Here is a 57,361-nt window from a genome sequence, read left to right as displayed (position 1 = left end):
TTGCGGCCGGTCTCGTAGCACGGCTCGCAGATCCAGCGCACCGGGATCAGGCAGCGCTGGCCGTTGCGCCAGGCCTGACCGTAGAGCCGCGACGAGCCGACCGTTTCCGCGCGTGCGTTCACCGTATCGAGCTTCTTTCTTTTGCGGCCGTTCTCGTCGACCCGCTCGGGCTGCATGAATTTCGGCCAGAAGCCGAACACGGCCGCAACCACCGCGAGGCCGTCGCTGTCGGCGCGCGCGATCGGCGCCGCGTAGTCGGGGTACACGTCGGGTGCCCACGGGTCGCGGCGGTACAGATCGCCGATGCCGATCTTCAGCTCGCTGATGCCCGGGTCTTCACCCGGGGCGCGGTAGTGGGTGCACACGGTTCGGAGGCAGATGGAAGCAATGTTTCCATCGTAGGTCAGCGCGCGTGCCGCTAGCGCGCTATCGTTTTGTATGACGAAACAGTTTTACGAGTCGACGATGCGCCGGGATCCGGCCGATGCATCCCGTCATGCGCGCGGCCGCGTCGCCGGGAACGGCCCTGCGGCAGGCGATTTCATCCATCGATCGAATCTTCCTTGTTCTGCCGCCGGCGCGATGCATACAGGCAGATCAGTTCCAGCGCGATCGTCGCGCCGGCCAGCGACGTGATTTCCGCATGATCATACGGCGGCGACACTTCGACCACGTCCATGCCGACCAGGTTGATGCCTTCCAGGTGACGCAGGATCTCGAACGCCTGGTGGCTCGACAGCCCGCCCGAAACCGGCGTACCGGTGCCCGGCGCGAACGCCGGATCGAGACAGTCGATGTCGAACGTCAGGTACACGGGATGATCGCCGACGCGCTCGCGAATGCGCGCGGCGACCGCGGCAGGCGTCGACGCATGCACGCAACGCGCATCCTGGATGTCGAATCCCATCGGCGCGTCGTTGGTCGTCCGGATGCCGATCTGCGCCGACCGTTCGGGCACGACCCACCCTTCGCGCGCCGCGTGATAGAACATCGTCCCGTGATCGATGCGCTTCACGTCGCGGTCGGGCCACGTGTCGGTATGCGCGTCGAAATGCACGAGCGACAGCGGCCCATGCACCTTCGCATGCGCCTTCAGCAGCGGATACGTGATGAAGTGATCGCCGCCGAGCGTCAGCATCGCGCAGCCGCGCGCGAGGATCGCATCGGCATGACGCTCGATCGCGCCCGGCACCGATTCCGGTTGCCCGAGATCGAACGCGCAATCGCCATAGTCGACCGCGGCCAGCACGTCGAACGGATCGAATGACCACGGCCACGGGCGCTCCCACGCAATGCCCGTCGACGCGATCCGCAACCCGCGCGGGCCGAAGCGCGTGCCGGGCCGGTGCGATGCCGCGGCGTCGAACGGCACGCCGGTGATCGCAAGGTCGACGCCGTCGAGATCACGGCTGAAACGCCGGCGCATGAAGCTCGTCGCGCCCGCGAAGGTGGGTTCGGCCTGCGTACCGTAAAGGCTGTCGCGCGTGAACGCGAGATCGTTGTGGCTCATCGTCGGATTCCTGGCTGAAGGGGAACGCGGCCGCGCGGCTGGCGACCTCGGGCCCGATTCTGCCGTCGGCGCATCCAACGAAAAATATGAACTAACATAAGCCGACTTCACGAAACGCGATGTATCGCCATGCTGACCCGACTGAGAGACATGGATTTGCAGTTGCTGCGTCTATTCCTGACGATCGTCGAAAGCGGCGGCTTCAGCGCCGCACAGGGCACGCTCGGGATGGCGCCTTCGACGATCAGCACGCAGATGGCCAAGCTCGAGACGCGCCTGGGGTTCCGGCTGTGCGATCGCGGCAAAAGCGGGTTCCGGCTGACGCCGAAGGGCGAACGCGTGCTGCAGTCGACCCGGCGGCTCCTGCAGGCGATGGACGTGTTCACGCGCGATACGCAGCACGTGTCGGGCACGTTGCTCGGCGAACTGCGCATCGGCCTGTCCGAGCGGCTCGCGCCGGACGTCGTCGAATCGATCGCGACGGCCGTCGGTCGCTTTCGCGAACAGGCGCCGGACGTGCTGATCGAGATGATCGCGGTCGCGCCCGACGAGCTGGAGCGCAGGCTGCTGAAAGGCGAACTGCAGCTCGCGATCGGCTACTTTTCCGGCCACCAGGCCGGCCTGCACTACGCACCGCTGTTCGTCGAACACCAGTCGCTCCACTGCGGCGCCCGGCATCCGCTGTTTGCGAAACGGACCGTGTCGGTCAACGACATCGCGCACGCGAGCAACGTCGCGCGGCTCTACAAGACGAACACGTCGGGTTCGGCGCTGCGCAACGCGCAGCCGACCGCGTTCTCGGAAAACGTCGATGCCGACGTGATCTTCATCCTGTCCGGCGCGCATGTCGGCTTCCTGCCCGACCACGTCGCGGCGCCGTGGGTCGCGGCCGGAAAGATGCGCAGGCTGCTCGCGAGCAAGCTGAGCCATACGGTCGAATTCCAGCTCGCGACGCCGAGGAACTGCGACGGCAGCGAAGCGCTGGATGCCTTCACGGCAGCGCTCGCCGAACAGTTCGGCGGGCTCGACGGTTTCGCGGGCCGATAGCCGGTGCGTGCCGCGCCGCGGCGCCGACGGTTCGCCGCGCGCGCCGCTTCAGACGAGCCGATCCGATGCGACGACCTGCACGCCCGGCCGCGCATCGATCGCGGCGTCGACCAGCGCGCGCGCAATCCGTGATGCGGGATTCACGCGCCACTTCGCCGGCAGCACCGGTTCGGCGACGTTCAACGCGAACACCAGCAGCCGTTCGCCGAGCCTGAATTCGTCGCGGCTGCCACCGATCAGGCCCGGCCGCACATAAGTGAGCGACGCGAACCCGACGCCGGCCAGCCCCTGTTCGACCTCGCCCTTGACGCGGTTGTAGAAGATGCGCGACGCCGGATCCGCACCAAGCGCCGAATTCAGGACGTAGGCCGGCGTGCCGTGCCGGTGCGCGAGCCGCGCGACCGCGAGCGGATAGTCGTGATCGACGTGCCGGAATGCCGCCTGCGAACCGGCAGCGCGCATCGTGGTGCCGAGCGTGCAGATCACCGCATCGGCCTGCCACCAGTCGGCCGCGTCGGGCAGATGATCGAAGTCGACCTCAAGCGCGCGCATCTTCGGATGCGGCGACAACGGCCGGCGCGCAAGGACGACCACGTGATCGACCCGCGCATCGGCCAGCGCGACTTCGAGGACGTGGCGCCCGACGAGCCCGGTCGCGCCGACGAGCAGCAGTTTCATGTCCGGTTCTTCCGTGTGGAGCCGGTGTTGGCGGGCCGGGAGCGGCCCGGTTTCCGGCTATCGACATGATGGTCGGCCAACGTGGCGCCGGCAACCTTCCTGCATCTCGAAAAATTACAGACCGCACTCGTTACCTGTCTCGAATCGGCCGCGTCATGCGGCACCGGTGCAGTATCCGGAACGCCGCCGATGCGCACGTTGCGCACCGGCGGCTCCGTTTGACGGTCACACGTCAGACATGCAACGCATGCCCCAGCGCACGCAACGCCGCTTCCTGCAGCGCTTCACCCAGCGTCGGATGCGCGTGGATCGTGCCGCCGATGTCTTCCAGCCGCGCGCCCATCTCCAGCGACTGCGAGAACGCGGCAGCCAGCTCCGACACGCCGCGCCCGACGGCCTGCCAGCCGACGATCAGGTGGTTGTCGCGCCGCGCGACGACACGCACGAAACCGTCGGTTGCCTGCAGCGTCATCGCGCGCCCGTTCGCCGCGAACGGAAACGATGCGTTCAGACAATCGACGCCGACCGCGCGTGCGTCGTCCGGCGACCAGCCGGCCGTCACGATCTCGGGATCGGTGAAGCACACGGCCGGGATCGATGCGGGCATGAACTTGCGGCGCCGCCCGGCGATCAGCTCGGCGACCATCTCGCCCTGCGCCATCGCGCGATGCGCGAGCATCGGTTCGCCGGCGACGTCGCCGATCGCCCACACGTTGCGCATCGACGTCCGGCATTCGTCGTCGATCCGCAGCGCGCGGCCGTTGCGATCGAGCAGCAGCGTTTCGAGCCCGAAGCCGTCGACGCGCGGCCGGCGGCCGACCGCGACCAGCACGCGATCGGCCGGCAACGTCCGTTCCGCGCCATCGGCCGCCTGCACGCGCACCGCGCCGTCCTCCGCGAGCCCGAGCACCTTGTGGCCGAGGCATAACCCGACGCCGAGCCGCGCGAGCGAATCCGCGACCGGCCTCGCGAGTTCGGCGTCGTACGCGGGCAACACGCGTTCCGCTGCTTCGACGACGCTGACCTCGACACCGAGCTTGCGATAGACGATCCCGAGTTCGAGCCCGATATACCCGGCCCCGACGACGACCAGCCGCTTCGGCAACGTCGTGGGCGACAGCGCCTCGGTGGACGACACGACATGCCCGCCGAACGGCATCGACGGCAGCTCGACCGGTTCGGAACCGGTCGCGAGCAACAGGTGCTCGCAACCGATGTGCATCGTGTGGCCGCCGGTGACGACTTCGACGGTCTTGCCGTCGATCACGCGTGCGTCGCCGTGCAGCACGCGCACGCCGTTCTTCTTGAGCAGCGCGCCGACGCCGCGCGTCAGCCGGTCGACGATGCCGTCCTTCCACGCGACGCTTTGCGCGATGTCGATCTCGGGCGTGCGTACGCGGATCCCGAGCGCCGCTTCGCCGGCCTGGCCGCACGCCTGTTCGAATGCGTCGGCCACGTGGATCAGCGCCTTCGACGGAATGCAGCCGATGTTCAGGCACGTGCCGCCGAGCCGGTCGCGTTCGACCAGCACGGTCGGAATGCCGAGCTGGCCGGCGCGGATCGCGGCGACGTAGCCGCCCGGACCGCCGCCGATCACGAGCAGCGTGGTGTGTTCGTTTTTCATTACGCTCACTCCACGAACAGCAGTGCCGGGCGCTCGAGCACCCCGCGCACGGCCTGGATGAATTCGGCCGCGTCCGCGCCGTCGACGACGCGATGGTCGAACGACGACGACAGGTTCATCATCTTGCGCGCGACGACCGCGCCGTCGCGAATCATCGGCCGCTCGACGATCCGGTTCACGCCGACGATGCCGACCTCCGGATGATTGATGACCGGCGTCGACACGATGCCGCCGAGCGCGCCGAGGCTCGAGATCGTGATCGTCGAACCACTCAACTCGTCGCGCTGCGCGCGGTTCGCGCGCACCGCATCGGCGAGCCGCGCGATTTCGGCGGAGATCGACCACACGTCGCGCGCTTCGGCATGACGCAGCACGGGTACCGTGAGGCCGCCTTCCGTCTGCGTCGCGACGCCCATGTGCACCGCGCCGTAGCGCGTGACGACGCCCGCCTCGTCGTCGAAGCGCGCGTTGATCTGCGGGAAGTCGCGCAACGCGATCACCATCGCGCGGATCAGCAGCGGCAGCGGCGTGAGCCGGCCGCGCGCGTCGCCGTAGCGGCGGTTCAGGTCGGCGCGCAACGATTCGAGTTCGGTGACGTCGATTTCCTCGACGTAGCTGAAGTGCGGAATGCGGCGCTTCGCTTCCTGCATCTTGCGCGCGATCGCACGCCGCAGGCCGATCACCGGCACTTCGGTTTCGTCGTTGCGTTCGTTGTAGCCATGCGCTTGCGACGCACGCGCCGCACTACCGCTCGTCTTCGCATACGCATCGAGGTCCGCGTGCAGGATCCGACCTGCTTCGCCCGTGCCGCGCACGTAGCGCAGCTCGATACCCATGTCCCACGCGCGCTGCCGCACGGCCGGCGACGCGAGCGGCCGTTCGCCCGGCGCGAGCGCCGCGCGCGGCTGCGCCGCAGGTTCGGCACGTTCCGCACGACGCGGTTCCGCGGGAGCACGTTTGGCCTCATGACGCGGCGCCGCCGGCCTTTCAGCCGGTACGTCGGCGACCGGCGTCGACGGCGCCGCCGCGACCGGTGCGGTTTCCACCTTTGTTTCTCGCACCGGTGCGCCGGCCTTCAGGTTGCCGTCGCCTTCGACTTCGAGCCGAATCAGTTCGCTGCCGACCGCCATCATCTCGCCGATCCGGCCGCCGAGCTCCAGCACCTTGCCCGACACCGGCGACGGAATCTCGACCGCAGCCTTGTCGGTCATCACGTCGGCGAGCGGCTGGTCTTCCTTGATCGTCTGTCCGACTTCCACGTGCCAGGCCACCAGCTCGACCTCGGCGATCCCTTCGCCGATGTCCGGCATCTTGATGACATGAATCCCCATTTCACGCCTCCATCACGCGTCGCAACGCTTCGCCAACCCGGGCCGGGCCCGGAAAGTACGCCCATTCCTGCGCATGCGGATACGGCGTGTCCCAGCCCGTCGTGCGCTCGACCGGCGCCTCGAGGTGGTAGAAGCAATGTTCCTGAACCAGCGACACCAGTTCCGCGCCGTAGCCGCAGGTGCGCGTCGCCTCGTGCACGACGACGCAGCGCCCGGTCTTGCGCACCGATGCGACGACCGTGTCGAGGTCGAGCGGCCACAGCGTGCGCAGGTCGATCACCTCCGCATCGATGCCCGTCTCCTCGGCCGCGGCGAGCGACACGTGCACCGTCGTGCCGTACGTCAGCACCGTCACGTCGCCGCCGGGCCGCACCACGGCGGCCGAATCGAGCGGCACCGTGTAGTAGCCCTCGGGCACCGCGCTCGCCGGATGCTTGAGCCACGACGTGACGGGCCGTTCGTGATGGCCGTCGAACGGCCCGTTGTACAGCCGTTTCGGCTCGAGGAAGATCACCGGATCGTCGTTCTCGATCGACGCGATCAGCAGCCCTTTCGCGTCGTACGGATTCGACGGCATCACCGTGCGCAGCCCGCACACCTGCGTGAACATCGCCTCCGGGCTCTGGCTGTGCGTCTGGCCGCCGTAGATGCCGCCGCCGCACGGCATCCGGATCGTCATCGGCGCGGTGAACTGGCCGGCCGAGCGATAGCGCAGCCGCGCGCCTTCCGACACGATCTGGTCGGATGCCGGGTAGAAATAGTCGGCGAACTGGATCTCGCACACCGGGCGCAGCCCGTATGCGCCCATCCCCACCGCCACGCCGACGATCCCGCCTTCCGAGATCGGCGCATCGAACACGCGCGACTTGCCGTATTTGTTCTGCAGTCCTTCGGTACAGCGGAACACGCCGCCGAAATAGCCGACGTCCTGCCCGAACACGACCACGTCGCCGTCGCGCCCGAGCATCACGTCCATCGCGGAGCGCAGCGCCTGGATCATCGTCATCGGCTGCGTCGCCGTGCCTGTCTCTTGGTGCGCCATGGTCATGCTCCCAGTTCCTGGCGCTGACGGCGCAGATGCGCGGGCAGCTCCTTGTATACGTCGTCGAACATCGAGGCCGGCGACGGAATCCGGTCGTCGGCCAGCGACCCGTATTTCTCCGCTTCCTTCTGCGCGGCGATCACCTCGGCCTCGAGCTCGGCCGTCAGCGCGTCGTGCGCGCTGTCGGACCAGATGCCCTTGACGATCAGGTGGCGCTTGAAGCGGGCGATCGGATCGCCGAGCGGGAAATGGGACCAGTCGTCGCTCGGCCGGTACTTGGTCGGATCGTCCGACGTCGAATGCGCACCGGCGCGGTAGGTCACCCACTCGATCAGCGTCGGGCCGAGATTGCGGCGCGCGCGTTCGGCCGCCCAGCTCGACGCCGCGTAGATCGCGAGGAAGTCGTTGCCGTCGACGCGCAGCGACGCGATGCCGCAGCCGACGCCGCGCCCCGCGAACGTCGTGCCTTCGCCGCCCGCGATCGCCTGGAACGTCGAGATCGCCCACTGGTTGTTGACGACGTTCAGCACGACCGGCGCGCGGTATACGTGCGCGAACGTGAGCGCGGTGTGGAAGTCGGCTTCGGCCGTCGCGCCGTCGCCGATCCACGCGGACGCGATCTTCGTGTCGCCCTTGATCGCCGACGCCATCCCCCAGCCGACCGCCTGGATGAACTGCGTCGCGAGATTGCCTGAAATCGAGAAAAAACCCGCGTCGCGGTCCGAGTACATCACGGGAAGCTGGCGCCCTTTCAGCGGGTCGCCTTCGTTCGACATGAGCTGGCAGATCATCCGCTCGAGCGACACGTCGCGCGCGATCAGGATGCTCTGCTGCCGGTAGGTCGGGAAGCACATGTCGCCGTCGCGCAGCGCCATCGCGTGCGCGGTGCCGATCGCCTCTTCGCCGAGGCTCAGCATGTAGAACGAGATTTTCTTCTGGCGCTGCGCGATCATCATGCGCGCGTCGAAAATGCGGGTCTTGAGCATCGCGCGCAGCCCGGCGATCAGGCGCGCATCGTCGAGGTCCGGCGCCCACGGGCCGAGGGCGTTGCCGTGGTCGTCGAGCACGCGCACGAGGCTGCGGGCGAGATTGGCGGTGTCCGCCGCGGCAACGTCGATCGGCGGGCGGCGGACCGCGCCGGCCGGCGATAGATGCAGATAGGAAAAGTCCGTCTTGCAGCCCGGGCGCCCGGTGGGCTCCGGCACATGCAGACGCAATGGCTCTGACAGGCTCATCGTGTCGTCTCCACGCTCGATTGTGTCTCACGCTGATAGGAACGCGCGGCCGGTTGCCGGCCTGCGCGCGGGCTGGCGCGCGGATAAGCACGCCAACCTTGGGAATCTATGCAATGCCGCGCCGGCCGTCGATGACCAACCCGCTCGATCGCGGTGAGCATATTTGCCATGATAGGCGCGGGATGAGGGGATGGCGTGCCTGACGCGGCTGGCGGTCGCGGGTTGCCGTGCTCGTGTTAACCGGGATTGACGAGAATTCTCGATGCCGCCGCGATCAATGCCGAAGCCGGGATCGGGTGCGTCGGACGGTGTCGGCATTCCGCCCTGCAGCGGGCGATAGCCATGGTCGGATGGCGTGTCGATCGCGGACGATTCCTGTCGATCGAGCGCGCGTCGCGTCGATCGCCGCGCGGACGCCGGTCACGATGAACAGGTCGCGCGCGCTTGCCGGAGGGGGAGATACGCCCCGCATCCCCCCGGCGTTGGCAGTGTCAGTTGCCTTGCGCGGGCGTGAATACGCCGCGAAAGCGCATCTTCCCCGACTCGAGTCGGCTGTATGCTTCGGCGGCCTCGTCGAGCGCAAACGTTTCGACGATCGGCTTGACCTTGCCTTTGGCGGCGAGATCCAGCACTTCGCTCAGATAGCGCAAGCCGCCATGCGTGGAGCCGACGACCTGCTGGCGCATCATGTGGAACGGCTTGCGCTGCGACGCGATCGAAAACGGCTTGCTGAAATCGAGCCCGCAGAGGATCACCCGGCCGTCGACCCGCAGGCCGGCCATCGCTTCCTCCGCAGTGCTGAACTCGTTCGTCGTGACCAGCAGCACGTCCGCGCCGCCCAGATCGCGAAGTTCCTCGCCATTTGCGACGACCTGGTCCGCGCCCAGCCGGATCGCCAGGTCGCGCTTGTCCGACGAATGCGTGATCGCGATGGTCTCGAAACCGCAGGCCCTGGACAGTTGCAGCGCCACGTGTCCCAAACCGCCGATGCCGAGCACGGCGACCCTCTCATGCGGTTGCGGCGCAGCATCGCGCAGGCCGCTCCACGTCGTATAGCCGGCGCACATCATCGGCGCGGCATCGACATAGGCGAGCCCGTCGGGCAGCAGCACCGTCCCCTCGGCCGCGACGGCGATGTACTCGGCATGCCCGCCCTGCGAAGCAAATCCGGTGGTGCGCGGTGCGTCGCAGTTCACCGCTGTCTGGCCGGAGAGCGGACGATGCTCGCGACAGTACGCGCAGCGACCGCACGCGGACTGCACCCACGTCGTGCCGACCCGATCGCCCGCCCTTCGTGCATGCACGCCCGCGCCCACTTCGACGATTTCCCCGACCACTTCGTGGCCGGGCGTCTGCGGATAAATGTCGCCTCCGTAGCCCTGCGTGGCCCATACGTCCGTGTAGCACATCCCGGACGCATGAACCTTCACCAGCACCTGCCCCGGCCCGGCCTCCGGAACCGGCACTTCCCGGACTTCCCAGGGCCGATTGGCGCCGGTCATTACAACCGCCTTCATCTTCATTGCCTGCTCCTTGTTCCACCGAACGTAGGGTTCATTGCCCAGTCCTTCAGCACATGCCGCCGCGCCGTCGTTTCCGCCATGTCCGGCCGCGGTGCGATGAAGAACGCCCTAGTCTAGGAATGGCGCATTATCATGACAACCTCGCCAATCTTTATGTCCAGATGAATTCAGCTCATCAATTGAAAAGCGGCGATCTCTTCTCGCTCAATGTGTTCCTCGTCGCGGCGACGCACCTCAGCTTTCGCGCGGCGGCGATCGAGCTCGACGTCACGCCGTCGGCAATCAGTCATTCGATCAAGAGCCTCGAGCAGCGTCTGGGTGTTCGCCTGTTCAACCGCACGACACGCAGCGTGTCGCTGACGGACGCCGGCGAACGACTCGTCGAAAAGCTCCGTCCGGCGATCTCGTCGGTTGCGGAGGCGATGCTTGCGGTCGACGGGCTGCGCGACACGCCCGGCGGCACCGTGCGCATCAACGCCAGCGAAGGCGCGATTCGCATCGTGCTGAAACCGGTGCTCGCGCGCTTCCTGCGCGACTACCCGCAGGTTCACCTCGACATCGTGACGGACGGGAAGCTCAGCGACATCGTCGCCGGCGGGTTCGATGCGGGGATCCGGCTCGCCGAGGCCGTACCGCAAGACATGATTGCGATTCGCGTGTCCGACCCGGTGCGATTCGCCGTGGTCGCTTCGCCGGCCTATTTCGCCGCGCGCGGCCGCCCAGACGTGCCGCAGGATCTGCATCGGCACGACTGCATCCGCTTTCGCTTCGATAGCGGCGCGATCTACCGCTGGGAGTTCGAGCGTCGCGGTGTCGTCGAAACGGTGAATGTCGGCGGCCCGCTCACGCTGACCGATCAGCCGTTGATGGTCGATGCGGCGATCGACGGGATCGGGATCGCGTTCGTACCGGATCATCTCGTCCGCGATGCGCTGGACGACGGGCGTCTCGAACGCGTGTTGATCGACTGGTGTCCGGTCATGCCTGGGCTGTGTCTGTATTACCCCGGTCATCGCCATGTGTCGGGCGGGCTGCGTGCGCTGATCGATACATTGCGTGTTCAGTCGGCAGGCACCGATCCGGAAAGCCGCGCGGTCGGGCGTCCCGAGCGTTGAAGCGACAGGGAGCCCGCTTGCCGCGCATTCATGTACGGCTGCGGTACGACCGAAGCCGCACAAACTGCAACACCGATCCAAGCACGAAGATACCCAGCCACGCGGCAAGCGATCCGCGCACGATGGGGGATTCGGGGCCGTTCGCAAGCGGGTGGCCGATCGGCAGCCGTGTCAGCGTCTCGTTGATTCCGGGGACCAGCAACAGAAAGAAACTGAACGAGAATGCGAACTGGGCCAGGTACGGCCGCGCACGCCCCAGCGCTTCGATTCGCGGAACGAGGAGTCCGCCCGATGTCGCGATCAGCGCCAGGATGCCGAGTGCATGCCCGACATTGAAGCCGCCGGTGCTGGACAAGCCGAACGACGTGCATACCGATATCGCCATCCCTGCCAGGTAAATCCTGGCGGACCGGGTCGCGCTGTCGATCTTCTGATATCGGGCGAAGCTGTAGAGGCCCGCGGCGAACGTCACGAGGCTGACGATGGTGTGACCGGCACCCAGAGCGGAAATGGGATGAGGCATAAGACGACGACTCCTTCTGAAGATGTTGGTCCCGATCGCCGCGACACCGGCGACACCCGCGGCACACGGAAGCATTCAAGCGGCCGTGCGTTTCACTTGCTCCGCATGCACCCAGATTGTCCCGGTCGTCCGGGCTGTCCGGGATCGGTCAAATGACCGACCCCGGACAGCGTCACGCAGCGGGGCGCACGCCCCCGTGCCCTCGCGTATCATCGTTCGCTCGCCCCAGCGATTTTCCAAGCCGAGTCCGATGTTCGACGCCAAAGCCAGCCACGCCGCACTGCGCATATTCGATTCCGTGAGAGCCATCGCTTTCATCGGCGATCTGAGCATGGGACAACCGACCGACCATTCGCTTCGCACCGCGTGGCTGGGTGTACGACTCGCGGACGCGGCCGGACTGGGGGTATCGGCTTGCGATACGGTTCGCGAGGTGTCGCTGCTTCGCTGGTCGGGTTGTACGGCGAACGCAGCAGGTTTCGCGGAAGTGTTCGGCGACGACATCGCGATCCGCACGGCGATGCTCGAGAACAGGCCCGGCATGGCCGAGGCAATCGGAAACGCCGGTGCGTCGATGTTGCAACTCGCGCGAATCCACTGCGAAGTATCCGGCGAGGTCGCGCGAATACTGGGTCTTTCGACGGTGACCGAAACGGCGCTGCGTCACATTTTCGAAGCCTGGGACGGCAGCGGCGTACCTGCGCAACTCGCACGCGAACAGGTACCCGTAGTCGTGCCGGTCGTTGCGCTTGCCGGCGATCTGGAGGTGTTGAGTCGCACGTACGGCGTCGAGCGGGCACTGGGGCTGATCGAGCGGCGTGCCGACTCGCGGTACCCGGTGCACCTCGTCGAGACGACGATACGTCACGCAGAAGCGTGGCTGGCGCAGCTGGAACGCACGTCGCCGGCCGATTTCGACATCGCGCTGGCGACGTCCGATATGCAGCGGATGACATCCGCGGAACTGATCGCCGACATCATCGACCTGAAATTGCCGTGGATGACGGGTTTTTCGCGTGCGGTCGCGGTGACGGCGGCCGGGTGTCATGCGCGACTCAAACCGGATGACGCCGGGCGCTCGCTCGTTTACCAGGCCGGACTGATTCACGGCATCGGCCGGGCCGCCGTCCCCAACGATGTATGGAACCTGCCCACGCGCTTGCCGGCAAGCGCGTGGGAGAAGGTGCGACTGGTACCGTACTGGACGGAACGTGCCGGCAAACAGTCCGGCGCGCTGAGCCAGGCCGCCCTGCTTGCATCGCATGCGTACGAACGGCTGGACGGTTCGGGGTATTTCCGCGGCGCGCACGCCCCTGCGCTGACACCGGAGGCGCGCGTGCTGGCTGCGTCCGTCGCGTGGGTCGCGTTGCGATCGCCGCGCCCCTGGCGCGCCGCGCTGACCGACGAGGCGGCCGCCCACCTGCTGCGAGACGAGGCCGCAAATGGCCGGCTATGCGGAGAAGCGGTCGGTGTGCTGACGTCGGCAGGCATCCCCGTCGCCAGACGCGTATCCAGAAGCGCACTGTCCGGTGCCGGCCTGTCCGGGCGAGAGATCGACGTGCTGCGCGTGATCTCGCGCGGAGCGAGCAACAAGGAGGTTGCGCGGGAATTGACCATCAGCCCGAGCACGGTACGCACGCACATCGAAAGCGTGTTTCGCAAGCTCGGATGTTCGACGCGCGCGGCAGCGACGCTCAAGGCATCGGCAATGGGCCTGATCTGAAGGAATGGCGTTGCGCCGGTTTGCCCCGGTGTGAACCTGAATTCCGTTACCGCGACGCCAGCGCCGCTCCTTGAGTGACGATCGTGGCATTCAACGGGTCTCGACGGCATCGGTCGAATGACCGACCCGCCCCCGAAGGCCATCGTTATGAATATCGAGTTGCAACGTGTGCGGAAGAAGCATGCTCGCTGCATGCCCACGGACGGCAAACGCATCCGATGCCACGCCGCAAAAACAAAAAACCCGCGAGCGCTCGATCTCTCGCGGGTTTTCGTACCTTCATGGAATCGCGTGGAAGCGATCGTGGTGCCGGGGACCGGACTTGAACCGGCAAGCCAATTAAGGCGGCGGATTTTCGTCACACTGCTTCTTTCAAAGCCGGCGTCGCGTGGGCGAAACCGTTCGTGCGCTGGACTATGCCTTCACCGTCGCGCGCGGGCGTGACCGCTGCCCGTGCGCCTTAGGCGCCCCCCGTCTAGTCTCTACACCTTCCTCGCGGAAACCGCGAGGCTTGGCTCGGCGTTGCCTCGATGCGCGCATCAGGGGTTTCGCCGAATTTGAAGGGTTCTGCACCGACCGTTTCCGGACGGGCACTCAATCGTTTAAGTCCGCTATGTTTACCAATTTCATCACCCCGGCAAGAGGGCGGACGGGATTCTACCATTGCTTGTGCATGCGTTCCCTTATTCCGGCGAGATGCATCGGAACGCATCGAACCTGCGCGCCCCATCGCCCGTCGATGCACCGCCGCATCGCACGCATTCATCCAGTGTAATCAGCGCCGATACGACACTGCCTGCGATTTCGTCCCGCGCCGCAACATCCGCCGATACAATCGAGTCCGCCTTGTCCGACGGGTCCAACCGTCAGACGTTTGTGTCGTCCTTTTTTGCGAAACAAGCGTCGCGTGCGTCATCGCGAGGTCACAAACGTTTTCGATAATTCCCCGGCCGAAAACGTTTACATCGCGCTACTTCATGACCTCGACCATCAAGGATGTCGCTGCCCTCGCGGGCTTCTCGATCGCCACCGTCTCGCGTGCGATCAACGCACCGCATACCGTCAGCCCCGCCACGCTGCAGACGATCCGCACCGCGATCGACACGCTGCAGTTCCGCCCGAGCCCGCTCGGCCGGCAACTGCGCGGCGAACGCACGCGGCTCGTCGGCGTCGTCGTGCCGACGCTGTCGAACCCCGTGTTCGCCGACTGCCTGCAAGGCATCGACGAGCTCGCGACCGCGGCCGGCTTCAAGCTGATCCTGATGACGACCGAGTACGACGCGGCGCGCGAGCGTCACGCGATCGAGACGCTGCGCGAACAGCGCGTCGAAGGGCTGATCCTCACCGTCGCCGACGCGGACACGCACCCGCTGCTCGACATGCTCGACCGCGACGGCCCGCATTACGTGCTGATGCACAACGACACGCAGCGCCGCCCGTCGGTGTCGGTCGACAACCGCAGCGCCGCCTATGACGGCGTGCGGATGCTGACCGCGCGCGGTCACCGCCGCGTGCTGATGCTGGCCGGTTCGCTCGCCGCGTCGGATCGCGCGCGCCAGCGCCATCTCGGTTATGCGCAGGCACTCGAGGAAAGCGGCGTCGCCACGCTGCCGCCGGTCGAAGTCGACTTCAACGCGCCCGAGCTGCCCGACGCGGTGCTCGCACATCTGACCTCGCGCGCCACGCGCCCGACCGCGCTCTTCTGCAGCAACGACCTGCTCGCGATGGTCGTGATGCGCGGCCTGCGCCGCGCGGGCTTCTCGATCCCGGACGACCTGTCGGTGCTCGGCTTCGACGGGATCGCGATCGGCGAACTGCTCGCGCCGCCGCTCGCGAGCGTCGCGACGCCGAACCGCGACATCGGCCGCCACGCATGGCAGCGTCTGGTCGAATGCATCGGCGGCGCGACGATCGAACGCACGTCGCTGATCCTGCCGCATGCGGTGCGCGACGGCGCAACGATTGCGCCGCCGGCCACCGACCTGCAATTGCGCAAGGCCTGAACGCACGAGCCGCGCCGCCACGCGCGCCGACCACCACACCACCCCAGCGCCACACACTCGCCCGGAGACCCACCGTGTCCTTTCGCCTGACCTCGCTGCTGCGCGCGCTCGCAGCTCCCGTAGCCTGCGCCGCGCTCATCGCCGGCGCACCCGCTGCCCACGCCGACGAAACGGCGATCTGCTACAACTGCCCGCCCGAATGGGCCGACTGGGCCGCGCAGATCGCGGCGATCAAGCAGAAGACCGGCATCCGCGTGCCGTTCGACAACAAGAACTCGGGCCAGTCGATCGCGCAACTGATCGCCGAGCAGAAGAGCCCGGTTGCCGACGTCGTCTACCTCGGCGTGTCGTCGGCGTTCCAGGCGAAGGACAAGGGCGTGATCGCGCCGTACAAGCCCGCGCACTGGAACGACATTCCCGCGAACCTGAAGGACCCGCAAGGCTACTGGTTCGCGATCCACTCGGGCACGCTCGGCTTCTTCGTGAACAAGGACGCGCTCGACGGCAAGCCGGTGCCGCGCTCGTGGGCCGATCTGCTGAAGCCCGAATACAAGGGCATGGTCGGCTATCTCGATCCGTCCAGCGCATTCGTCGGCTACGCGGGTGCGGTGGCCGTCAACCAGGCGCTCGGCGGCAGCCTCGACAACTTCAAGCCGGCGCTCGACTGGTTCCGCAAGCTGAAGGCGAACGCGCCGATCGTGCCGAAGCAGACCGCGTATGCACGCGTGCTGTCCGGCGAGATTCCGATCCTGCTCGACTACGACTTCGACGCGTATCGCGCGAAATACAAGGACAACGCGAACGTCGAGTTCGTGATTCCGAAGGAAGGCACGATCGCGGTGCCGTACGTGATGAGCCTCGTGAAGGGCGCGCCGCACGACGCGAACGGCAAGAAGGTGCTCGATTTCGTGCTGTCGGACGAAGGCCAGAAGCTGTGGGCCAACGCGTACCTGCGCCCGGTGCGCGCGCAGACGCTCGGCGCCGACGTCGCCGCAAAGTTCCTGCCGGCGAGCGAGTACGCGCGTGCGAAGTCGGTCGACTTCGGCAAGATGGCGGCCGGCCAGCAGGCGTTCGGCCAGCAGTACCTGCAAGTGATGCAGTAAGCGACGGGGCGCCACGGATGCTCGACCAGACTTTCCCGCTGCGCTGGCGCGTCGCGCTCGTCGCGCCGGCGCTCGCGGTGTTCGCCGCGTTCTGGCTGCTGCCGATGGCAGCGCTCGTGCGGGTGTCCGCCGACGGCGCGTTCTTCTCGCAGTACGCGGCGCTGCTCGGCAATGCGCGCTACATGAAGAGCCTCGGCGAGACCATCGCGCTGTCCGCGGGCGTTACGCTCGCGACGCTCGCGCTGTCGACGATCTCCGGCCTGCTGCTCGCGCGCCGCGAATTCGCCGGCAAGCGCGTGCTGCTCGCGCTGCTCACGTTCCCGCTCGCGTTCCCGGGCGTCGTCGTCGGCTTCATGGTGATCATGCTCGCCGGGCGTCAGGGGTTGATCGGCATGCTGTCCGCGAAGCTCACGGGCGACAAGTGGGTATTCGCGTATTCGGTCGCCGGCCTGTTCGTCGGCTACCTGTACTTCTCGATTCCGCGCGTGATCGTCACGGTGATCGCGGCCGCGTCGAAGCTCGATGCGTCGCTCGAGGAAGCCGCCCGCTCGCTCGGCGCGTCGCCGTGGCGCATCTTCGTCGATATCGTGCTGCCCGCGCTCGCGCCGGGGCTGATCGCAGCCGGCGCGATCTGCTTCGCGACCGCGATGGGCGCATTCGGTACCGCGTTCACGCTGGCCACCGACCTGAACGTGCTGCCGATGACGATCTATACCGAGTTCACGCTGAACGCGAACATCGCGACGGCGGCCGGCCTGTCGATCGTGCTCGGTATCGTCACCTGGGCCGTGCTCGCGCTCGCGCGCCGCTTCACCGGCCAAACCGCCGCCGCCGCGGCCTGAGGATTCCTGCATGCAATCGCTTTCCGGCTCTTCCGCGTCGTCGCCGGCGCCCGCTCCCGTGCAGGCGAGCGGCGTCGCGCGGCGCGCGCCGCGCGTCACGGGTGCACGCGCGATCGCCACGCTGCAATGGGGCGTCACGCTGCTGCTGTGCGCGTTCCTGATCGTGCCCGTCGTGATGTCGGTGCTCGCGGGCCTGACCGTCAACTACTTCCGCGGACTGTCGAGCGGCCTCACGCTGCGCTGGCTCGAACAGGTGTGGCAGCAGTATCACGGCTCGGTCGCGCTGTCGCTGTATGTCGCGTTCGCGACGCTCGCGATCGTGCTCGCGGTCGGCGTGCCGGCCGGCTATGCGCTCGCGCGCAGCAAGAGCCGCGTCGCACGCGCGATCGAGGAGGCGCTCGTGCTGCCGGTCGCGCTGCCGGGCCTCGCGTCGGCGCTCGCGCTGCTGGTCGTGTACGGCGGCTTCACCGCGTTCCGGATGAGCCTGTGGTTCATCGTCGTCGGCCACGTCGTGTTCACGCTGCCGTTCATGGTGCGCGCGGTCGCGGCCGTCGCGGCCGGCGCCGACCTGCGCACGCTCGAGGAAGGCGCGGCCAGCCTCGGTGCGTCGTTCGTCACGCGCTTCGTCACGATCGTGCTGCCGAACCTGCGCCCCGGCATCGTCGCGGGCGCGCTCGCGGTGCTCACGCTGTCGATCGGCGAATTCAACCTCACGTGGATGCTGCACACGCCCGACACCAAGACGCTGCCCGTCGGCCTCGCCGATACCTATGCGTCGCTGCGTCTCGAAGTCGGCAGCGCATATACGATCCTGTTCCTGCTGATGACGTTGCCGCTCCTGGTCGCGATGCAATGGCTCGGCGTCGACCCGTCCGGCACGCGTGCGCTCAAGCGCCGCTCGCGCTGAAACTTTCGTTCCGATGAAACTCGATTCCACTCCCATCACCCTGACCGGCTGCGCGAAGACGTTCCGCGGCACGCGCGTGCTCGAACCGCTCGACCTGTCGATCGGCGCGGGCGAAACGCTCGTGCTGCTCGGGCCGTCGGGCTGCGGCAAGACGACGACGCTGCGGCTGATCGCCGGCCTCGACACGCCGGACGCCGGCGGCACGATCGCGTTCGGCAACGACGACGTGACCGCCCTGCCGATCGAGCGCCGGCAGGTCGGCATGGTGTTCCAGAACTACGCGCTGTTTCCGAACCTGACGGTGCGCGGCAACGTCGGCTACGGGCTCAAGATCCGCAAGACCGAGCCGCGCGCGCTGCGCGAGCGCGTCGACGAACTGCTCGCGATGATGCGGCTCGACGCGCACGCGGACAAGCCGATCGATCAGCTCTCGGGCGGCCAGCGCCAGCGCGTCGCGCTGGCGCGCGCGCTCGCGGTGCGGCCGCGCGTGCTGCTGCTCGACGAACCGCTGACGGCACTCGACGCGAAACTGCGCGACGTGCTGCGTCGCGAGATGAACGCGCTGCTGCGCGAGCTCGGCGTGACGACGGTCTACGTGACGCACGACCAGGCCGAAGCGATGGAGCTCGGCGACCGGATCGTCGTGATGGGCGCGGGCCGCATCGAACAGATCGGCACGCCGCGCGACATCTACTACCGGCCGGCCAACCGTACGGTCGCGCAGTTCATCGGCACGCTGAACCGGCTTGACGGACAATGGCGCGATGGCGCGCTCGTGACGACGGGCGGCGCGATCGTCACGCCGCATGCCGGCGACGAGTGGTTCTTCCGTCCCGAGGATGCGCAACTCGCCGATCCCGCACATGCGCCGCTGCGCGGCACGGTCGGTGCATGCGCGTTCCTCGGCGAGCGCACGCGGCTCACGATCGAGCACGCGGCGCCCGACGCGCTGGTGATCGACGTACCGGGCCGCATCGCGCTCGCGCACGGCACGGCGGTCGGCATTACGATTGCACCGGAAGGCCTGATCGCGCTCGGCGCGTAATGCACTTCGGCACTTCGATTGCAGCACCCATGCACCACCCCACCGCGGCGCATGACGCCGCACCTACAATAACCAGACGATTCCGAGAAACGACGATGCTGCTAGCTCAAATCAGCGATCTCCACATCAAGCGGCCGGGTCAGCTCGCGTACCGGCGCGTCGACACGGCAGCCGCGCTCGCGCGCTGCATCGCGAGGCTGAACGCGCTCGTGCCGCGCCCCGACGCCGTGCTCGTCACCGGCGACCTGACCGACTTCGGTCACGACGACGAATACGCCAACCTGCGCGACCTGCTCGCGCCGCTCGAGATTCCGTACTACCTGATGATCGGCAATCACGACGACCGCGCCGGGCTGCGCCGCGCGTTCGCCGATCGCCCGGAGCTGCACGACGGCGAGTTCGTGCAGTACGCGATCGACGTCGGCGCGGTGCGCGTGCTCGCGCTCGATTCGCAGGTGCCCGGCGCGAGCCACGGCGACCTGTGCGACGCGCGGCTCGCATGGCTCGCCGCGCAGCTCGACGCCGCGCGCGATCGCCCGGTGATCGTCGCGCTGCATCACCCGCCGTTCGCGTCGGGGATCGGCCACATGGACGCACTGCGCCTCGCGCCCGCCGCCGCCGCGAAACTCGATGCGCTGCTGCGCGGTTATCCGAACGTCGAACGCGTGCTGTGCGGCCATGTGCACCGCATGATGTTTACGCGTTTCGGCGGCACGCTCGCGTCGGCGGTGCCGGCGCCCGCACACCAGGTCGCGTTCGACCTGCGGGCCGATGCACCGTCCGCGTTCCGGCTCGAACCGCCGGCGTTCGCGGTGCATCGTTATGAGCCGGATACGGGGATGACGTCGCACCACGTGTACGTGGATGAAGGCGCCGGGCCGTATCCGTTCTATGAGCCGACCGGGGAGCTGGTCGACTGACCGCGTGAAGCATGTGCAATGACGGGCGGCCCGTCATGCCGGTTGAGCCGGTTGAGCCGGTTGTGCCGGTTGAGCCGGTTGTGCCGGTTGTGCCGGTTGTGCCGGTTGTGCCGGTTGTGCCGGTTGTGCCGGTTGTGCCGGTTCACCGCCCACCCGGCAGGATTCACCGTGCTCCGGTATGATCGGCAGCCTCGGCCGGCGCCCGGCCCGCCTGCGCACCCGGCGCGTGCGCCGCGCGCCGCGCCGCCCAACCTCGCCCGCGCAGCCATGTCCACCGCCTCCACCGACCGTCCGGCCGACGCCGCCTCGCCCCACTACTCGCGCAGCCTGCTGTTGCTGCTCGCGACGATTGCGGGCGTGTCCGTCGCGAACATCTACTACAACCAGCCGCTGCTCGACAGCTTCCGCTCGGCCTTTCCCGACGGCGCGTCGTGGATCGGCGTGGTGCCGACCGCGACGCAGCTCGGCTATGCGGCCGGCATGTTCCTGCTCGCGCCGCTCGGCGACCGTTTCGACCGCCGCGGGCTGATCCTGATGCAGATCGCCGGCCTGTCGGTCGCGCTGATCGTCGCAGCCGCCGCGCCGTCGCTGGCCGTGCTCGCGGTCGCGAGCCTCGCGATCGGCGTGCTCGCGACCATCGCGCAGCAGGCCGTGCCGTTCGCGGCCGAAATTGCGCCGCCCGCCGAACGCGGGCACGCGGTCGGCACCGTGATGAGCGGCCTGCTGCTCGGCATCCTGCTTGCGCGCACGGCCGCCGGCTTCGTCGCCGAGTATTTCGGCTGGCGCGCGGTGTTCGCCGCGTCGGTCGCGGCGCTCGTCGCGCTGGCCGCCGTGATCGTGCTGCGGCTGCCGCGCAGCTCGCCGACGTCGACGTTGTCGTACGGCAAGCTGCTCGGCTCGATGTGGCATCTGGCGGTCGAACTGCGCGGGCTGCGCGAGGCGTCGCTGACGGGCGCCGCGCTGTTCGCGGCGTTCAGCGCGTTCTGGCCCGTGCTCACGCTATTGCTCGCCGGCGCACCGTTCCATCTCGGTCCGCAGGCGGCCGGCCTGTTCGGGATCGTCGGTGCGGCGGGCGCGCTCGCGGCGCCCTACGCGGGCCGTTTCGCGGACACGCGCGGCCCGCGAGCGATCATTTCGCTTGCGATCGCGCTGCTCGCGCTGTCGTTCGTGATCTTCGCGCTGTCGGGCTCGAGCCTCGTCGGGCTCGTGATCGGCGTGATCGTGCTGGATGTCGGCGTGCAGGCCGCGCAGATCTCGAACCAGTCGCGCATCTATGCGTTGAAGCCCGACGCACGCAGCCGCGTCAACACGGTGTACATGGTGTGCTATTTCATCGGCGGCGCGCTCGGCTCGTCGGCCGGCGTCGCCGCATGGCACGCGTTCGGCTGGACCGGCATGTGCGCGGCCGGGCTGCTGTTCACCGCACTCGCGGGCTGGTCCCACCATCGCGGCGGCCGGCGCGGCTGAGCGCACCCGGCAGCGCCGGCGTCACGCGTCGGCGCGCGGTGCGGCCGGTTCGTCGGCGGGCGGCGATGCGAACGCCTGCGCCGGCTCCATGACGACTGCCGGATCCATCACGGCAGCGGGCGTCGGTACCGCAAGCGGAACGGCGGAAGGCACCAGGATGGGCGCAGCATCCGGCAGTGCGATCTGATCGGGTGCGGACGCAACGTCCTCCGCCGACGCGGCCGCCACGGTCGTCGAACCGACAGCCGCCGCGCGTGCCGCGGGCCGGCGCGCCGGATCGAACACGAACGACAGCCCGACGCTGCCGAGGATCGCGACGGTCGCGACCACGGTCGCCATCGTCACGGGTTCGCCGAGCAGCAGCGCACCGAGCGCGACCGCGACGATCGGGTTCACGTACATGCAGCTGCTTGCGATGATCGGGCTCGTGTGGCGGATCAGGTAGCCGTACGCGACATACGCGGCCATCGTGCAGAACACCATCAGGTACAGAAACGCGAACACCGGCCCCGCCATCACGTGTTCGATGCGCTCGCCGATCAGCCATGCGACGAGCGTCGAAATCAGGCCGCCGAGGCCGATCTGCAGCGACGTCGACAGAAACAGGTCGGACGGCAGCTTGAGCCGCGTCGCGAGGTGCGCGCCGCCCGCCCAGAACAGTGCGCCGGCCAGCACGCAGATCGTGCCGAGCGCCGAATTCTGCGCCGCCGCGCCGCCCGAATTCAGCACGACGATGCCGACCATCCCGAGCGCGACCGCCGCCCACTCGCCCTTCGTCACCGGCCGGCCGGCCACCGCCGCGATCACGGTCGCGAACAGCGGCACCGTGGCCACCATCACCGCGGCCGAGCCGCTGCTGACCGAGCTGATCCCGAGCGCGATCGTGCCGGACGACAGCGCGACGAGCATCGTGCCGACGATGCCCGCATTGCGGATCTCCAGCAGCGTCGGCCATTCGGGCTTGCGCCGCAGCGCGAAGATGAACAGGCCGATCCCGCCGAGCAGGTTGCGCAGCCCCGACAGCAGCAGCGGCGGGAACGACTGCAGCGCGAAATGCAGGCCGCTGTAGGTCGAACCCCAGACGAAATAGATGAATACGAGCGCCAGCGCGACGCGCCCGCCGCGGCTTTGCGGCAGGCGGATCCGGAACGAAAGGCGGGAGAAGAAATCGAGGAGACGATCGAGCGGGGTCATCGGGCAACCCGCCCGCACGTCGCGCCGCGTGCTCCGCTGAAAGACGCCGGCAATGCCGGCAAACGGTCCTGGCGGGACCGGGAAGGCAGAGCGAACGTGCGGAACGACATGGCAGTGCGAACGGCGACGAAAGAGAACCGGCAAGCGGCGGCAGAAGGACAAAAAAACACGCGCAGCCGCTTCGGCTGCGCATGCTCGGCATTATGGCATCAAGGATTCGAAAGCATCGTCAGACCTGTCTGAAAGGATAAGGACTGACGTTTCGGCGCGACATTTTTCGGCCGACGGGCGGGTGAAATCCGGGGCCGGATGCACGATGCGCGCATGTTGCCGGCGGTCGTGCCGAACTCGATCCCGCACTCAATCCATCGCAATCCGTAACGGCCGAACCAGACCTCGGCCGAACGGCCAATCATGCGCGCCGGCCCTCGCTTCACGCTTATCGTGACGGACGGCATGCCCTCCTCGTGCCATCCGCAGCCTCCATTCGAAACCCGCACAAGCCATATAAAATTTTGTATAATTCGACCATTCTTCCGCCGAAGCCGGTCGTGTTCGTCGGCAGCGCGCTCGACGATCTTCGCGACTTTCCGCTGCCTGCGCGACGTGACGCCGGCCACCAGATCGACCAGGTGCAGCGCGGCCTCGCGCCTGACGACTGGAAGCCGATGCGCACCGTCGGCGTCGGCGTGCGGGAAATTCGTCTGCGCGATGCGAGCGGCGCGTTCCGGATCGTCTACGTCGCGACCTTCGCCGACGCCGTCTACGTGCTTCACTGCTTCCGGAAGCAAACGGCGCGCACGAACAAGACCGATATCGACCTGGCCGCCCGGCGTTATCGCTCGCTGATGATGGAGTTGAAACGATGACCAATGAACGTTACACGAACGTCTGGGACGCAATCGAGGGTCAGCCGGCCGAGGCCGAGAACATGAAGCTGCGCTCCGAACTGATGATCGCGCTCAAGCAGCGCATCGCGCAGCTCGAGCTCAGTCAGGCCCAGGCTGCGCAACGGCTGGGCGTCACGCAGCCGCGCGTCTCCGACCTGATGCGCGGCAAGATCAACCTGTTCGGGCTCGACGCGCTCGTGAACATGGCCGCGGCAGTCGGCTTGCGCGTCGATCTCCAGGTGCGTGAATCCGCATGACGCAACGCACGACGCATGGCGCGCGATGCAGCGCGGCACGCGCATGCGCTGCGACGCCGAGCCATGCGCCGCTCACGATCCGCCGAACCAGTTGTATCCCTGATCGACCCAGTAGCCGCCCGGAAACGTATCGGTCACGAAGATTTCCATGATGTGTTTCGGGTTCTTGTAGCCGAGCTTGGTCGGCATCCGCAGCTTCATCGGGAAACCGAATTCAGGCGGCAGGCGGCGGCCGTCGTACTCGAACGCGAGCAGCGTCTGCGGATGCAGCGCGGTCGGCATGTCGATGCTCTCGTAGTAGTCGTCCGCGCACTTGAAGCCGACATATTTCGCATGCGTATCGGCACCCGCGCGCGCGAGGAATGCGCCGAACGGCGTGCCGCCCCAGCGGCCGATCGCGCTCCACCCTTCCACGCAGATATGCCGCGTGATCTGCTCCGCGTGCGGCAGCGCGCGAAGCTCGTCGAGCGTCCACACGCGCTTGCCCGTCACGCGGCCGGACAGCACGAGCCGATAGGTCGATTCATCGACGTGCGGCACGTCGTCGATCCCGTAGTACGCGTTGAACGGGAACGGCCGCGTGATGTCGGCTTCGGTGTAGGTCGGCGCGAGCCGGTCGGGGCTGAACAGCCACGCCTGCACGCGATCGTTCATGCGCGACACTTTCTCGAGGAACGCGTTGACCGACGCGTCGTCCTGCAGCGTGCAGCCGGTCAGCATCGTCAGGCCGCCGAGCGTCAGCACGCGCCGGTTGAAGAGCCGCCGCGACGGCATCTCGAGCTCGCGGCGCACGTCGAGTTCGAGCGACTTCCGGTCGAGTGCCCAGCGCGGGCGGTCGCGCTTGTGTTCGGATTCGGACATGATGATTTCCTTCGGCACCTTCGTGCCGTTCAACGGCCGCGCAGCATCGCGAGCAGCGAGCGCGGCACCAGCAGCGCCATCGCGACGTGCACGACGAAGAACGCGACGAGCAGCGACATCGCCCAGAAATGCACGACGCGCGCGTTGTCGTAACCGCCGAACAGTTCGCGCAGCAGCGGGAACTGCACGGATTTCCAGATCGCGAGCCCCGACAGCACCAGCACGACGAGATCGACGATCGCGGTCAGGTATGCCGCGCGCTGCACCGCGTTATAGACGCTCAGGTCGGCATGCGACAGCCGCCCGCCGAGCGCCGCGCGCACGTCGCGCCACACGGATGCCGGCGTGACCGGCAGCATCTTGCGCACGAGGCGGCCGGTCGCAAGCGACATCGTCAGGTAGAACAGCCCGTTGCCGACAAGCAGCCACATCGCCGCGAAATGCCATTGCAGCGCGCCGCCGAGCCAGCCGCCGATCGTGATGCCGTGAGGAAACGTGAACGGCGGATAGATCGGCGACGCGTCGTAGATGCGCCAGCCGGACAGCGCCATCAGCACGGCCGCGAGCGCGTTGAGCCAGTGGCTCGCGCGCACCCACAGCGGATGAATCGGACGCGCGGGCGGCGTGGCGGCCGCGCGCCCGGTGGCGGGAACGGTTTGCATGATGAAAACTCCCGGAATGAAGCGACGGAGCGCGAGACGGGGCCGGAAACCGGCCAGGCGACGCATGCGCTGACGCGCCGCCGTGGCGCGTGCCCCGCGCGTCACCCGGCACCGCGTACCGTCCCGGCACGCAGCGGCGACACGCGCGTCGGCCGCGCTCCGTCCGTTTCCGTCAGTTCGACGGGGCCATCTTGTCGTCCGATTTCGGCTTGCCCATCGAGTCGTGCGACATCGCGTCCTTCTTCATCGCGTGCTTCTTCATGGCGCCCTTCTTCATCGCGCCGCCCTTGGCCATCGCGTCGTCCTTCGCCATCGCGTCGTGGCCCATCGCGTCCTTCGACATCGACGAACCTTCCTTCGACATCGCGTCGTTCTGCGCATACGCGCCCGTTGCGATCATGGCGAAACCGGCGACACAGGCTGCGATCAGTACTTTTTTCATGACATCTCTCCGAAACATGGGTTTGAGGAGCCGAATAGACGGAGGACGTCGCGGGAAATGACAGTCGTTTCGAAAATATTTTTTTGGGGCTGCCAAAAGTGCCGCAATGCTGCGCCGCGCCGTCGTTGTCAGCCGGGCTGCAGGACCGTGCGGCGGTGTCATGCATCGCGGCTTGCGCGGCAGGCGCGCCGCCCGCAATGCTGCAACTGCACCGCGGTTACCGATCTGCCACCGGTTGAAACCGCCGCAAAGCCAGTGTATCGTGTGCGCTGCTAACGCGGGGGTCCTGCAATGCGCCCGGTCAACAAACCGGCATTGCGGGTGAGAAATACCCTTTGAACCTGATCTGGATAATGCCAGCGCAGGGAAGCGTACGGATTCCGCCGCCATCCTTCTGACGAAATCCGCCGCCTCACCAAGCCTCGTCTCCTGCTTAGCTCGAGCCCCACATTCGTCAAGGGCTCCGGGCAAGCGCCGCAGCGCCTGTCCGGCGCTCACACAGGAGATTGCATGAACGCCAATCCGAAGTTTCTGTCCGCCGACGCCCACGTCGATGCCGCCGCCGTCGCGCCGCTGCCGAATTCGCGGAAAGTCTATGTGACCGGCTCGCAGCCCGACATCCGCGTACCGATGCGCGAAATCACGCAGGCCGACACGCCGACCGGCTTCGGCGGCGAAAAGAATCCGCCGATCTACGTGTACGACACGTCGGGCCCCTACACCGACCCGGAAGCCAAGATCGACATCCGCGCGGGCCTGCCCGCGCTGCGCCAGCTCTGGATCGAAGCGCGCGGCGACACCGAAGTGCTGTCCGGCCTGTCGAGCCGGTACGGCCTCGAGCGCGCGGCCGATCCGGCCACCGCCGACCTGCGTTTCCCGGGCCTGCACCGCAACCCGCGCCGCGCGCAGGCCGGCAAGAACGTCACGCAGATGCACTACGCGCGCCAGGGCATCATCACGCCGGAAATGGAATACATCGCGATCCGCGAGAACCAGCGTCGCGCCGAGTACATCGAGAGCCTGAAGACGAGCGGCCCGAACGGCGCGAAGCTCGCCGCAATGATGGGCCGCCAGCATCCGGGCCAGGCGTTCGGCGCTGCCGCGTTCGGCGCGAATGCGCTCGCCGAGATCACGCCCGAGTTCGTGCGCGACGAAATCGCGCGCGGCCGCGCGATCATTCCGGCGAACATCAACCACCCGGAATCCGAGCCGATGATCATCGGCCGCAACTTCCTCGTGAAGATCAACGCGAACATCGGCAACTCGGCCGTCACGTCGTCGATCGGTGAGGAAGTCGACAAGATGACGTGGGCGATCCGCTGGGGCGGCGACACGGTAATGGACCTGTCGACCGGCAAGCACATCCATGAAACGCGCGAGTGGATCATCCGCAACAGCCCGGTGCCGATCGGCACGGTGCCGATCTACCAGGCGCTCGAAAAGGTCAACGGCAAGGCCGAGGACCTGACCTGGGAAATCTTCCGCGACACGCTGATCGAGCAGGCCGAGCAAGGCGTCGACTACTTCACGATCCACGCGGGCGTGCGCCTGCAGTACGTGCCGCTCACCGCGAACCGGATGACGGGCATCGTGTCGCGCGGCGGCTCGATCATGGCGAAGTGGTGCCTCGCGCATCACAAGGAAAGCTTCCTGTACGAACACTTCGAAGAGATCTGCGAGATCATGAAGGCGTACGACGTGAGCTTCTCGCTCGGCGACGGCCTGCGCCCCGGCTCGATCTACGACGCGAACGACGAAGCGCAGCTCGGCGAGCTGAAGACGCTCGGCGAGCTCACGCAGATCGCGTGGAAGCACGACGTGCAGGTGATGATCGAAGGCCCCGGCCACGTGCCGATGCAGTTGATCAAGGAGAACATGGATCTCCAGCTCGACTGGTGCAAGGAAGCGCCGTTCTACACGCTCGGGCCGCTCACCACCGACATCGCGCCGGGCTACGATCACATCACGTCGGGCATCGGCGCGGCGATGATCGGCTGGTTCGGCACCGCGATGCTGTGCTACGTGACGCCGAAGGAACACCTCGGCCTGCCGAACAAGGACGACGTGAAGGAAGGCATCATCACGTACAAGCTCGCCGCGCATGCCGCCGACCTCGCCAAGGGCCACCCGGGCGCGCAGGTGCGCGACAACGCGCTGTCGAAGGCGCGCTTCGAGTTCCGCTGGGAAGACCAGTTCAACATCGGTCTCGATCCGGACAAGGCGCGCGAATTCCACGACGAAACGCTGCCGAAGGATTCGGCGAAGGTCGCGCACTTCTGCTCGATGTGCGGCCCGCACTTCTGCTCGATGAAGATCACGCAGGACGTGCGTGAATTCGCCGCGCAGCAGGGCGTGTCGGAATCCGAAGCGCTGAAGAAAGGGATGGAAGTGAAGGCGGTCGAATTCGTCAAGACCGGCGCCGAGATCTACCACCGTCAATAAGCGAACGCGGCGGTCCGCACCGGACACGTATCGCGATGCACGAAGCCCGCTTTCGAGCGGGCTTTTTTGCGCATGTCGTGTACCTGCCGATGCACGGGAAACAATTGATTACGAAACCGCGCGCGGCTTAACAAGTCCTTACAGCAGCGTCGCGGGACGGCGCGTAGATTGGGGACATGCGTGGCCGCCAGCCGGTCGCGCGTCCTCCGTTCACTACCACAAGGACACGATCATGAATTCGATTCGGCGTATTGGGGTATGCGCGCTCCTCGTCGCGACGGTGGCCACCCTGTCGGCCTGCGATTCGATGACGACACGCCAGCGCGACACGGCAATCGGTGCGGGTATCGGCGGCGTCGCCGGCGCGGCGATCGGCGGCAACGCGCTGTCGACGCTGGGCGGCGCGGCGGCCGGCGGCATCATCGGCAACCAGGTCGGTAAATAAGCCGACCGGCTATCCGGCCGCCGCGCGAAGCGCGGCGAGTTCCGGCCTGACGGCGTTTTCGCACTGCGGAAGCGCCGTTTTTCGTATGCGGCGCCGCAGCACGCCGCAGCGGCCCGGAAATGATCCGTTACCGTTTTGCACACCCTGTCATCGGTGCGCGGCCTAAGCTTAAGCATCTGCCGATTGCCGGCTCCGCCGGAGAGACATCATGAACAGGATCCTCGTCGCCGCAGCGCTCGCCTGCACGACGCTCGCCGGCTGCTACTACCCGTACGGCTACTATCCTGGCGCCTACTATCCTGGCGGCTATTACGCGGCTGCACCGGTGCAGCCGGCACCCGTGTACGTCGATCCGGGCCCCGCCTACTACTATCCGGCGCCTGCGTACGCACCGGCGTGGGGCGGCTATTGGGGACCGGCGCTGTCGCTCAATTTCGGCTTCGGCGGACGCGGCGGACGCGGCGGCTGGCACCATCACTGATCGGGCTGCGCGGCCGGTGGCCGCGCCGTCCCGCGCCTGCAAACAGCGAATCTCCCGTTTCTTGTCGTTTCATCGAATCGTGAAACGACGGCGTGGTAACGCGGTGTAAGATCCACCGCATCCCTTCCCTCGCCCTCACGATCGATGTCACCCAAGAACGCCATCCTGCTGACCGTGCTCGCTGCCCTGTGGGGCGCGTCGTTCCTGTTCATCCGGGTCGGCGTCGTCGATTTCGGCGTCGCGCCGCTGATGGCGCTGCGCGTCGGCATCGGTGCGCTGTTTCTCACGGGCTTTGCGCTGACGCGCTTCAAACCCGCCGATCTCGGCGCGCGGCTGCGCCGTCATGCGTGGCCGTTGTTCGTCGTCGGCGCACTGAACTCGGGCATACCGTTCTGCCTGTTCGCGTTCGCCGAACTGACGCTGTCGGCCGGCCTGACGTCGGTGATCAACGCGACGACGCCGCTGTGGGGCGCGCTCGTCGCTTACCTGTGGCTGAAGGACAAGCTGTCGCTGCCGCGCGCGCTCGGCCTCGTGATCGGTTTTGCCGGCGTGCTCACGCTCGTGTGGAACCAGATCGCGAATGCACACGGCGACACGGGCGCCAGCGCGACCGCGCTCGCCGCCGCCGCCGCGCTCGGCGCGACGCTGCTGTACGGCATCGCGGCCAATTACACGAAGCGCAAGCTCACCGGCGTCGATCCGCTCGTCAACGCGGCCGGCAGCATGATCGGCTCGACCGTCCTGCTGCTGCCGTTCGCGATCGCCACCTGGCCGGCCGCGCCGGTCAGCGTGCACGCATGGGGTGCCGTGCTCGGCCTCGGCATCGCCTGCACGGGCATCGCGTATTTCATCTTCTTCTACCTGATTGCGCATGTCGGCCCCGCCCGCGCGATTACCGTGACGTTCGTGATCCCGGTGTTCGGCCTGCTGTGGGGCGCGCTGTTCCTCGGCGAGCATGTGTCGGCCGTGATGATCGAAGGCTGCGCGATCGTGCTCGTCGGCACCGCGCTCGCGACCGGCGTGATCAAGCGAATTCCCGGTCTGGGGCCGCGTGGCGGCGAAGCGACCTGAGGATCCGGGCGCACGCCGCCGTTCGTCGTTCGTCGTGAGGTGATCGCCGCCTGCTCCCCGTCGCGCCGAGGATGGCGCTGCAGCGCGACGGCATCCGCCCTGACGGCAACGTTCGGACGCGACCGCGCCCGCGCCGGGCTTTCCCGCACCGCCACGCGCGCCATGCGGCCATGACGCAGTTCATGCCGCGGGATTGTCATGTGCTTCTGCGGCACCTTTCACTGCGTGGCGGTCATGCACTGCACGCACTCCAGCGACGCCGATCACCGCTGCGCGCCGGCCAAGGCCGCGCCGTGTCCCGTTTGCGTCTGGAGTTTCCCTGATACGCGCGCCGCCGCATTCCCGTTACACTCGTAACATTCTTTCGCAGAAGGCGGTCACGATGCCTCACGTTCTTTCGCGTCCGCCTGCGCGTGCGACTGCTTTGGCGTGGCGGCGCGCTGCCGGCCCGCCGCTCGCCCCTGGGCACCGCTGACATGAAGCCCGCCCGCGACCTTTCGCTCGACTCCCTGCTCGAACGCCTCACGCTGACGCCCGGCGGCTGGCACGCCACCTTTCGCACCACGACGCTGCGCAGCGTATTCCAGCCCGTGCTGTCGATCACGCACAAGCGTGTGGTCGGATACGAGGCGCTGCTGCGCGTCGTCGACGCGAACGGCGCGCTGATCTCGCCCACTGCCCTCTTCGACAAGACGCGCGCCGACGCCGACGCACTGCTGCTCGACCGGCTCGCGCGCTGCCTGCACACGGCCAATTTCGTCGCGCAGGGCATCGGCGACGGCTGGCTGTTCCTGAACGTGACGCCGCGCGTGCTCGATTCGGGCCTCGTGCAGCGCGAGTTCGTCGAGGCGCTGTGCCGGCATTTCGTGTTGCCGCCGAACCGCATCGTGCTGGAAGTCATCGAACAGCCGGCGCGCGACGAAGCCGCGCTCGCCCGCACGATCGACATGATCCAGCATCGCGACTTCCTGATCGCGATCGACGATTTCGGCACGGGATTCTCGAACTTCGACCGCGTGTGGCGCGCGCGGCCCGACATCGTCAAGCTCGATCGCTCGCTCGTCGAGCGCACGACCGGGTCGGCCGAGGACCGCCGCATCATGCATCACCTCGTGTCGATGCTGCACCAGGCCGGCGCGATGGTGCTTGCCGAGGGCGTCGAAAGCGACGACGCGCTGCAGGCGCTGATGGAGGCCGACATCGATTTCGTGCAGGGTTTCCAGTTCGGCCAGCCCGACACGTCGATCGCGCACGCGAGCGCGGCCGCGCCCGCGATGCTCGACGCCGCGTGGAAGCGCTTCATCGCGCGCCGGCACACACCGGTCGTCCCCGAGCAGCCGGGCTTCGACGCGATCGAGCGGCTCGTGCTCACCGGCGCGGCCGCGTTTTCCGCAAGCGGCAACCTGCAGGATGCCGCGCAACGCGTGTTCGCGGTGCCGGCCGCGCGCCGCGTGTTCGTCACCGACGAGATCGGCGAGCAGTTCCTGCCGTCGATCGGCGCGCCACCCGACGATGGCCAGGCAATCGCCACCCGCCTGTCGCCGCTGTTCCCTGAAACGCACAGCAACTGGTCGCGGCGCCCGTACTTCCAGCGCGCGATCGCCGCGCCGGGGCGCGTCGCGCTGATGGGCCCGCACTTCTCGCTGACCGAAGGCCGCGACTGCTATACGGCCGCCGTCGCGATCCGTGCGCAGAGCCGGCTCGTCGTGTTCTGCGTCGATTTCGTGCTCGACAGCGCAGGGACCGTGATGCGCTAGCCAGCCGGCGCGGCGGCGGGCATTCGCCCGCGATGCCCGTCGAGCGTGCGGCCCTCCGGCCATCCATTCGTCAGTCGACCACCTTCCCTCTTCCCGACTTCACCGTGCTGCGGCGCGACTTGTGCTCGAGCCGTCGCTCCTTCGACGCGCGCGTCGGCCGCGTCGCGACCCGTGCGCGCGGCGTGAACGCGACGCCGGCGATCAGCGCATCGAGTCGCGCCAGCGCGGCTTCGCGGTTCTTCTCCTGCGTGCGGTATTCCTGCGACTTGATCACGACGATGCCGTCGCGCGTGATGCGCTGGTCGGACAGTGCGAGGAGCCGCTCCTTGATGACCGGCGGCAACGACGACGCGCGGATGTCGAACCGCAGGTGGATCGCGCTCGACACCTTGTTCACGTTCTGCCCGCCCGCGCCCTGCGCGCGCACGGCCGTCCATTCGACCTCCGCCGGATCGAGCGTATAGCGGATCATCATCGCGAAGCCTCCGTGCGTCGCCGTGCAATCGCCTCGTCGACGCGGGCCGCGAGCCCCGAATCGCGCTGCGTGCGCGTCGCGACCGCCTGCGCCAGCACGCGCCGCGGCCCGATCACCTGCACGCGCGTGCGTGCCCGCGTAACGGCCGTATAGACGAGTTCGCGCGTGAGCACGCGGCCGAACGATGCCGGCAGCACGAGCGCGGCTTCGTCGAATTCCGAGCCCTGCGATTTGTGGACCGTCAGCGCGAACGCCGTTTCGTGCGGCGGCAGCGCGGCCGGCGACACGGCGCGCGCGGTGCCGTCCGCACGCCTGAACCACACGCGCAACACGCCGTGCGCGTCGGGCAACGCAATGCCGATGTCGCCGTTGAACAGCCCGAGCGCATAGTCGTTGCGCGTCACCATGATCGGCCGTCCGGTGAACCAGTGCGCGCCGACCGCGAGCGGCACGCGCGCCGCATGCCGCACGTGCGCGGCCACGAGCGCGTTGACGTGCTCCGCGCCGCGCAAGCCGCTGCGCGTTGCGCACAGGATCCGGAACCGGTTGAGCGCATCGAACAGCGGCAGCGGATCGGGCACCGGCGCGGCCAGCACGCCGCGCAATGCATCGAGGTAGGCGCCGAACCGCCGCGCGAGCCGCTCGACCGTCGACGACGCGAGCGACTCGCCCGCATCGTCGTGGAACGACGCGGCAGCCGCGTCGTCCGCGGGCAGCGCGTCGAGCGCAGCCTGCACGTCGCCGCGGCGGATCGCGAGCGACAGCCGCCCGATCGGCGAATCGAGGCCGAAGCGGTAATTGCGTTCGAGCCACACGACACAGTCGGCGAGCGGTGCCGGTGCGGGCGTGGCGGGCGATGCAGCGGGTTCGCCAGGCAATGTCGACGCCACCGACACAAGCGCCGCGTCGCCTGCGTCGAGCGGCGGCAGCTCGACGGCGTCGAGCCATGCGAGTTCGTCGACTTCGATCCATGCAGGTGCGCTGCCCCCATCGCCGATATCGCCTGCATCGGTCAATGCCGGACCGGCGGACGCCGATGGCGTGACGTCGGCCGCGGCAATCGCGTCGTCCTGCGGCTCGTCGTCGAACAGCGACGCCTGTCGCGCATCGGCGCGCGGACGCGACGCCCGTTTGCGCGAAGCGACGGCAGATGCCGAAGCGGAAACCTGGGCCGGTGCCGCAGTGGAAACCGGATTCGCAGCAGGCACAGTCGCCGCTTCGTCCGGCACCGGCAACGCCGCGACGAACGCCGCCTCGTCGATGCCGAGCGCCAGCGCGATGCGCGTGCGCGCCGCGGCGGTAAACGCCGGCCGCGCGCTCAGTTCCGCGAACACTGCACCCGCCTCGACCGCGGCCAGTTGATCCTTGTCGCCGAGCAGCACGAGCCGCGCGCCCGGCGCGAGCGCGTCGAGCAGATGCGCGGCGAGCGCGACGTCGATCATCGACGCCTCGTCGACGACGATCAGGTCGTACGGCAGCGGATTGTCGCGATGATGCCGGAAGCCGGCCGCCCCGCCGCCGCCCAGCAGGCGATGCAGCGTGTACGACGTGTCGGGCAGGCGCGCCGCGAGTTCGGGCGGCAGGTCGCCGGCCCGTGCATGCAGCGCTTCCTGCATCCGCTGCGCGGCCTTGCCGGTCGGTGCGGCCAGCGCGATGCGCAGCCCCGGGTGCGCGTCGAGCAGACAGGCCAGCACGCCGACGACGGTCGTCGTCTTGCCGGTGCCGGGGCCGCCGCTGACGATCGTCACGCGGCCCGTCAGCGCGACGATCGCCGCGACGCGCTGCCAGTCGACGTCGCCGGTCGCGGGCCCGAAGTAACGCGCGAGATTGTCGCGCAACCGGTCGGGCGACAGCCCTTCGTCCGGCGCCGCGACGCCGGCCTGCGCCACGAGTGCATCGGCCAGCCGCCGTTCGTAATCGAAATAGCGCGACAGGTACAGATGGTCGTGCCGGTCGACGATCAGCGGCCGCTCGTCGCCGCGCGCGAGCGTGCCGAACGCGACCACGCCGCTCGCGGCGAGCGCCGCGCGGATCTCGTCGAGCGGTTCTTCGTAGCGCTGCGCGAGCGCGCCGAGCGCGACGCACACGTGGCCGCCCGCGGTCGCGCGGCTCGTCGCGAACGCGGCGCGCGCGGCCCAGCGCGCGGCCGCGGCCGGTGCGCCGGCGCGCCGCGCGAGGTCGCCGATGCGGCGCGCGAAACCTTCCGCGAGCGCAATGCCGAAATCGGCGGGCTCGGGCAGCCGCGCGACGAGGCCGCCGGTAAATTCGAGCAAGTCGTCGGACGCATTCATGCGCGGCCCCCTTCCATCATCCGGTCGAGTGCGTCGACGAGCGCGCGTCCGGGCCGCCGCGCATGCACGCCGGCCGGCTCGCCGCCGCTGCGCCAGTCGGGCCGCACGCCCCGCACGAACAGGTACAGGTAGCCCGCGATATGCGTGTCGTAGTCGTAATCGCGCAACCGCCCGCGCAGGTAGCGATGCAGCGCGACCGTGTAGAGCAGCGCCTGCAGGTGATACGCGTGATCGGCCATCGCGACGTCGAGCGCGCGCGGGCCGTACGCGTCCGGCGTCGTGCCGAGATGGTTCGACTTCCAGTCGACGATCCAGAAGCGGCCGTCGTGTTCGACGATCATGTCGATGAAACCCTTGATGAAACCGGCGAGCATGCCCGCCTCCAGTGCAACGTCCGGGTAGCCGTGCGCGACCAGCAGCCGGCGCAGCGCCGCCAGGTCGAGCGACGGCGCCGGGAACAGGAACCCCATTTCGTCGAGCCGCTTCGCGGGATCGAGATCGGCAAGCCGCATGCCCGGGACTAGTTCGGTGCGCACGACGTCGTCGACGAGCCGCGCCATCATCGTCGGCAGGCGCGTCGCGAGTTCGGGCTCGGCCTCGACCGGCCGGTCGTGCAGCGCGCCGAGCGCGGCCTTGTGCCACGACTCCGGTTCCGTGAACCGGCTGAGTTCGAACAGCCGGTGCAGGCACTCGCCCGCCGCCGCGCCGCGCGGAAACACGAGGATGTCGTCGTCAGGCGGTTCGGGCGCAACCGTATCGGCCAGGATGAACTCGCCGTCCGGCGCCACCTCGGCAAGTGCATCGTGGTCGGGCCGCAGTTCGTCGTCGGGCACAGCCGCGACGCCCGCCTCCTCGCGCGCCATCGACGCGGTCAGCGAGCTGAAGCTCGCCATCCGCCACGCATCGCGCAGCACGCGCGTCGCATGGCGCGCCGCAAGCGTCTGCGATGCGTCGTGCCCGGCCGCGAGACGCTCGCGGCGCGCGGGCACCGGCAGCGGCGCGACGCTCACGGGGCCACCTGCAAGCGCGTGCCACGCGGCGTCGAGCGCGGCTTCGTCGGGCGGCTCGTCGAGCCACGCATCGAACGCGTGGCCGGCGCCCGCGACGAGCCAGTTGAGCACGCTGCGCCGCGCTTCGCGCGTCGAGCGAGACGACAGGTATGGCCCGGCGACGACGTAGCTGCGATAGACCGCGCGCGTGAGCGCCACGTAGACGAGCCGCGCGCGTTCCGCGGCCTGCTCGCGCAGCGCCTGCCGCGCCGCGTGCGCAGCCGCCTCGTCGTCGCATCCGTAATGCAGCACCGCGTCGCCCGCGTCGTCGTGATACTCGCGCGCATCGGGCAGCGCGGACGCCGGCGGCTCGCGCAACCCGCCGTCGTTCAGGAACGGACAGAACACGATCGCGTATTCAAGGCCCTTCGACTTGTGCACGGTCACGATCTGCACGAGGTTGCGATCGGATTCGAGGCGCAACTGCGCTTCCTCGCCGCCGCCGTCGAGCCGTTGCGCAGCGAGCCAGCGCAGCGTCGGCGCGATGCCCGGCTGAGCGGATGCGCGCGCCTGCGTCAGCTCGGCCAGGTGGTTGATGTCGGTCACGCGGCGTTCGCCGTCCGCGCCGGCCATCAGCCGCTCGGCAATCCGCAGTTCGCGCGTGAACGTGCGCCACATCACCGCGAAACCGCGTTCGCGCCACAGCAGCCGATACCGCGAGAAACGCTCGACCCAGCTCATCGCGTCGGCACTGTCGGCCGCGGACGCTTCGTGCGACGCATCGCCGTCGCCTTGCTCCATCCGCCACAGCGCGCCGGCATCGAGGCCGAACCAGTCGGCCGCGAGCGCCGCGCGCAGGCGCCGCAAGTCGCCCGGCGCGTCGATCGCCGCCAGCACGCGTTCGAGCTGCTCGGCGTCGCCGGTCGAGAACACCGATGCCTGCGCCAGTTCGACGCTGCCGATGCCCCACGTGGCGAGCACACGTTTCACGAGACTGCCCTGCCGGTGCGTCTGCACGAGCACCGCGATGTTGCCCGGCGACAGCGGCGTGTCGCCCAGCCGCACGCGCCCTTCGCGCGCGCCGCGCATCAGCCGTGCGATCTCGGCCGCGCAGGCCTGGGCGGCCTGCGCCTGCGCATCGCGCTTGAGCAGCGTGCCTTCGCCGCCCGGCAGCGCCCAGACCCGGAAATCGCCGGCCGGGCCCGGATCGGTTTCGTCGACGAACGGCGCACGCACGCGCGTGCCGGCACGCACCGCGTAATAGTCGAGCCCGTCGAGCACGAACGCGCGCGGATTCGACATGAAGAAGCGGTTGCACGCATCGACGATCGCGGGCGTCGAGCGCTGGTTGACTGCCAGCGTGTAGCACGCGCTCGCGCTCGCGCGTGCCGCAAGATAGGTATGCAGATCGGCCGCGCGGAAGCTGTAGATCGCCTGCTTCGGATCGCCGACGAGGAACAGCGGCCCGCCCGGCGCGAAGATGCGATCGAAGATCGCGAACTGCAGCGGGTCGGTATCCTGGAACTCGTCGATCAGCGCCGCCGGATAGCGCACGCGCAGCGTCTCGGCGAGCCACGGATGCGCATGCAGCGCGTGGTACAGGTTCGCGAGCAGATCGTCGAACGAGACGACACGCCGCGTACGCTTGCGCTCGGCCAGTTCGCCCGGCGCCATGTCGAGCCATTCGGCGATCAGCGCGAGCCAGCGCGCGCGCTGCGCGGCCTCGGCCGCCGCCACGGCCGCTTCGAGCGCGTCGGCCACGTCGAAGAACGCGTGTTCGGGTGTCGCGCCGCCTTTTTTCGTCGCTTTCACGAGCGCGGTGCGCGTGAGCTTCAGTGCGGCCTTCGGCAGCGCAGCCGTCGCTTCGCCTTGCGCGAAATGCGCGGCCCACGCGGCGAGCGCATCTGCAACCGCATCGGGCTTGTGCGAGCGCTGGTTGAGCGCGGGCTGCGCGGTGCGCAGCAACGCATCGATCGCCTCACGCTCGGCCGCCCACATCCGCGCCGCCTCGGCGAAGCATTCGGCCGCGGCGGCCTCGGCCGATTCGTCCGGCTCGGTCACGCCGTCCCAGCGCAGCGCGGCGAGCGGCTTCTTCAGCCGGCGCGCGAGCTGCGCATCGAGCGCGGCCGGGCCGGCGCCCGATTCGACGAGCCAGGTCGCGAAGCCCGGCCAGCGCGCGGCCGCCGGTTCGACGCGCGTGCGCCAGAAGTCCGCCGCAAGCTCGAAGCGCAGCGATGCGTCGTCGGCCTCCATGTCGAACGCGAACGGCATCGCGGCCGCGAACGGCGCTTCCTGCAGCGCGCGCTGGCAGAACGCGTGGATCGTATGGATCGCGGCCTGGTCGAACGCGCGCAGCGCGCGCCGGATCCGCTTCTCGGCGATTTCGCGATCGATCGTGCCGCCTTCGCCGAGCGTCGTTTCGAACAAGCGAGTGATAAACGGATCGCTACCGTCGTCGCCTTTCGCAAGCACGTGCGCGAGCTGCGCGAGCCGGCCGCGAATCCGCTCGTGCAGTTCGGCCGTCGCCGCCTTCGTGAAGGTCACGACGAGGATTTCGTCCGCGCCCAGATCCTTTTCGAGCAGCAGGCGCACATACAGCGCGCAGATGTTCCAGGTCTTGCCGGTGCCGGCCGACGCCTCGATCTGGTTGACGCCGTCGAGCGGGCACGCGAACACGTCGAGTTCGAGCGCCGGCTGCGGCTGCGACACGGCGCTCATGCGACCTCCTTCAGATGTTCGACGAGCGGCTCGAACACGAGCCGCGCGAGCGTGCCGAACGGCTCGTCGAGCGATGCATGCGCACCGCGCCACGCGATCGCGATGGCCGGATCGTCGGCTTCGCTCACGACGCGCTCGTTGATCCAGACGCTCGCGGCCTTGGCCTCGCCGTCGGACACCCTCGCCCACGCACTGCGCGGGAAAAACCGCAGCGGCATGCGCCGCCCTGCGCGAAACAGCGCGGCAAGCGGCGCGAGCCGCTCGAGCGGCGCCGCGACCGGCGTGAGTTCGAACGCACCGCCGCTGCCGAACCACAGCGTACGGCGCGGGCCACCCGGCTCGACCGCGCAATAGACGAGATGCGCGAGCCACGCGGACAGGTAGTCGCGCGCGCTTGACCGTGCATAGCGGTAGATGATCTGCCCGGCCGGCGTGAGCCGGTTCAGCGTGCCGTGCAGTTCGAGCGGCGCGCTCACCGCATCGCCCGACAGCATCGCGTCGTCGGCGCCGAACAGCGCCTGTTCCGTGTCGGGCCACGCAGGCACGACGACGAGCGAAAACGGCCGCCGCTCGATGCCGTCGGCCAGCGCGCGGCGCACGTTCGACGCAAGCTGCGTCATCGAGCCGAGCGCCTGGTCGCGCCACACGGCGCCCGTCGCACCGCCCGGCAGTTCGGGGCTCGCATCGGCAATGCGCAACGCATGATCGTGCGCGGCCCCATCATCCGATTCGATCAGGAGCGGCAGCACGCGTTCGGCGAGTGCGTCGCTGCCGGCGAAGTCGAGCGTGAACGGCTCCCTGTCGAGCAATTCGGCCTGCGCGTCGGCGAGCACGATGCCGAGCCGTGCGCGCAGCAGCGCACGCGCGGGATGCCGCCAGAAGCGCTCGAACTCGCTGAACACGACGGGCTCGACCGGTTCGGCCGGCAGCGGCTGCGCGAAGAACGGCAGTTCGCGCGGCCCGTCGCGCGACGCATCGGCGGCCAGCAGCGACGCGAGCGCCGCACGCTCGGCGTCATAGGAAACGAGCCCGCTGCCGGGCTGGAAATACGCGGCCGCGAACGGTTGCAGCGGATGCTCGACGATGAACGCACGTCGCGCGGCATCGACGGCGTCCGGCGCCGCGTCGGGCCCGGCCGTGACGAGCGCGAGATGGTCGAGCAGTTCGTCGACGAGCGCCGCCGGCGGCAGCGGTGCGTTGTCGCGGATGCTGCGGCCCGTGTACGCGATCAGCAGCCGATCGCGTGCGGCGAGCAGCAGGTCGAGAAACAGGTTGCGCTCGTCGTCGCGGCGCTGCCGGTCGCCGAGCTTCGGCAACACGGCCATCAGGTCGAATTCGTCCGCGCGCGCAAGGCTCGGCAGCACGCCGTCGTCCATCCCGAGCAGGCAGACGACGCGGTACGGCAGGCCGCGCAGGCTCGTCAGCGACGAGAACGTGACGCCGCCCCACGGCACCCCGCCGCGCGCCGGATCGTCGAGCGCCGCGGTCAGCCCCGCGCGGACGACGGCCGCCGGCAACGCTTCGTCGGGCGCGCCCTCCGTCATCGCGGCCAGCATTGCGTCGAGCGCGTCGCGCACACCGGCAAGCGCGTCCGCATACGCGGCGCCAGAATCGAAGAAGCGCGCGAGCGTGTCGGCGAACAGTTCGCTCCAGCCGCGCGGCGTATGGGATTCGGCGAGCCGCCGCGCGAAGCCGTCGAGATCGTCGGTAAAGCGCGCGAGCCGGCCGAGCAGCTCGGCCTCGCTGCCCGTGGCCGCCTCGATCGGCAGCCACGCGCCGACCGGCGCCGCGCCTTCGGGCATCGCATAGCCGAGAAAGAGCCGCGCGAGCGCATCGGAGAACGTATGGCGCGGCGAAGGCACGGCCGCGTCGTCGCTCGCGAGCGGCGACAGCCCGCGCCGCGCGCCGGCGGCCGCGAGCCAGGTCTGCACCGTCTCGAGCGCGGCCGCATCGATGCCGTAGCGCGCAGCCACCGCGTCGACGCGCAGCCATTCGACCAGCTCCGGCGCGCCGACCTCCCGCTCCGGCAATGCGAGCCAGTCGAGCAGCACGCGCGCGACCGGGTTTGCCTGCGACGGCGGCAGGCCGGTGATCCGGTAAGGCACGCGCGCGCCGCCGGCGCCGGCGGTGCCGAACACGGCATCGATCAGCGGCCCGGCCGCCGCGAGGTCGGCCACCGCAACGAGCACGTCGGACGGCTGCAGGCTCGCGTCCGCGTCGAACCACGCGAGCAGCCGGTCGTGCAGCACCTCGAGCTGGCGCGCGAGGCTGTGGCACACGTGCACCTCGATCCCGCGTTCGGCCGGCGGATCGCCGGCTTCGGCCTCCGGCTGCAGCTCGAGGATCGCGTTCTGCACGCGTGCGAGCCACGTCGGCGCGGGATTCTCGACGAAACGCGACGCATCGCCCGACGCAGCGCTTTCAGTCAGTTCGTGCAGCATGTGCAGTTGCGCCTGCGTCTGCCGGCCCCACTCGGCGAGCAGCGGATGGCCGACTTCCTGGTAGTCGAGCCGCCCGGCCGCATCGAGCGCCTCGGCATGCGCGGCGGTCACGATGTCGAACCAGAATTCGCGGCACGGGTTCAGCGCATAGACGCGCACGTCGATCCAGCGCGACAACTCGCGCAGCAGCGCGACGTGCAGCGGCGGCATCGTCGGCAGTGCGAACACGCTGACCGATTCCGGCCAGTCGGCGCGCGCGACCGCATCGGCATCGAGATGGCGCGCCTCGACGAGGAAGCGGTGCGCGGGCGGCGTGCCGCTGTCGCTCAGTTCCGCGAGCAGCGCGCGCCACAACGCGGCCTGCCAGCGCTCGTCGTCGCGCGCGGCGTCGCTGATCCCGCGCGGCGCGCCGTCGCCCGCGAGCACGGATTCGCCGGCCTGCCACGCGGCCAGCCATTCGGGACGATAGGTCAGGTAATGATCGAGCACGGCCGCGACGCGGTGCGCGAGTTCGTAGCGCATCGCATCGTCGGACGCGGACAGATAAGCGGCAAGCCGCGGCGACGCGAGCCACGGCGCGCCGTCGGCCGCCTGCGCGAACAGCCGGTAGCAGCGCCACACGAGGCGGTCGGGCGCGAACGGCGAACGCTTGGGCACCTCCATCACGCGGCCGATCTGCGCCCACAGCCATTGCGCGAGATACGTGAACTCGACGTTCGCACACACGCCGTTGCGCGCGGCGATGTCGAGCTCGAGACGGCGGCGCAGCGCCGCGCTCGGCACGATGACCTGCTGCGGCGCCCACGGGCCGTTGCGGGCCGGGAACGCGGCCAGATCCTCGAGCAGCGCGTCGGCCAGCGTTTCGTGACGATTCGAATAGAAGAGATGGAGCATGAGGCAGGCGTCGGGACCTCGCACCGGCCGGGCCGGGCGAACAGGGTCCCCAAGGATAGCAAATGGACCGCCGCCGCGAGCCTCGTCCGGAAAGCCAGGTTTTGCGGACCGCGAAATACGATAGACTCGTCGCCAGTCAACATGCCGCCCCCGGGCCTCTTCGTCTGCCATTCAGCCCATCGATGCGCTATTCGGTCGAAATCAGAAAGTTTTTCTACAGCCAGTACTTTTTCGGCGGCCTGCGGATCGCGGTCGGCGTCTCGCTGCCGGCCGTGCTGTGCCTGATCGTGTTTCACAACCGGGAGCTCGGCTTCACGATCTCGACGGGCGCGCTCGGCGCGTGCGTCGTCGACATGCCGGGCCCGCTGAAGTACAAGCACAACGAAATGCTCGCGTGCAGCGTGATCGGCTTCCTGGCCGCGCTCGCCACCGGCCTCGCGACACCGCACATCTTCGCGCTGTGGCTCACGATCGTGCCGCTCACGTTCGTGCTGTCGCTGATCGTCGTCTACGGCAACCGCTGGCCGCAGATCAGCTTCGCGACGCTGTTCATGATGGTGATGACGCTCGAGGAGAAATTCACGCCGCTGCAGGCGTTCGTCAACGCCGGCTGGATTCTCGCAGGCGGCCTCTGGTATACGTACTGGGCCACGCTCGTGTCGCGCTGGCAGGCGCGCCGGATCGAGCAGCAGGCGCTGGCCGAGAGCCTGTTCGCATGCGCCGACTACCTGCTCGCGCGCGCGCAGTTCTACGATCTCGATGCCGATCTCGACGAGTGCTATCGCAATCTCGTCGCCCGGCAGATCACCGCGGTCGAAACGCAGGAAACCGCGCGCGACATCGTGCTGCGCAACCTGCCGAAGCTGCGGCGCGGCAAGCTCGATCCCGGCCGCACGACGATGTACAACCTGTTCATCAACAGCGTCGACCTGCACGAGCTGTTCGTCGGCGCGCACACCGACTACCCGCTCGTGCGCAACACGTTCGGCGGCTCCGATCTCATCATTTTCTACCGCGACCTGATCCGCAAGGCGGCCCGCGATCTCGAGGAAATCGGCCTCGCGGTGCTCGAGAATCGTGCGCCGCATTCGCGGATCAGCGTGAAGGCCGAACTGCGCGCGATCGAGTACGAGATCGAGCTGATGCGCAAGAAGAACTTCGCGGCCACCAACGCGGAAGCGTATGCGGCCGTGCTGTCGACGTTCCGGCGCATCTGGAGCGCGACGCGCCTGATCGAACGGATGCGCCGCAACCTGTCCGGCCACGCCGATCCGCAGCAAACCGAACTGAAGATCGACAAGGCGCTCACGCGCTTCCTGCAGCGCCGCCGGATGTCGCCGCTGCTGATCTTCTCGAACCTGAACATGCGCTCGCCGAGCTTTCGCCACGCGCTGCGCGTGACGATCGCCGTAGCGGTCGGCTTCTGGCTCGGCCGGCTGCTGCCGCTCACGAACGCGTACTGGATCGTGATGACGACCATCATCATCCTGAAGCCCGGCTACTCGCTGACCAAGCAGCGCAACGCGCAGCGGATCGTCGGCACGCTGATCGGCTGCGCGGCGAGCATCGCGCTGATCTACACGGTGAAGGAGCCGCACCTGCTGATCGCGATCATGTTCGGGTCGATGGTGATGAGCTACAGCCTGCTGCTGTTCAACTACGCGGCGAGCGTCGTATTCACGTCGTCGTACGTGCTGCTGATGTTCCACCTGCTCGCGCCGGGCAGCATGCGGATCATCGGCGAGCGCGCGATCGACACGGTGGTCGGCTGCATGATCGCGATCGCCGCGAGCCGGCTGTTCCCGTACTGGGAATACCGGCTGATGGGCAAGCAGGTCGCCGACATGCTCGTGGCGACCCGCAAGTATTTCGAAGCCGTGTGGCGCGCCGGTCGCGGTGCGTCGCCGCCGCCCGTACCCGCCGCCGACGGCGCGGCCGTCGTGCCGGTCATCGCCGCGGCGGTCGAGACGCCGGCCACGAGCCTCGACGACGACTACCGCTACCGCCTCGCGCGCAAGGACGTGCATATCGCGTTCGCGAACCTCGGGCAGGCGTTCCAGCGGATGATGATCGAGCCGAAGGCGCATCAGCGCTTCGTGCCCGAGCTGAACGACCTGCTCGTGCAGACGCACGTGCTCGGCGCGCAGATCACGGCCGCCGCGCCGCTGATCCGCAACGCGTGCACGGCCGACGACAGCCTCGTCCATGACGACGCGCTGCAGCGCGGCCTCGCCGCCGTGCTCGACAATCTCGAGAAGGCCGAGGCCGGCGAGCCGCCGCCCGCCGATCAGCTCGAAGCATCGAAGCAGATCACGCGCGATCTCGACGCGATGGTCGTGTCGGCGGAAAAATCCGATGCGGTCGGCGCCGAGCTCACGCACGACCTGAAGGTGCTCGCGCACCAGTGCAAGCAGATGCTTGCGTCGTCGCTGCTGATCCGCAAGGACGCGAGCGTGATCCGCCTGCCCGCCTGACCCTCGACTGTTCCCGCCGGTGGCCGGCCCGCGCGCGACGCGGCTCGGCCACCGGCGTTCCCCGATTCAACGATCCCCCGAAGCATGACCCGCCCGCTCCACGCCGACGGCGCGCGACCGCCCCACCCTCTATTCCGCTCGTCGCGCCAGTCAGGGAATACCCGATTCCGGTTACCGGGCCCGGCTTGTTATCATTCGTTCACATTTAAGTTGTATAGACAACTTGAGCCATTCGGACCGGCTCCGCTCGCCCGGTCCGTCGCATAACGATATCGGAGACTCGATGAAAAACTTGCAGCGCCACCTGAGCGCGCGGCACATCCGCTTTCTCGCGCTGGGCTCGGCGATCGGCACGGGGCTGTTCTACGGCTCGGCGTCCGCGATCCAGCTCGCGGGCCCGGCCGTGATCCTGGCGTACATCCTCGGCGGCGCGGCCGTCTACATGGTGATGCGCGCGCTCGGCGAGATGGCCGTACGCGAACCCGTCGCCGGCTCGTTCGGCCACTACGCGACCGAGAACCTCGGCCCGTTCGCGGGATTCGTCACCGGCTGGACCTACACGCTCGAAATGGTGATCGTCGCGATCGCCGACATCACCGCGTTCGGCATCTACATGGGCTTCTGGTTTCCGGATGTCCCGCAATGGATCTGGGTGCTCGGGGTCGTCGCAATCATCTGCGGCCTGAACCTGTGCCACGTGAAGGTGTTCGGCGAGCTCGAGTTCTGGCTGTCGATCATCAAGGTCGGCGCGATCGTCGCGATGATCGGCGGCGGCGTCGCGATCCTGCTGACCGGCATGCACTTCGGCCATTCGGCCGACGTGCCGACGTTCGCGAACCTGTGGAACCATGGGGGCTTCCTGCCGAACGGTGTCGGCGGGCTGATCGCGTCGTTGTCGGTCGTGATCTTCGCGTACGGCGGGATCGAGGTGATCGGGATGAGCGCCGGCGAGGCGAAGGACCCGGAGCGCGTGATTCCGCGCGCGATCAACGCGGTGCCCGCGCGCATCCTGCTGTTCTACGTGCTGACGATGGTCGTGCTGATGTCGATCAGCCCGTGGACGGGCGTCGGCGGCGACGGCAGCCCGTTCGTGCAGATCTTCTCGGCGCTCGGCGTGAAGTCGGCCGCGACGATTCTCAACCTGGTCGTGATCAGCGCGGCGATCTCGGCGATCAACAGCGACATCTTCGGCGCGGGCCGGATGATGTTCGGGATGGCGCGGCAGGGCCAGGCGCCGCGCGTGCTGATGACGACGTCGCGGCACGGCGTGCCGTGGGTCACGGTGCTCGTGATGGCGGGCGCGCTGCTCGTCGGCGTGCTGCTCAACTACCTGATGCCGAAGGACGTGTTCCTGATGGTCGCGGCGATCGCGACGTTCGCCACGGTGTGGGTGTGGCTGATGATCCTGCTGTCGCAGGTCGCGATGCGTCGCCGCCTGTCGAACGCCGAAGTCGCGGCGCTGAAATTCAAGGTGCCGTTGTGGCCGGTGGCGCCGGCACTGACGATCGCGTTCATGGGTTTCGTGATCGTGATGCTCGGCTGGTTCGAGGATACGCGTGTCGCGCTGTATGTCGGCGCGGCGTGGCTCGCGCTGCTCGCGGTCGTGTTCTACGCACGGATCCGCCCGAAATTCGCACCTGCGTCACGTTGACGCACAGCTGACCTGCCTGCGCGGCGCGCCGGTTTCGGCGCCCGCTTCTTTCCCGGCTCCGCGCGGCGACTGCCGCACCGGAAGCCGCGGACTTCCCCCTTTCGCATGCACGCCGTACGCGGCCCGGCCGGGCCGCGTACCGGCACGTCAGTGCGATGCCGCGTTCGCGGCCTCGGCCGGATGGGCCTCGTCGTACGCGCGCTTCTGCGAAACCGCGTTGTACAGGATCGTCCCGATCACGAGCAGCACGGCCACGACGATCAGGATGCTCACGTTGCGGACAGGGTTCTTCTTGCGCTGATCGTTCATGGTCGGTACGTCTCCGGTCAAATTCGTCGAAGCGGGCATTCTACGCGCATGCGCCGCCGCCGCGACGTCCGGTTTCCGATCCCCGCCCCTGCCTTTCCCACCGCCTGCCGAAAGCTTTCATTTGATAATCATTCCCATTTCGATCTAGAATCCGGAGTCTTTCATTCTGTAATGTTCCGGATCGCTCGGGCGGCAGGCGCGCCCCGGAACGCTCCCTCGTCCACCTGCCCCACCGGAGTCTTCATGTCGAATCCGCGCACCCGCCTGCTGCCGTTCGCCGGCGCCCTCGTCCTTGCCGCGGCCGCATTCGCGCCGCTGGCCCATGCGGCCGAGGAAGTGAGCCTGTACACCACCCGCGAGCCGAAGCTGATCCAGCCGCTCATCGACGCGTTCACGAAACAGAGCGGCGTCAAGGTCAACACGGTGTTCGTGAAGGACGGCCTGCTCGAACGCGTGAAGGCCGAAGGCGCGCAGTCGCCGGCCGACGTGCTGATGACGGTCGACGTCGGCAACCTGCTCGATCTCGTCGACGGCGGGCTCACGCAGCCGGTGCGCTCGAAGGCGCTCGACGACGCGATTCCCGCGAACCTGCGCGGCGCGAACGGCGACTGGTATGCACTGTCGCTGCGCGACCGCGTGCTGTACGTCGAAAAGGACCTGAAGGTCGATGCGTTCCGCTACGAGGATCTCGCCGATCCGAAATGGAAGGGCAAGGTCTGCATCCGCTCGGGCCAGCATCCGTACAACACGGCGCTCGTCGCCGCGATGATCGCGCACGACGGCGAAGCCGCCACCGAGAAGTGGCTGCGCGGCGTGAAGGCGAACCTCGCGCGCAAGGCGACGGGCGGCGACCGCGACGTCGCGCGCGACATCCTCGGCGGCATCTGCGACGTCGGCCTCGCGAACGCGTACTACGTCGGTCACATGAAGAATGCCGAGCCGGGCACCGATGCGCGCAAGTGGGGCGACGCGATCAAGGTCGTGCGGCCGACGTTCGCGAACGCGAAGAGCGGCGGCACGCACGTGAACATCAGCGGCGCGACGGTCGCGAAACATGCGCCGCACAAGGCCAACGCGGTGAAGCTGCTCGAATACCTCGTGTCGCCGGAAGCGCAGGCGCTGTATGCGCAGGCGAACTACGAATACCCGGTGCGCGCGAACGTGAAGCTCGACCCGGTGATCGCGAGCTTCGGCACGCTGAAGGTCGATCCGCTGCCGCTGGCGGACATCGCGAAGCATCGCAAGCAGGCGAGCCAGCTCGTCGACAAGGTCGGCTTTGACAACTGATGCATCGTCCGCCGGCGCGCGCCGCCAGCCGTACCGGCCGCGCCTGCGGCCGCGCGCGGGCAGCCTGTGGCTGCTCGCGGCGCTGGCGATCGCCGCGGCGGTCGCGGCGCCGCTCGCGGTGCTCGTGGCCGCCGCGTTCGACGCCGATCTCGCGCACTGGCGGCATCTCGCCGAATTCGTGCTGCCGCAGGCGCTCGTCAATACGCTGCTGCTGCTCGCGGGCGTCGGCGCGATCGTGTCGATCGTCGGCACGGGCTGCGCATGGCTCGTCACCGCCTACGACTTTCCCGGCCGCCGGATGCTGACGTGGGCGCTGCTACTGCCGCTCGCGGTCCCCACCTACATCGTCGCATTCGCGTATCTCGACCTGCTGCACCCGATCGGCCCCGTCCAGGGCGCGATCCGCTGGCTGCTCGGCTTCGACAGCCCGCGCCAGTTCCGCCTGCCCGACCTGCGTTCGCTGCCCGGCGCGATCTTCGTGCTCGGCTTCGTGCTGTATCCGTATGTGTACCTGAGCACGCGCGCGATGTTCGTCACGCAGTCCGCGAGCCTGCTCGAAGCCGCGCGCACGCTCGGCGCGGGGCGCATCGCGACGTTCTGGCGCGTCGTCGTGCCGCTCGCGCGGCCCGCGATTGCGGTTGGCGTGAGCCTCGCGCTGCTGGAAACGCTGAACGACATCGGCGCGTCGGAATTCCTCGGCGTGCAGACGCTGACCGTGTCCGTCTACACGACGTGGATCACGCGCTCCGATCTCGCCGGCGCCGCACAGATCGCGCTCGCGATGCTCGCGATCGTCGTCGGCATGATCGTGCTCGAACGCTACGGGCGCCGCCGCCAGCGCTACGCGCATGGCCGGCGCATGCGGCCGATCGCGCCGCGCCGCCTGACGGGCGCGGCCGCGCTGGGCGCCGCCGTGCTCGGCTGGCTGCCCGTGCTGCTCGGCTTCGGCGCGCCGGCCGCGTACCTCGCGGTCGAGACCGGCAAGCGGCTGCATCTCGTCGGCGGCGTGTCCGCGCAGTTGATGACGGGGCTCGCGAACACGCTGACGATCGCCACCGCCGCGACCGCCGCGACGCTCGCGTGCGGGCTCGTCGTCGCATGGGCCGCGCGCGCACAACGCGACAGCGCCCGCGCGGGCCCTGCCCGCTTGTGTGCACGGATCGCGAGCCTCGGCTACGCGGTGCCGGGCACCGTGCTCGCGATCGGCCTGCTGATCCCGTTCGCGGCGGCCGACCGGCTGTTCGGCGCGATGCTCGGCCGCGACGGACTGATGCTGATGGGCTCGGCAGCCGCGCTCGTGATCGCGTACACCGTGCGCTTTCTCGCGATTCCGGCCGGCAGCATCGAGGCCGGCCTCGCGCGCATTCCGCCGTCGCTCGAACAGGCATCGCGCTCGCTCGGCGAGACGGCCGGCGGCACGCTGCGCCGCGTGCACCTGCCGCTGCTGCGGCCCGCGCTCACGACGAGCGCACTGCTGGTGTTCGTCGACGCGATGAAGGAACTGCCGGCGACGCTGCTGCTGCGTCCGCTGAATTTCGACACGCTCGCGACCTGGCTGTATGCGGAAGCCGCGCGCGGCACCTATGAGGAAGGCGCGGTCGCCGCGCTCGCGATCGTGCTGGCCGGGCTCGTGCCCGTGATCCTGCTCGCCCGCACCCGCCACAAGATCGGAGCCTGAACCCGTGAACCTGCTCGAACTCGACGACCTCTGCGTCGCCTACGACACGCCGCAAGGCCGCCGCACGGTGGTCGACGGGCTGAGCCTCGCGCTGCCGCGCGGCGACATCGGCTGCCTGCTCGGCGCATCGGGCTGCGGAAAAACCACCGTGCTGCGCGCGATCGCCGGCTTCGAACCCGTGCGCATGGGGCGCATCGTGCTGGACGGCGCGCCCGTCGCGGCGCCGTCGCTCGACGTGCCGCCCGAGCGGCGGCGCATCGGCATGATGTTCCAGGACTATGCGCTGTTCCCGCACCTGAGCGCGGCCGACAACGTCGCGTTCGGCCTGCGTCGCATGCCGAAGGCCGAACGCCGTGCGCGCGTCGCGGACATGCTCGAACTCGTCGGCCTCGCCGAATCCGGCGGCGCCTATCCGCACGAACTGTCGGGCGGCCAGCAGCAACGTGTCGCACTCGCGCGTGCGCTCGCACCGTCGCCGGAGTTGCTGCTGCTCGACGAGCCGTTCTCGAATCTCGACGTCGATACGCGCGAGCGGCTCGCGTTCGAGCTGCGCGACATCCTGAAGCGCACGGGCCATACCGCGATCCTCGTCACGCACAACCAGGCCGAAGCGTTTGCGATCGCCGACCGGATCGGCGTGATGAAGGACGGGCAACTCGCGCAATGGGACACGCCGTATGCGCTGCATCACCATCCGGCCAGCCCGTTCGTCGCGGATTTCGTGCGCCGCGACGCGCTGGCCGACGAACGTGCGCGCGCACTGGCGCGCGGCCGCTGAACCCGCGCCGCCGGCGCAAGTCGCAACGGGGCCGCGCTGTACCGCATCAAGCCGGCTCGGCAAGATCGCGCACGGGCAGCGCGGTCGAATACTTGATCTGCTCCATCGCGAACGACGAGCTGACGTCGAACAGCGGCACCGCGCGAATCAGTTGCTTGTAGACGCGGTCGTAGTCGTCGATGCCGGCGACGACCACGCGCAGCAGGTAATCGGTCTCGCCGCTCATCCGGTAGACCTCGACCACTTCCGGCATGTCGCGCACGGCCTGCGTGAAACGCTGCGCCCATTCCTCGGTGTGCTGGTTCGTGCGGATCGCGACGAACACCGTCGTGCCGACCCCGAGCTTGCGCGGATCGCACAGCGCAACCTGCGCGCGAATCGCGCCGGTTTCCTTCAGCCGCTGCACGCGCTTCCAGCACGGCGTCTGCGACAGGTTCACGCGCTGTGCCAGTTCCGCGATCGGCAGCGTGGCATCCGCCTGCAACAGCTCCAGCAGCTTGCGGTCGATGGCGTCCATTTCTCCAGTCCCTCGTAGATAGAAATTTATTCTATGCATCCTGCACAATGGGGAACAATATGGAAACCGCCTGCGTGCGTCGACCGGTATAAATACCAATCCGGTACAAGAATCCGCCGCGCGCACGATCGCGCGCCGGCACGCGTCCGCCCAAGCGAACAAGGCGACTCCCCCCGTCAAGGTGGAATCGCCTCGAGTGCTGCCCGTTGCGGCTCGCGCGCCGCGGCCGGGCCAGGCCAGGCCAGGCCGGCGCCCATGCGGCGCCAGCCGCCAGACCGCTCAATACGCGGCCGTCGCGATCTTGCGCACGAAGCTGCCTTGCTCGAGCGCATCGACGAACGCGACCGCGTAGTCTTCCGCCGAGATCTTGCTGTTGCCCTGCGCGTCCGCGATCAGCTTGCCGACGCCGGTGCGGAACGTGCCCGTGCGCTCGCCCGGTGCGATCAGCGCGGCCGGCGCGAAGAACGTCCAGTCGAGATCGCCGGCCGTCTTCAGGTAGTCGAGCGCATCGCGGTGCGCAAGCGCGACCGCCTTGTACGCTTCCGGGAAGCCTTCGCTGTCGACCAGCTGCTTGCCGGGCGCGACTTCGAGCGAACCGGCGCCGCCCACCACGACGAGCCGCTTCAGGCCCGCCTGACGCGTGCCGGCGACCAGCGCCTTCGCCACCGCGACGACCTTCGCCGCATCGTCCTGCTTCGGACCGTACGCGCTCGCGACGACGTCATGGCCCGGCAGCGCGGCCGCGATGCTGGCCGCGTCGAACAGGTCGGCCGCCTTCGCGGTGATACCGTTGCCGGCCGCACCGGGGTTGCGCGACAGCGCGGTCACGCGATGGCCGCGCCGTGCGGCTTCCGCTGCGATGCGCGAGCCGATCATGCCGGTGGCGCCGAACAGCGCGATATTCAAGGTACGTTGCGTCATATCGATTCTCCGAAAAAATGTTACCGAATTGATTACATATAAGACCGAAAAAAACGGGGCGAATCCCCCGTTGCGCCGATCGCCGCGCCTGCGCGCCGCCCGGCTTCCTGCCCTGCCCGCCGCCGGTCACCCGCCGGCGCGCCCTGCCCGTTGCGTACGCTGCTCCAGATCCAGCACGTCGGCCGTCACGTCGGTGAGCGTACGCGTGGCGAGCGATGCCTCCATTGCGCGCTGCGCGTCGTCGATATAGCCGGTCAGCGCGCCCTGGATGTGCCGCCCGACGAGGCATGCCGGATTCGGTGCCTCGCGGTGCAGCGCGAACAGTCGTGCATCGTCGACCGCGCGATACACGTCGAGCAGCGTGATCTCGCCGGGCTCGCGGGCGAGCAGCGCACCGCCGCCCGCACCGAGCTGCGACGTGGTCAGCCCCGCGGCCGCCAGCATCGACAGCAACCGGCGGATCAGTGCCGGATTCGTGTTCACGCTGCCCGCGATGATGTCGGACGACAGCGGTACGCCTTCCTGCATCGACAGCAAGGCGAGCACGTGAACGGCAAACGCGAACCGGCTGCTGGTATTCATTCCTGACTCACTCGACGACGCCGGCCCGTACTACAGCCGGCGACAATGTGAAACCATGATAGTTACATTTTGCGGATTGTGCAAGCCCGCATCATTCCCCGCTTGCGGGCTTCGCGCCCGAAGCGTTCTGCTGGCTCCACTGCTGGAGTTTCTTGCCGGCTTCCGCGATCTTTGCACCGGCTTCAGACGCCGCATGCGCGACGACCGCGGAAGCGGCTGCGTCGATCTGCGCTTGCGCAGCCGACGCGAGACCGCTCGCGGACAGCGGCGGCACGGCCGACGCCGCGGACGCGATACCGGCCTTCGCGGCGTTGATCTGCTGGTTGACGGTGCTCGCGACCTGGTCGAGCGCCTTGGCCGCATTGTTCGCGGCATCGGCGGCCGCGCTCGCGGCCGTATCGGGTTGGGCGACCGGCGCGCCGGACTTCTCGCAGCCCGCCAGCAACAGCAGCGCACCGGCAGCCACGGCCGCCAGTGCGAACCCGGGCACGCGACGCGCCCGCGATGTCTTCATGTTCATCAGCAATCTCCGGCCGCGCGTTGCACGGCCTCGTGGTTGGACCGACGTCGATGATACCGCCTGTGGAACAGGGCCAATGACGACCCGCGATTAAAAATGCCTTTCAATTTCGGATTTATCTGATTCAATCGCAGGCGCGACGCCACTAAAGTGGGCACGGTTCAATCCGTTTCGTACTTGTCCCCTTTTTCCTCATGGCTTTCCTCGTCGACTGGCTCATCGCCCTGGCCGCGCTGCTCGCCGCCACCCTGTTCCTGTGCCTGCGCCGGCCGTCGGCGCGCCGCCTGGCCGAGGCCGGACGCCCGCGCCGCGTCGCGTCCGCGCGCCTGCTCACGCAGGCCGTGATCGGCTTCTGGACGGCCGCGCTGATCGTCACGCAAGGCATCCTCGGCGCCGACGGCGACGGCCAGTCGCTCACGGGCTTCGCGGCGCTCGCGTTCGCCGCGCTCGGGCTGACGACCATCGCCGCGTACTGGTCGGCGTGCGCGTTGCGGCTGCGCCGGCCGCGTGAACTGTTCGCGCGCCACTGACGCGCCAGATCGGTGCGCAGCGGCACGCGCCGCCGCACCACGACGCACCTGCCCGCACATCGCCCGCACCAGTTCCGCACGCGCCGCACCACGCGCGTGCACGGAATGCGGCCCCGGCTCGCACCGCGCGTGCGCCGATACCGGGCACGATTCACCGGAACGCCGCGCCGCATGGTGCCAGAGCACCAATTCCACGCGACCATTCACCAAGTTGGCTCGATACTTGCGTTCCTTGCCCGTTTTTTGCGCAAGGAAGCCACGGCATGGTTGGTCTGAAATCCGGCGTCGACACACTGTTCCTGTTGATCGGCGCCGTCATGGTGCTCGCGATGCACGCGGGCTTCGCATTTCTCGAACTCGGCACGGTCCGCAAGAAGAACCAGGTCAACGCGCTCGTGAAGATCCTGGTCGACTTCTCGGTGTCGACGCTCGCGTATTTCTTCATCGGCTACACGATCGCGTACGGCGTCGAGTTCTTCGACGACATCGGCACGCTGTCGCAGCACAACGGCTACGCGCTCGTGCGCTTCTTCTTCCTGCTGACCTTCGCGGCGGCCATTCCCGCGATCGTGTCAGGCGGCATCGCCGAGCGCGCGAAGTTCAACCCGCAGCTCGTCGCGACGCTGATCATCGTCGGCTTCATCTATCCGTTCTTCGAAGGGATCGCGTGGAACGAGCGCTACGGCGTGCAAGCCTGGCTCACGCATGCGTTCGGTGCGCCGTTCCACGATTTCGCGGGCTCGGTCGTCGTGCATGCGTTCGGCGGCTGGGTCGCACTGCCGGCCGTGCTGCTGCTCGGCGCGCGCCACGGTCGTTATGCGAAGGACGGCCGGATCGCCGCGCACCCGCCGTCGAACATCCCGTTCCTCGCGCTCGGCGCATGGGTGCTCGCGGTCGGCTGGTTCGGCTTCAACGTGATGAGCGCGCAGACGCTCGACAAGATCAGCGGCCTCGTCGCGGTGAACTCGCTGATGGCGATGGTCGGCGGCACGCTCGCCGCATGGATGGCGGGCCGCAACGACCCGGGCTTCACGTACAACGGGCCGCTCGCGGGCCTCGTCGCGGTGTGCGCGGGCTCCGACGTGATGCACCCGATCGGCGCGCTCGTCACGGGCGCGGCGGCCGGTGCGCTGTTCGTCGCGATGTTCACCTGCGTGCAGAACAAGTGGCGCATCGACGACGTGCTCGGCGTGTGGCCGCTGCACGGGATGTGCGGCGCGCTCGGCGGCCTCGCAGCCGGCGTGTTCGGCCTGCCCGCGCTCGGCGGTCTCGGCGGGGTGTCGTTCCTGTCGCAGCTCGCCGGCACGCTCGGCGGCATCGCGATCGCCACCGCCGGCGGCACGCTCGTCTACGGCGCGCTGAAGGCGACCGTCGGGCTGCGCCTCGACCGCGAGGCCGAATTCGACGGCGCGGACCTGTCGATCCACCGCATCTCGGCAACGCCCGAACGCGACTGAGCACCTGACGGACGCCCGACACGTCATTACGTTTCCAATTCAAAAAACTTTCATCGAGCGTCCTTACACTTCCGTCCAGTTTTCAATTTGCCTTCGCGGAGCTTGCCGATCGCCTGCTTCCGCTTCGCGAAGGCCATTCTTCCAACAACTGAAACTGGACTCCACATGCCCGCGTTGCCCAATGCTGCCCGTCGTCAGGCCCTGAAGATCCTCGCCGGCGCGCCGATGCTGCCCCTTTCCGGCCTCGCGCTGCCGGCCCTGCTGACGGGTTGCGGCGGCGACGACAATCCGGCGTCGACGCCGGCCCCGGTCGCCGCCGCCTATACGTCCGCGGCATTCTCGGCGATGGCCGCACCCACGCTCGACAACGCGGCCGCGATGGCCACGACGACGGTCGGCTCGACGCTGTCGGTGTCGTTCTCGGACGGCTCGTCGCGCAACTTCAAGCTCGCGTACCGGCCGTTCTTCGTGACGGGCGACATGGTGCCGGACGGCAAGGGCGGCACGACGCTCGCGGGCGGCTACTACGACATCAACAACCAGCCGATCATCGACCGTTCGGTAGCCGGCAAGGAGCGCCAGTTCTATTCCGACTGCCCGGACGGCAGCTCGCTGCTCACGCTGAAGAACGCGAACGTGCCCGGCGTGAAGGGCAACACGGTGTTCGCGGTCGTGCAATTCGAATACACGACGCGCGACCAGGCCAGCGCATCGCAGTACGGCCAGTTGCCGTCGCCGATCGCGGTGCTCACGCTCGACCAGGATCCGGCCACCGGCGCGCTGAAGGTCGTCAAGTACCACAACGTCGACACGTCGAAGGCGCACGGCCTGTGGATCACCTGCGGCGCGAGCCTGTCGCCGTGGGGCACGCACCTGTCGAGCGAGGAGTACGAGCCGGACGCGACCAAGGCCGCGACCGACGCGCAGTTCAAGGCGTTCAGCAAGAACACCTTCGGCGACGAGACGAAGGCGAACCCCTACCACTACGGCCACCTGCCCGAGATCACCGTGAACGCGGACGGCACGGGCACCGTGAAGAAGCACTACTGCCTCGGCCGCATCTCGCACGAGCTGATCCAGGTGATGCCGGACCAGCGCACCGTGATGATGGGTGACGACGCAACCAACGGCGGCCTGTTCATGTTCGTCGCCGACAAGGCGGCTGACCTGTCGGCCGGCACGCTGTACGTCGCGAAGTGGACGCAGACGTCGTCCGCCGGCGCGGGCACGGCGACGCTCACGTGGATCAGGATCGGCCACGCGACGAGCAGCGAGATCGAAGCGCTCGCGAACACGCTGAAGGCGTCGGACATCATGGACCTGACGACCACCGACCCGAACGATGCGAGCTACACGAAGATCCACTTCGGCGGCAAGTTCAACTGGATGCGCGTGAAGCCGGGCATGGAAAAGGCGGCCGCGTTCCTCGAGACGCACCGCTACGCGGCGCTGCTCGGCGGCAGCATGGCGTTCACGAAGCTCGAAGGCACGACCGTCAACGCGAAGGACAAGATCGTCTATACGGCGATGTCGCGGATCGAGACGTCGATGGTCAAGGGCAACGCGGTGTCGCGCGACGTCGCGGTCGACAAGAAGATCGCCGCGGGCGCCGTCTACGCGCTGAACCTGAAGGGCAGCCAGCGCGACACGACGGGCAGCGCGATCGACAGCGAATGGGTGCCGGTCGACATGGGCGCGCCGGCCGCGCTCGTCGGCGAGGATCTCGCCGCGGCCGACGGGCTCGGCAACCTCGCGAACCCGGACAGGATCGCGAACCCGGACAACCTGAAGTTCTCCGAAAAGCTGCGCACGCTCTTCATCGGCGAAGACTCGGGCATGCACGTGAACAACTTCCTGTGGGCCTACAACGTCGACACGAAGTCGCTCGTGCGCGTGCTGTCGTGCCCGGCCGGCGCCGAATCGACGGGCCTGCACGCGGTCGACGAGATCAACGGCTGGACCTACATCATGAGCAACTTCCAGCACGCGGGCGACTGGGAAACGCCGCTGCACGACAAGGTCAAGCCGACGCTCGACCCGCTCGTGCGCGCGAACTTCAAGGACCGCTTCGGCGCCAGCGTCGGCTACCTGACGGCCGAGCAGACCGGCATCAAGCTCGCGAAGGCCTGAGCGCTTCGCGCGAGGGGGGCTTGCGCGCCTGGCCGGCCGCCCCTGGCCCGGCGCCCCTAACCGGGCGTCCCTGGCCGGGCGCCCCTTTCTTCATCACCGTTCTTTCGTCGGCGCTCCACGCCGGTTTGTGCGCGATGCCCAGTGCGGGCGTCGCGTTTTTTTGCGCGCGCGCCGGGGGCGCACGGCGACCGGTCGCCCGTCAACGCAGGCCGGACGGCGCCCGCCCCGGCAGGTAGCCGCCCGCGAACCCGGACAGGCTCGGGAAGCTCGCCGCCTGGGCAGGCGCAGCCGCGGACGCCGGCGCCGCGTCGCTGGCCGGCAAGCCGAGGCCGGGTGCGAGGTACAGAAACTTCCACTTGCGGTAGGTCTTCTCGCCCTCGAAGTCCATGTATCGCAGCGGAAATCCCGCCCGCTTGACCGTCGCCTGATCCGCGTTGCTGTAGACGCCATAGAAACGATCGCCCCGCCACAGGAACGCCCAGTCGTTCTGTCCGGTAATCGGATCCCGATACGCGCGGCGCAGATGATGCATCGGCTTGACGAACCGGTTGTCGTCCAGCAGGTCGTCGACGGTTTGCG

At 68.4% G+C, this 57,361-nt stretch carries 48 protein-coding genes and 1 riboswitch (2 of these 49 only partly in view); of the genes, 25 read left to right on the top strand and 23 right to left on the bottom strand.

Translation table 11 applies throughout. From position 1 onward, the window contains the following. Positions 1-365, bottom strand: partial view of an SOS response-associated peptidase family protein gene (locus ABD05_RS11960; RefSeq protein WP_047900303.1) — the 5' portion only. 313 nt of this gene lie to the left of the window's left edge; 365 of the gene's 678 nt are visible here — the first part of the coding sequence; the start codon lies at positions 363-365; its stop codon lies beyond the left edge, outside the window. A 176-nt stretch (positions 366-541) separates the two neighbouring features. After that, positions 542-1,510, bottom strand: coding sequence for an agmatinase (speB, locus tag ABD05_RS11955; RefSeq protein ID WP_047900302.1), 969 nt, complete (start codon positions 1,508-1,510; stop codon positions 542-544). A 129-nt stretch (positions 1,511-1,639) separates the two neighbouring features. Between speB and ABD05_RS11950 the strand changes: the two genes are divergently transcribed. Continuing rightward, positions 1,640-2,557 (top strand): LysR family transcriptional regulator, encoded by a 918-nt coding sequence (locus tag ABD05_RS11950; RefSeq protein WP_047900301.1) that lies wholly within the window; start codon positions 1,640-1,642, stop codon positions 2,555-2,557. 48 nt (positions 2,558-2,605) lie between these two features. Here ABD05_RS11950 and ABD05_RS11945 read toward each other — a convergent pair whose 3' ends face one another. The 6 genes from ABD05_RS11945 to ABD05_RS11920 all read right to left on the bottom strand — a co-directional run bounded on the left by ABD05_RS11945 (position 2,606) and on the right by ABD05_RS11920 (position 9,990). Beyond that, the gene (locus ABD05_RS11945; protein WP_047900300.1) at positions 2,606-3,235 is read right to left on the bottom strand and encodes an NAD(P)H-binding protein; all 630 of its coding nucleotides are present in this window, start codon (positions 3,233-3,235) and stop codon (positions 2,606-2,608) included. A gap of 232 nt (positions 3,236-3,467) precedes the next feature. Then, positions 3,468-4,859, bottom strand: a complete 1,392-nt coding sequence (lpdA, locus tag ABD05_RS11940; RefSeq protein WP_047900299.1) for a dihydrolipoyl dehydrogenase — start codon at positions 4,857-4,859, stop codon at positions 3,468-3,470. A gap of 5 nt (positions 4,860-4,864) precedes the next feature. Further along, positions 4,865-6,190 carry a dihydrolipoamide acetyltransferase family protein gene (locus ABD05_RS11935; protein ID WP_047900298.1) on the bottom strand — a complete coding sequence of 442 codons (1,326 nt, stop codon included), beginning with the start codon at positions 6,188-6,190 and terminating at the stop codon, positions 4,865-4,867. 1 nt (position 6,191) lies between these two features. Further along, a complete protein-coding gene (locus tag ABD05_RS11930; RefSeq protein WP_409994807.1) occupies positions 6,192-7,238 on the bottom strand; it encodes an alpha-ketoacid dehydrogenase subunit beta in 1,047 nt (348 codons plus the stop codon). Further along, the gene (locus ABD05_RS11925) at positions 7,235-8,467 is read right to left on the bottom strand and encodes a 3-methyl-2-oxobutanoate dehydrogenase (2-methylpropanoyl-transferring) subunit alpha (RefSeq protein WP_047900296.1); all 1,233 of its coding nucleotides are present in this window, start codon (positions 8,465-8,467) and stop codon (positions 7,235-7,237) included. Before ABD05_RS11925 ends, ABD05_RS11930 begins: the two co-directional genes overlap by 4 nt. Before the next feature lie 491 nt (positions 8,468-8,958). Continuing rightward, positions 8,959-9,990 carry an alcohol dehydrogenase catalytic domain-containing protein gene (locus tag ABD05_RS11920; protein ID WP_082146087.1) on the bottom strand — a complete coding sequence of 344 codons (1,032 nt, stop codon included), beginning with the start codon at positions 9,988-9,990 and terminating at the stop codon, positions 8,959-8,961. A 161-nt stretch (positions 9,991-10,151) separates the two neighbouring features. Between ABD05_RS11920 and ABD05_RS11915 the strand changes: the two genes are divergently transcribed. Beyond that, the gene (locus ABD05_RS11915) at positions 10,152-11,105 is read left to right on the top strand and encodes a LysR family transcriptional regulator (RefSeq protein ID WP_047901177.1); all 954 of its coding nucleotides are present in this window, start codon (positions 10,152-10,154) and stop codon (positions 11,103-11,105) included. 28 nt (positions 11,106-11,133) lie between these two features. On the opposite strand, the gene ABD05_RS11910 is transcribed toward ABD05_RS11915, so the two are convergent. Next, positions 11,134-11,628: a hypothetical protein gene (locus ABD05_RS11910; protein WP_047900295.1), complete on the bottom strand. Its 495-nt coding sequence runs from the start codon at positions 11,626-11,628 to the stop codon at positions 11,134-11,136. Positions 11,629-11,878: 250 nt separating this feature from the next. Between ABD05_RS11910 and ABD05_RS11905 the strand changes: the two genes are divergently transcribed. From ABD05_RS11905 to ABD05_RS11865, 8 genes are all read left to right on the top strand, one after another. Beyond that, entirely contained in the window at positions 11,879-13,351 is a 1,473-nt protein-coding gene (locus ABD05_RS11905; RefSeq protein ID WP_047900294.1) for an HD domain-containing phosphohydrolase, read from the top strand. A 977-nt stretch (positions 13,352-14,328) separates the two neighbouring features. Next, positions 14,329-15,354, top strand: a complete 1,026-nt coding sequence (locus ABD05_RS11895) for a LacI family DNA-binding transcriptional regulator (RefSeq protein WP_047900292.1) — start codon at positions 14,329-14,331, stop codon at positions 15,352-15,354. Between the two features lie 74 nt (positions 15,355-15,428). Beyond that, entirely contained in the window at positions 15,429-16,457 is a 1,029-nt protein-coding gene (locus ABD05_RS11890; protein ID WP_047900291.1) for an ABC transporter substrate-binding protein, read from the top strand. A gap of 17 nt (positions 16,458-16,474) precedes the next feature. Then, a complete protein-coding gene (locus tag ABD05_RS11885) occupies positions 16,475-17,299 on the top strand; it encodes an ABC transporter permease (RefSeq protein ID WP_047900290.1) in 825 nt (274 codons plus the stop codon). Between the two features lie 10 nt (positions 17,300-17,309). After that, complete coding sequence (locus ABD05_RS11880; RefSeq protein WP_047900289.1) at positions 17,310-18,206, top strand: ABC transporter permease; 897 nt, start codon at positions 17,310-17,312, stop codon at positions 18,204-18,206. Positions 18,207-18,219: 13 nt separating this feature from the next. Then, a complete protein-coding gene (locus ABD05_RS11875; protein ID WP_047900288.1) occupies positions 18,220-19,251 on the top strand; it encodes an ABC transporter ATP-binding protein in 1,032 nt (343 codons plus the stop codon). Positions 19,252-19,346: 95 nt separating this feature from the next. Continuing rightward, positions 19,347-20,171 carry a phosphodiesterase gene (locus tag ABD05_RS11870; protein ID WP_047900287.1) on the top strand — a complete coding sequence of 275 codons (825 nt, stop codon included), beginning with the start codon at positions 19,347-19,349 and terminating at the stop codon, positions 20,169-20,171. 267 nt (positions 20,172-20,438) lie between these two features. Further along, complete coding sequence (locus ABD05_RS11865) at positions 20,439-21,638, top strand: MFS transporter (RefSeq protein ID WP_047900286.1); 1,200 nt, start codon at positions 20,439-20,441, stop codon at positions 21,636-21,638. A gap of 21 nt (positions 21,639-21,659) precedes the next feature. Here the strand turns inward: ABD05_RS11865 and ABD05_RS11860 are convergent, their stop codons facing one another. Then, on the bottom strand, positions 21,660-22,832 hold the full coding sequence (locus ABD05_RS11860; RefSeq protein WP_047900285.1) for an EamA family transporter: 1,173 nt from the start codon (positions 22,830-22,832) through the stop codon (positions 21,660-21,662). A 515-nt stretch (positions 22,833-23,347) separates the two neighbouring features. Here ABD05_RS11860 and ABD05_RS11855 point away from each other — a divergent pair. After that, entirely contained in the window at positions 23,348-23,701 is a 354-nt protein-coding gene (locus ABD05_RS11855; RefSeq protein WP_047900284.1) for a type II toxin-antitoxin system RelE/ParE family toxin, read from the top strand. Beyond that, entirely contained in the window at positions 23,698-23,979 is a 282-nt protein-coding gene (locus ABD05_RS11850; RefSeq protein ID WP_047900283.1) for a helix-turn-helix domain-containing protein, read from the top strand. The genes ABD05_RS11855 and ABD05_RS11850 overlap by 4 nt, the downstream gene beginning before the upstream one ends. A gap of 72 nt (positions 23,980-24,051) precedes the next feature. Here ABD05_RS11850 and ABD05_RS11845 read toward each other — a convergent pair whose 3' ends face one another. The 3 genes from ABD05_RS11845 to ABD05_RS11835 all read right to left on the bottom strand — a co-directional run bounded on the left by ABD05_RS11845 (position 24,052) and on the right by ABD05_RS11835 (position 25,944). Then, complete coding sequence (locus tag ABD05_RS11845; protein WP_047901176.1) at positions 24,052-24,840, bottom strand: molybdopterin-dependent oxidoreductase; 789 nt, start codon at positions 24,838-24,840, stop codon at positions 24,052-24,054. A gap of 29 nt (positions 24,841-24,869) precedes the next feature. After that, complete coding sequence (locus ABD05_RS11840) at positions 24,870-25,502, bottom strand: cytochrome b/b6 domain-containing protein (RefSeq protein ID WP_047900282.1); 633 nt, start codon at positions 25,500-25,502, stop codon at positions 24,870-24,872. A 172-nt stretch (positions 25,503-25,674) separates the two neighbouring features. After that, a complete protein-coding gene (locus ABD05_RS11835; protein ID WP_047900281.1) occupies positions 25,675-25,944 on the bottom strand; it encodes a pentapeptide MXKDX repeat protein in 270 nt (89 codons plus the stop codon). A 269-nt stretch (positions 25,945-26,213) separates the two neighbouring features. Continuing rightward, positions 26,214-26,330: riboswitch (TPP riboswitch) on the top strand. 124 nt (positions 26,331-26,454) lie between these two features. Between ABD05_RS11835 and thiC the strand changes: the two genes are divergently transcribed. The 5 genes from thiC to ABD05_RS11810 all read left to right on the top strand — a co-directional run bounded on the left by thiC (position 26,455) and on the right by ABD05_RS11810 (position 32,140). Beyond that, a complete protein-coding gene (gene thiC / locus ABD05_RS11830; RefSeq protein WP_047900280.1) occupies positions 26,455-28,386 on the top strand; it encodes a phosphomethylpyrimidine synthase ThiC in 1,932 nt (643 codons plus the stop codon). A 232-nt stretch (positions 28,387-28,618) separates the two neighbouring features. Continuing rightward, positions 28,619-28,831 carry a glycine zipper 2TM domain-containing protein gene (locus tag ABD05_RS11825; protein WP_047900279.1) on the top strand — a complete coding sequence of 71 codons (213 nt, stop codon included), beginning with the start codon at positions 28,619-28,621 and terminating at the stop codon, positions 28,829-28,831. 208 nt (positions 28,832-29,039) lie between these two features. Continuing rightward, positions 29,040-29,312: a hypothetical protein gene (locus tag ABD05_RS11820; RefSeq protein WP_047900278.1), complete on the top strand. Its 273-nt coding sequence runs from the start codon at positions 29,040-29,042 to the stop codon at positions 29,310-29,312. 144 nt (positions 29,313-29,456) lie between these two features. Beyond that, positions 29,457-30,383 (top strand): DMT family transporter, encoded by a 927-nt coding sequence (locus ABD05_RS11815; RefSeq protein ID WP_047900277.1) that lies wholly within the window; start codon positions 29,457-29,459, stop codon positions 30,381-30,383. 476 nt (positions 30,384-30,859) lie between these two features. Next, the gene (locus tag ABD05_RS11810) at positions 30,860-32,140 is read left to right on the top strand and encodes a sensor domain-containing phosphodiesterase (protein WP_047901175.1); all 1,281 of its coding nucleotides are present in this window, start codon (positions 30,860-30,862) and stop codon (positions 32,138-32,140) included. Positions 32,141-32,210: 70 nt separating this feature from the next. Here ABD05_RS11810 and arfB read toward each other — a convergent pair whose 3' ends face one another. The 4 genes from arfB to recC are packed head-to-tail and all read right to left on the bottom strand — an operon-like array spanning position 32,211 to position 41,948. Continuing rightward, positions 32,211-32,615, bottom strand: a complete 405-nt coding sequence (gene arfB / locus ABD05_RS11805) for an alternative ribosome rescue aminoacyl-tRNA hydrolase ArfB (protein ID WP_047900276.1) — start codon at positions 32,613-32,615, stop codon at positions 32,211-32,213. Next, complete coding sequence (locus ABD05_RS11800; RefSeq protein WP_047900275.1) at positions 32,612-34,906, bottom strand: AAA family ATPase; 2,295 nt, start codon at positions 34,904-34,906, stop codon at positions 32,612-32,614. The genes arfB and ABD05_RS11800 overlap by 4 nt, the downstream gene beginning before the upstream one ends. Then, a complete protein-coding gene (gene recB / locus ABD05_RS11795) occupies positions 34,903-38,613 on the bottom strand; it encodes an exodeoxyribonuclease V subunit beta (protein WP_047900274.1) in 3,711 nt (1,236 codons plus the stop codon). The genes ABD05_RS11800 and recB overlap by 4 nt, the downstream gene beginning before the upstream one ends. Beyond that, positions 38,610-41,948: an exodeoxyribonuclease V subunit gamma gene (recC, locus tag ABD05_RS11790; RefSeq protein WP_047900273.1), complete on the bottom strand. Its 3,339-nt coding sequence runs from the start codon at positions 41,946-41,948 to the stop codon at positions 38,610-38,612. Before recC ends, recB begins: the two co-directional genes overlap by 4 nt. Before the next feature lie 182 nt (positions 41,949-42,130). Here recC and ABD05_RS11785 point away from each other — a divergent pair, with 182 nt between their 5' ends. Further along, positions 42,131-44,422 (top strand): FUSC family protein, encoded by a 2,292-nt coding sequence (locus ABD05_RS11785; protein ID WP_047900272.1) that lies wholly within the window; start codon positions 42,131-42,133, stop codon positions 44,420-44,422. Positions 44,423-44,705: 283 nt separating this feature from the next. Further along, positions 44,706-46,073 (top strand): amino acid permease, encoded by a 1,368-nt coding sequence (locus ABD05_RS11780; protein WP_047900271.1) that lies wholly within the window; start codon positions 44,706-44,708, stop codon positions 46,071-46,073. A gap of 147 nt (positions 46,074-46,220) precedes the next feature. Here ABD05_RS11780 and ABD05_RS38585 read toward each other — a convergent pair whose 3' ends face one another. Further along, positions 46,221-46,382: a hypothetical protein gene (locus ABD05_RS38585; RefSeq protein ID WP_096472894.1), complete on the bottom strand. Its 162-nt coding sequence runs from the start codon at positions 46,380-46,382 to the stop codon at positions 46,221-46,223. Positions 46,383-46,625: 243 nt separating this feature from the next. Between ABD05_RS38585 and ABD05_RS11775 the strand changes: the two genes are divergently transcribed. Genes ABD05_RS11775 through ABD05_RS11765 form a run of 3 tightly spaced genes read left to right on the top strand, consistent with a single transcriptional unit; the run spans position 46,626 to position 50,125 of the window. Further along, positions 46,626-47,669, top strand: a complete 1,044-nt coding sequence (locus ABD05_RS11775; protein ID WP_047900270.1) for a Fe(3+) ABC transporter substrate-binding protein — start codon at positions 46,626-46,628, stop codon at positions 47,667-47,669. After that, positions 47,659-49,347: an ABC transporter permease gene (locus tag ABD05_RS11770; RefSeq protein WP_047900269.1), complete on the top strand. Its 1,689-nt coding sequence runs from the start codon at positions 47,659-47,661 to the stop codon at positions 49,345-49,347. Before ABD05_RS11775 ends, ABD05_RS11770 begins: the two co-directional genes overlap by 11 nt. Positions 49,348-49,351: 4 nt before the next feature. Continuing rightward, complete coding sequence (locus tag ABD05_RS11765; RefSeq protein ID WP_047900268.1) at positions 49,352-50,125, top strand: ABC transporter ATP-binding protein; 774 nt, start codon at positions 49,352-49,354, stop codon at positions 50,123-50,125. A gap of 46 nt (positions 50,126-50,171) precedes the next feature. Here the strand turns inward: ABD05_RS11765 and ABD05_RS11760 are convergent, their stop codons facing one another. From ABD05_RS11760 to ABD05_RS11745, 4 genes are all read right to left on the bottom strand, one after another. After that, complete coding sequence (locus ABD05_RS11760) at positions 50,172-50,642, bottom strand: Lrp/AsnC family transcriptional regulator (protein ID WP_011351482.1); 471 nt, start codon at positions 50,640-50,642, stop codon at positions 50,172-50,174. A gap of 279 nt (positions 50,643-50,921) precedes the next feature. Beyond that, positions 50,922-51,563, bottom strand: coding sequence for an NAD(P)-dependent oxidoreductase (locus ABD05_RS11755; protein ID WP_047900267.1), 642 nt, complete (start codon positions 51,561-51,563; stop codon positions 50,922-50,924). A gap of 126 nt (positions 51,564-51,689) precedes the next feature. Then, a complete protein-coding gene (locus ABD05_RS11750; RefSeq protein ID WP_047900266.1) occupies positions 51,690-52,145 on the bottom strand; it encodes an Rrf2 family transcriptional regulator in 456 nt (151 codons plus the stop codon). Between the two features lie 91 nt (positions 52,146-52,236). After that, entirely contained in the window at positions 52,237-52,665 is a 429-nt protein-coding gene (locus ABD05_RS11745) for a BCAL1086 family glycoprotein (protein WP_047900265.1), read from the bottom strand. Between the two features lie 194 nt (positions 52,666-52,859). Between ABD05_RS11745 and ABD05_RS11740 the strand changes: the two genes are divergently transcribed. The 3 genes from ABD05_RS11740 to ABD05_RS11730 all read left to right on the top strand — a co-directional run bounded on the left by ABD05_RS11740 (position 52,860) and on the right by ABD05_RS11730 (position 56,782). Beyond that, on the top strand, positions 52,860-53,195 hold the full coding sequence (locus tag ABD05_RS11740) for a hypothetical protein (RefSeq protein WP_047900264.1): 336 nt from the start codon (positions 52,860-52,862) through the stop codon (positions 53,193-53,195). Positions 53,196-53,458: 263 nt separating this feature from the next. Beyond that, positions 53,459-54,652 carry an ammonium transporter gene (locus ABD05_RS11735; RefSeq protein ID WP_047900263.1) on the top strand — a complete coding sequence of 398 codons (1,194 nt, stop codon included), beginning with the start codon at positions 53,459-53,461 and terminating at the stop codon, positions 54,650-54,652. Between the two features lie 165 nt (positions 54,653-54,817). After that, on the top strand, positions 54,818-56,782 hold the full coding sequence (locus ABD05_RS11730; RefSeq protein WP_047900262.1) for a PhoX family protein: 1,965 nt from the start codon (positions 54,818-54,820) through the stop codon (positions 56,780-56,782). A gap of 199 nt (positions 56,783-56,981) precedes the next feature. On the opposite strand, the gene ABD05_RS11725 is transcribed toward ABD05_RS11730, so the two are convergent. Beyond that, positions 56,982-57,361, bottom strand: partial view of a hypothetical protein gene (locus tag ABD05_RS11725; RefSeq protein ID WP_063847280.1) — the 3' portion only. Its footprint extends 256 nt past the window's final position; 380 of the gene's 636 nt are visible here — the last part of the coding sequence; its start codon lies beyond the right edge, outside the window; the stop codon is at positions 56,982-56,984.

This window comes from Burkholderia pyrrocinia, from assembly GCF_001028665.1.
In the GTDB taxonomy this organism is placed as follows: Bacteria; Pseudomonadota; Gammaproteobacteria; order Burkholderiales; family Burkholderiaceae; genus Burkholderia; species Burkholderia pyrrocinia.
This window is presented reverse-complemented; position numbering and strand designations above follow the sequence as displayed.

What these genes read in the sequence shown, in the direction of transcription:
- ABD05_RS11845 (WP_047901176.1), bottom strand. Translation starts at nt 24,840, where the DNA reads ATGTCCGAATCCGAACACAAGCGCGACCGCCCGCGCTGGGCACTCGAC.
- ABD05_RS11815 (WP_047900277.1), top strand. Translation starts at nt 29,457, where the DNA reads ATGTCACCCAAGAACGCCATCCTGCTGACCGTGCTCGCTGCCCTGTGG.
- ABD05_RS11910 (WP_047900295.1), bottom strand. Translation starts at nt 11,628, where the DNA reads ATGCCTCATCCCATTTCCGCTCTGGGTGCCGGTCACACCATCGTCAGC.
- recC (WP_047900273.1), bottom strand. Translation starts at nt 41,948, where the DNA reads ATGCTCCATCTCTTCTATTCGAATCGTCACGAAACGCTGGCCGACGCG.
- ABD05_RS11865 (WP_047900286.1), top strand. Translation starts at nt 20,439, where the DNA reads ATGTCCACCGCCTCCACCGACCGTCCGGCCGACGCCGCCTCGCCCCAC.
- ABD05_RS11885 (WP_047900290.1), top strand. Translation starts at nt 16,475, where the DNA reads ATGCTCGACCAGACTTTCCCGCTGCGCTGGCGCGTCGCGCTCGTCGCG.
- thiC (WP_047900280.1), top strand. Translation starts at nt 26,455, where the DNA reads ATGAACGCCAATCCGAAGTTTCTGTCCGCCGACGCCCACGTCGATGCC.
- ABD05_RS11920 (WP_082146087.1), bottom strand. Translation starts at nt 9,990, where the DNA reads ATGAAGATGAAGGCGGTTGTAATGACCGGCGCCAATCGGCCCTGGGAA.
- ABD05_RS11880 (WP_047900289.1), top strand. Translation starts at nt 17,310, where the DNA reads ATGCAATCGCTTTCCGGCTCTTCCGCGTCGTCGCCGGCGCCCGCTCCC.
- ABD05_RS11835 (WP_047900281.1), bottom strand. Translation starts at nt 25,944, where the DNA reads ATGAAAAAAGTACTGATCGCAGCCTGTGTCGCCGGTTTCGCCATGATC.
- ABD05_RS11840 (WP_047900282.1), bottom strand. Translation starts at nt 25,502, where the DNA reads ATGCAAACCGTTCCCGCCACCGGGCGCGCGGCCGCCACGCCGCCCGCG.
- ABD05_RS11760 (WP_011351482.1), bottom strand. Translation starts at nt 50,642, where the DNA reads ATGGACGCCATCGACCGCAAGCTGCTGGAGCTGTTGCAGGCGGATGCC.
- ABD05_RS38585 (WP_096472894.1), bottom strand. Translation starts at nt 46,382, where the DNA reads ATGAACGATCAGCGCAAGAAGAACCCTGTCCGCAACGTGAGCATCCTG.
- ABD05_RS11930 (WP_409994807.1), bottom strand. Translation starts at nt 7,238, where the DNA reads ATGACCATGGCGCACCAAGAGACAGGCACGGCGACGCAGCCGATGACG.
- ABD05_RS11915 (WP_047901177.1), top strand. Translation starts at nt 10,152, where the DNA reads ATGAATTCAGCTCATCAATTGAAAAGCGGCGATCTCTTCTCGCTCAAT.
- ABD05_RS11755 (WP_047900267.1), bottom strand. Translation starts at nt 51,563, where the DNA reads ATGACGCAACGTACCTTGAATATCGCGCTGTTCGGCGCCACCGGCATG.
- ABD05_RS11810 (WP_047901175.1), top strand. Translation starts at nt 30,860, where the DNA reads ATGAAGCCCGCCCGCGACCTTTCGCTCGACTCCCTGCTCGAACGCCTC.
- recB (WP_047900274.1), bottom strand. Translation starts at nt 38,613, where the DNA reads ATGAGCGCCGTGTCGCAGCCGCAGCCGGCGCTCGAACTCGACGTGTTC.
- ABD05_RS11925 (WP_047900296.1), bottom strand. Translation starts at nt 8,467, where the DNA reads ATGAGCCTGTCAGAGCCATTGCGTCTGCATGTGCCGGAGCCCACCGGG.
- lpdA (WP_047900299.1), bottom strand. Translation starts at nt 4,859, where the DNA reads ATGAAAAACGAACACACCACGCTGCTCGTGATCGGCGGCGGTCCGGGC.
- ABD05_RS11825 (WP_047900279.1), top strand. Translation starts at nt 28,619, where the DNA reads ATGAATTCGATTCGGCGTATTGGGGTATGCGCGCTCCTCGTCGCGACG.
- ABD05_RS11780 (WP_047900271.1), top strand. Translation starts at nt 44,706, where the DNA reads ATGAAAAACTTGCAGCGCCACCTGAGCGCGCGGCACATCCGCTTTCTC.
- ABD05_RS11860 (WP_047900285.1), bottom strand. Translation starts at nt 22,832, where the DNA reads ATGACCCCGCTCGATCGTCTCCTCGATTTCTTCTCCCGCCTTTCGTTC.
- ABD05_RS11775 (WP_047900270.1), top strand. Translation starts at nt 46,626, where the DNA reads ATGTCGAATCCGCGCACCCGCCTGCTGCCGTTCGCCGGCGCCCTCGTC.
- ABD05_RS11745 (WP_047900265.1), bottom strand. Translation starts at nt 52,665, where the DNA reads ATGAACATGAAGACATCGCGGGCGCGTCGCGTGCCCGGGTTCGCACTG.
- ABD05_RS11750 (WP_047900266.1), bottom strand. Translation starts at nt 52,145, where the DNA reads ATGAATACCAGCAGCCGGTTCGCGTTTGCCGTTCACGTGCTCGCCTTG.
- ABD05_RS11785 (WP_047900272.1), top strand. Translation starts at nt 42,131, where the DNA reads ATGCGCTATTCGGTCGAAATCAGAAAGTTTTTCTACAGCCAGTACTTT.
- ABD05_RS11730 (WP_047900262.1), top strand. Translation starts at nt 54,818, where the DNA reads ATGCCCGCGTTGCCCAATGCTGCCCGTCGTCAGGCCCTGAAGATCCTC.
- ABD05_RS11735 (WP_047900263.1), top strand. Translation starts at nt 53,459, where the DNA reads ATGGTTGGTCTGAAATCCGGCGTCGACACACTGTTCCTGTTGATCGGC.
- ABD05_RS11850 (WP_047900283.1), top strand. Translation starts at nt 23,698, where the DNA reads ATGACCAATGAACGTTACACGAACGTCTGGGACGCAATCGAGGGTCAG.
- ABD05_RS11800 (WP_047900275.1), bottom strand. Translation starts at nt 34,906, where the DNA reads ATGAATGCGTCCGACGACTTGCTCGAATTTACCGGCGGCCTCGTCGCG.
- ABD05_RS11950 (WP_047900301.1), top strand. Translation starts at nt 1,640, where the DNA reads ATGCTGACCCGACTGAGAGACATGGATTTGCAGTTGCTGCGTCTATTC.
- ABD05_RS11945 (WP_047900300.1), bottom strand. Translation starts at nt 3,235, where the DNA reads ATGAAACTGCTGCTCGTCGGCGCGACCGGGCTCGTCGGGCGCCACGTC.
- ABD05_RS11935 (WP_047900298.1), bottom strand. Translation starts at nt 6,190, where the DNA reads ATGGGGATTCATGTCATCAAGATGCCGGACATCGGCGAAGGGATCGCC.
- ABD05_RS11740 (WP_047900264.1), top strand. Translation starts at nt 52,860, where the DNA reads ATGGCTTTCCTCGTCGACTGGCTCATCGCCCTGGCCGCGCTGCTCGCC.
- ABD05_RS11875 (WP_047900288.1), top strand. Translation starts at nt 18,220, where the DNA reads ATGAAACTCGATTCCACTCCCATCACCCTGACCGGCTGCGCGAAGACG.
- ABD05_RS11820 (WP_047900278.1), top strand. Translation starts at nt 29,040, where the DNA reads ATGAACAGGATCCTCGTCGCCGCAGCGCTCGCCTGCACGACGCTCGCC.
- arfB (WP_047900276.1), bottom strand. Translation starts at nt 32,615, where the DNA reads ATGATGATCCGCTATACGCTCGATCCGGCGGAGGTCGAATGGACGGCC.
- ABD05_RS11905 (WP_047900294.1), top strand. Translation starts at nt 11,879, where the DNA reads ATGTTCGACGCCAAAGCCAGCCACGCCGCACTGCGCATATTCGATTCC.
- ABD05_RS11870 (WP_047900287.1), top strand. Translation starts at nt 19,347, where the DNA reads ATGCTGCTAGCTCAAATCAGCGATCTCCACATCAAGCGGCCGGGTCAG.
- ABD05_RS11895 (WP_047900292.1), top strand. Translation starts at nt 14,329, where the DNA reads ATGACCTCGACCATCAAGGATGTCGCTGCCCTCGCGGGCTTCTCGATC.
- speB (WP_047900302.1), bottom strand. Translation starts at nt 1,510, where the DNA reads ATGAGCCACAACGATCTCGCGTTCACGCGCGACAGCCTTTACGGTACG.